We start from the raw sequence: 57671 nt of genomic DNA, 5'->3' as shown, positions 1-57671 counted from the left end.
CGTCGTTGAACCGCTTGTTGTCAGCGGCGGCGGTCGGAACCCCGGTCACCAAGCCGCCCACCAGCCCGAGGACCGGTAACGCGCACGCATAACCCAGCGCTCTCATGCCGGGAGACTCTACGCGACCTCGTCGGAGACGTCCTCGGGTTCGCGCCGGTCGGAGGCCGCTACCGGCTTATCGGATGCCGCGGGCTCGGGGTCGGGGGCGGGGGCGGGAAACCACCACGGCTCGGGCTGGCGCACCGTCCAGCCGTTGATCGCCTCCAACTCCGCGGCCAGCGAGATCAGCAACGGCTCGCTGTTGGCCGGGCCCATCAGCTGAACGCCGATCGGCAGGCCTTCGGAGGTGAACCCGGCCGGCACGTTGATCGACGGCCAGCCCAGCAGATTCCATGGCCAGGTCACCGGGCACGCCTTGATCATCGTGCGGTCGGTGGCCAGCCCGCCGAGCTCGTCGAACTCGTCCACCTTGGGCGGCGGCTGCGCGGTCGTGGGGGCCAGCACCACATCGGCGATGTTGAAGATGTATCCGATGCGGCGATGCGCGCGGGCCTCGCGGGCGCGGGCCTTGCGCAGCACGTGCTCCGACAGCAACCGGCCCGTGCGCAGGTTGGCCTTGGTCCGCTTGTCGAGCGTGACGCCGTGGCCGAGCCGGTCGGCCCACTCCAGCAGCCCCGACGTCGACCGGGACAGGAAGTTCCACGACATCTCGAGGCTGTAGTCCGGATCGGCGCCGAACACGCTGTGCCCGAGGTCTTCGAGCTGAGCGGCGACGACGGCCATCGCCGCCTGGATCTCCGGGTGCAGCTTGGCGCGGAACACCGTGAACGGGAACTTCGTCGACATCGCGACCCGCAGGGGACCGGGCGCCTGCGCCACGTAGTCCGAAACCTTGACCGCTGGGGGCTGATGGCGATCGCCAGCGACGTTGCCGGACGCGGCGTCGAGCACCAGCGCCGCATCGGCGACGGTGCGTGCCAGCACGCCGTTGACCGTGATCCCGTTGAACGCCTCGGGCAGCGGCCATGTCGAGATTCGGCCGCGCTGCGGTTTGATGCCGACCAGATGTGTCCATGCGGCGGGGATGCGCACGCTGCCCGCCCCGTCGGAGCCGATCGCGGCGGTCACCAGCCCGGCCGCCACCGCGGCGGCGCTGCCGCCGGACGAACCGCCGGGTGTGTGATCGCGTGACCACGGATTGCGGGTGTGGCCGAAGGCGGGTCCACTGGTGAACGGCCACTGACCGAGTTCGCAGGTGTTGGTCTTGCCGACGATGACCGCGCCCGCCGCCTTCAACCGCCGCACCACCTCGGCGTCCCGGGTGGCGGGGCGGACGTTGCCGTCGGCGCCGAACCGGGTCGGATGGCCCGCGACGTCGACGTCGTCCTTGACCGCGATCGGGATGCCCAGCAGGGGATACTTCGAAAGATCCTGGCCTGCGGCGCGTTTGCGGTCCGCGCGGGCGGCGTCGAAGAGGGCCTGCTCGGTGAACACCACGCGGAACGCGTTGAGCGTCGGTTGGCTGGCCGCGATGGCGTCGAGCGAGCGCTGAACCAGTTCCACCGACGTCATGGAGCCGCTCGCGAGCTGGAAGAGCTGTTGAGTGAGGGTGGGGAATCGCGCGTTTTTGACCATCGAGTAGAAGCTTATCGGCGGTGCGGATCGGAATCTGACGGACCGCAGTGGGAGACTGAACCGATGCGGCTGTATCGGGACCGGGCGGTGGTGCTGCGCCAGCACAAGCTCGGCGAGGCCGACCGCATCGTGACTCTTCTCACCCGCGATCACGGGTTGGTGCGGGCGGTGGCCAAGGGGGTTCGGCGCACCCGCAGCAAATTCGGTGCCAGGCTGGAGCCGTTCGCGCACATCGACGTTCAGCTGCACCCGGGCCGCAACCTCGACATCGTCACCCAGGTGCAGGCCATCGACGCGTTCGCTTCCGACATCGTCAGCGACTACGGCCGCTACACCTGCGCCTGCGCGGTGCTGGAGACCGCGGAGCGCCTGGCCGGTGAGGAACGCGCGCCGATGCCCGCGCTGCACCGGCTGACGGTGGCCGCGTTGCGGGCGGTGGCCGACGGCGGCCGGCCCCGTGAGCTCGTGTTGGACGCGTACCTGTTGCGCGCCATGGGGATCGCGGGCTGGGCGCCGGCGTTGACCGAATGCGCCCGCTGCGCTGCCCCGGGCCCCCACCGGGCGTTCCACGTGGCGGCCGGGGGCAGCGTGTGCGTGCACTGCCGACCCTCCGGATCGGCGACGCCGCCTCAGGCCGTGCTGGACCTGATGGCCGCGCTGCACGACGGGGACTGGGAGTACGCCGAGACGTCGACGGCGTCGCACCGCAGCCAGGCCAGCGGGCTGGTGGCCGCGCATTTGCAGTGGCATCTGGAGCGCCAATTGCGGACGTTGCCGCTGGTGGAACGGGTGTACCGGGTGGATAGGAGTGTCGGCGACCAGCACGCGACGGTGGTCGGGCAGGATGTGCCACATGGCGAGCGAACGGGATGGGCGGAGGAAAAAGGCTCCGCCGACCTACCCACAGCTGCCTCCGGCGCCTGACGACTATCCCACGTTCCCGGACAAGTCGACGTGGCCCGTCGTCTTTCCTGACATTCCTGCAGGAACCAACGGCCGGTTCGCGCGCCCGCCCCAGCACACGTCGAAGGAGGCCGCGCCGCGCATCCCTGCCGATCAGGTGCCCAAGCACGTCGCCGTCGTCATGGATGGCAACGGGCGCTGGGCCACCCAGCGTGGCCTGCACCGCACCGAGGGGCACAAGATGGGTGAGGCAGTCCTCATCGACATCACCTGCGGGGCAATCGAAATCGGCATCAAACACCTGACGGTGTATGCGTTCTCCACCGAGAATTGGAAACGCAGCACCGAAGAGGTGCGCTTCCTGATGGGCTTCAACCGGGAAGTGGTGCGTCGCCGCCGGGAGAACCTCAACGACATGGGCGTGCGGATGCGCTGGGTCGGCTCGCGGCCCCGCATGTGGCGCAGCGTGATCAAGGAGTTCGACATCGCCGAGCAGATGACCGTCGGCAACGACGTCATCACGATCAACTACTGCGTCAACTACGGCGGACGGACCGAGATCGTCGAGGCGACGCGCGAGCTCGCGCGGTTGGCCGCCGACGGCAGGATCAAGCCGGACCGCATCAGCGAGGCGACGTTCGCCAAGCACCTGCACCGCTCCGACATCCCCGACGTGGACCTGTTCATCCGGACCTCGGGGGAGCAGCGCGCCAGCAACTTCCTGCTCTGGCAGGCTGCCTACGCCGAGTTCGTGTTCCAGGACAAGTTGTGGCCGGACTACGACCGCCGCGACCTGTGGGCGGCCTGCGAGGAGTACGTCAACCGCAACCGTCGCTTCGGCAGAGCCTGATGATGTACCTGAGCGGGAGAGCGTGATGGCAATGCAGGAGCGGCTCGGCGAGATCCTCGAGGGCGTGGTGCCCGTGACGCGAGAGGACGACGGGGCGGTCACCGTCCACCACGACGAGACCTTCGCCTCGCTGCGCACGGTGGCGGTCGCCGAAGGTCTGGAATTGGTGTCGCTGACCCAGATCCTGGCCTGGGATCTGCCGCTGGATGCCAAGCTGCGCGCCGCGGTCGCCGAACACGCCCACAACACGCTGCTGGGCACGGTGTCGCTGGCCTCCAAGAGCGCGCCGAAAGAGATTGCCGCGGGCGCCAAGCGCAACTCCAGGAAGGCCGCGGATGTGCTGCTGCGCTACAACTTTCCGGCCGCCGGGTTGACCGATGACGCGCTGCGCACGCTGATTCTCATGGTGCTCGCGACCGGCGCCGAGGTGCGCCGGGCGCTAGTCGGCTGAACCGTTCGTCGTCGTGCACTGCCCGCACACGCCGAAGATTTCGATCGTGTGGCTGATGTCGGAGAAGCCGTGCTGTCGGGCGATGTCGGCGGTCCAGGTCTCGACGTCGCCGCCCTGGATCTCCACGGTCGAACCGCACGCGCGACAGACCAGGTGGTGATGGTGGTCCTCCGAACAGCGGCGGTACACCGACTCGCCGGTGTCGGTGCGCAGCGTGTCGACGACGCCTGCGGCCGCCATCTGTTGCAGGGTGCGGTACACGGTGGTCAGCCCGATGCCTTCGCCGCGGCGGCGCAGCTCGTCGTGCAGTTCCTGTGCCGAACGGAATTCGTCGACGTTCTCCAGCAGGTCCGCGATGGCTGCGCGTTGCCTCGTGGCGCGCACTCCCGTGCTCATCGGCATGTGATCACTCGTGCGCCTCGCCCGCGTGAGTGACCGCCGCGACGACGATGTCGGCGAGGTGATGATCGACGAGGCGGTACATCACCTCGCGCCCGGACCGTTCACCGGCGACGACGCCCGCGGCCTTCAGGATGCGGAGGTGCTGGCTGACCAACGGCTGGGGCACCGCCAGCGCATCGACGAGCTCGTGCACGCAGCGCGCCGACTCCCGCAATTGCAGCACGATCGCGATCCGCACCGGGGCGGCCAACGCGCGCAGCAGGTCGCCGGAGGTGTCGAGCACGTCACGCGGCGGCAGGTCGGGACACGGTGCGCCGCCGTGGTCGTGGGCGTCCCCGGTGGGGACGCTTCCGTCCGCCAAAGTGGAAACGATTTTCATTACGGCCAACAATACATGCGCTTCTATGCATGCCAACGCCGGGATACGGCTGCCCAATGGCCGCGAGCGACCGTGTCTGTCCGCGATATCGCGGCGTGTCGCCGTACAAATGCGGTCGCTCGGCGGTGGTGAGCGGGTCGCTAGGCTATGCAGTCGTGGCTCACTCTTCCTCGATCATCGACACCGTTGCGAACCTGGCCAAACGGCGCGGGCTGGTTTACCAGGCGGGGGAGATCTACGGCGGCACCAAGTCGGCGTGGGACTACGGCCCGCTCGGCGTGGAACTCAAGGAGAACATCAAGCGCCAGTGGTGGCGGTCGGTGGTCACCAGCCGCGACGACGTGGTGGGCCTGGACTCGTCGATCATCCTGCCCCGCGAGGTGTGGGTGGCGTCCGGGCACGTCGACGTGTTCAACGATCCGCTGGTCGAGTGCCTCAACTGTCACAAGCGGCATCGGCAGGACCACCTGCAGGAGGCATACGCCGAGAAGAAGGGGATCAGCGACCCCGAATCCGTGGCGATGACCGAGATCGCGTGCCCGGACTGCGGGACCAAAGGCCAATGGACCGAACCGCGCGATTTCAACATGATGCTCAAGACCTACCTCGGTCCGATCGAGAGCGAAGAGGGCCTGCACTATCTGCGGCCGGAGACCGCGCAGGGCATCTTTGTCAACTTCGCCAATGTGGTGACCACGCAGCGCAAGAAGCCCCCGTTCGGCATCGCCCAGACCGGCAAGAGTTTCCGCAACGAGATCACGCCGGGCAACTTCATCTTCCGGACCCGCGAGTTCGAGCAGATGGAGATGGAGTTCTTCGTCGAGCCGTCGACCGCACGCGAGTGGCACCAGTACTGGATCGACGAGCGGTTGCAGTGGTACGTCGAACTGGGCATCGACCGCGACAATCTCCGGCTCTACGAGCATCCGAAGGAGAAGCTGTCGCACTACTCCGACCGCACCGTCGACATCGAGTACAAGTTCGGATTCCAGGGCAACCCGTGGGGCGAGCTGGAGGGCGTCGCGAACCGTACGGACTTCGACTTGTCCACGCACACAAAGCATTCCGGTGCCGACCTGTCCTATTACGACCAGGCCAACGACACCCGCTACGTCCCCTATGTGATCGAGCCGGCGGCCGGCCTGACGCGGTCGTTCATGGCGTTTCTCGTCGACGCATACGCCGAGGACGAGGCGCCCAACGCCAAGGGCGGCGTCGACAAGCGCACGGTGTTGCGGCTGGATCCGCGGCTCGCGCCGGTCAAGGCCGCGGTGCTGCCGCTGTCGCGCAACGAGGCCCTTTCGCCGAAGGCGCGCGACCTCGCCGCCGAACTGCGTAAGTGCTGGAACGTCGAGTTCGACGACGCGGGCGCGATCGGGCGGCGCTACCGCCGCCAGGACGAGATCGGCACCCCGTTCTGCGTGACGGTCGACTTCGACACACTCGAGGACCAGGCCGTCACCGTCCGCGAGCGCGACGCGATGACACAGGACCGGGTGTCGCTCGACAACGTCAGCGACTACCTCGCCGCCCGTCTCAAAGGCTGCTGACTAGCGGCGCGCGCGTGCGTGGTCCCTCCCTTGCCGCGAGCGTGCGTGTTTGCCCACGCCACGCCGCGAAAATTGAGCACTGCGCGCACTCTCACTCGTCGCGAGCGTGCGTGTCTGTCGACAACACACCGTTGTAAGGCAACAGTTTTCGCACCGTCGCGCTGCGTCGAGCGTGCGCGAGCTGCGCAAAAACAGCGGCGTGTCCTGAGCAGACACGCGCGCTCGCGGTGCAAAGGAACGTTGCGAAGGAACGGGCTAGAAGCGGCCGCCGCCGCCGAACATTCCGCCACCGCCACCGGAGCCGCCGAACGAACCGGGGCTGAACCCGCCGCCGCCGAAGCCACCGAAGCCGCCGCGCATTCCTCCGCTGAGGATGTTTCCGATGAGGATGCCGCCGATGATCGCGCCCATGTTGCCCCCACCGCCGCGGCCGCCGCCGCCGAACGGACCCATGTACGAACTGTGCGCGTTCTGAACGTCGGCGTTGGCCAGGTTCTGCGCCTGTGACGCGAGCATCGCCGCACCGTTGGCGTGCTTGATGGCCTCGGCCGGATCGGTGGCCCGCCGCTCTTCGGCGGCGCCGATCTGACGGACGGCCTCGGCCAAGCGGGTCCGGGCCTCGGGACCGACGATGCCGCGACGGGTGTCGATGAAGTCCGACACCGACCGGACCCGCGACCGCGCCGTGAACAGCGCCTCGTCCAAGGCTCGGTTGAGGCGGTCAGCGGCCTCCCGCTCCTGCTCGACGGCGGCCAGCAGCCGATCGAGATCCGCGTCGGCCTTCGTCAGTTCGGTGAAAGTGCCCAGCGGGTCAGCGGCTTTGGAGCGCTGCGCGGCGGCGACGGCAGCCGCTGCCGCGTCACGCGCCTCGGCCAACTGCGCGGCCTGCGGCACGTTGCCCTGCTGCAGCAACGCGCCGGCCTGCTTGATGCCGTTCTGGATGTCCTCGATCGCCGCGGGCAACGTGGCAGCGGCGCGACGGATGTCACTGGCGGCGCTGTCCACCGCGTCGAGCAGACCGCGCGCCTGCACCAACGCCGACTCCGCCGCTCGCACACATTCGACGAGCTCACTCTGCTGGCCCGGCACCGGGCGGGCGGCAAGGTCGCGCCCACGGCTGATGCTCGTATCGGCGAAGTCGAGCAATTCTTTGGCCGCGTCGACGTTGCCGGCCACCGAACTCAGCGCGGTCGAATCGAACTCGCTGTGCAGTTCGGCCACTTTCCGGCGGGACGGCTCGAGCCGGGCGGTGATGTCGACCACCCGCTGCGTCATCGAGTCCAGTTTCGACGGGGCGTTGATCACCAGGTTCCGCAGCTCGGTGAACGCGTCGCGCTGCGCGTCGAGCTCACGGTCGGCCTTGGCCGCCGCGACCACCACCCGGGTCAAGAGGTCGCGCCGCTGCGCCGGGGTTTCGGGGATGGCGTCGTCGAGGATCTGCCGGACGTTAAATGCCTGGGCGAGTGTCGTTCTCGCGTTGTTGACCGCCCGCGTGAACGGCTCGGTCCGTGAGGTGCCGAACTCCTCGACCGCCAACTCCAGTTCGTGGTCGCTGGTCCGCACCGCATTGTCGACCTCGACCACCATCGCTCGCGACAAGTCGTCGAGCGCGTCCAGCGACACCGCCGCCAGCGCCTGCGGGTCGCTCGGGTCGACTCTGCGCGCAGCGGCGAATTCGGCGTCCCGGCGCTTGCGCTGCCGTCGTCGGCGCCAGATCATCAGCACCACCACCGCGAGCGCGATCACTCCGAGGGCGATGAGCAACCCGACCCAGCTCAGCGTCGAACCCGAGCTGCCTGACCGGGCGAGCCCTTCGGCCGCCGCGACCGCCGCTCCTGCCCAGTCGCTGTTGCGCAGTGCAGGCTCGATGCCGTTGCGCCGAACGCTTTCCACCCGGCTCGAGCTCAACTCCGTTGCGCTGTCGGACACCAGGAACGCGTACGAACGGTCAACCGTGGCCACCGCCAACAGCGCGTCGTAGGTGCCCAGGTCGCTCGTACGCATGGTGTTGCGCGCCCACGTCTCGGCCGGCTGACCGGAGAAGGTATCGACGTAGACGACCCACAACCGGGTCCTGCTGCTGTTGTAGAGCGAGTCGACCGCCGAGGTCACCTCCGCCCGAGCGGCGCCGTCGAGGACGCCCGCGTTGTCGGTGACGTAGCCCGGCAGCCGAAACGGCGGCTCGGCAGCCGCCGTCGGCGCGATGAGTGCACTGCCGGCGAGCATGGCGAGCACGAGGGTCAGCAGGCGGACGAGGCGCATGCCCGCCAATCTAGTGCGCGGCACGGTCAAGCCGGTTGGTGCTGGCAGACTATCCGTCGGTGACAGGCAACGGAGATCCGTACGACGAGTTCGACCGCCAGCGATGGGTGGACGAGCCGCCGAAGAGCGCTGCGCTGCCCGGCACCGACACCGAGCATCGCACCGATTTCGCGCGCGACCGGGCGCGGGTGCTGCACTGTGCAGCGCTTCGCCGACTGGCCGACAAGACACAGGTCGTCGGCCCCCGCCAGGGCGAAACGCCGCGCACCCGGCTGACCCATTCGTTGGAGGTCGCCCAGATCGGCCGCGGCATGGCGATCGGCCTGGGCTGCGACCCCGACCTCGTCGACCTCGCAGGCCTGGCCCACGACATAGGTCACCCGCCCTACGGCCACAACGGCGAGCGCGCCCTGAACGAGATCGCCGCCGACTGCGGCGGCTTCGAGGGCAACGCCCAGAACTTCCGGATCCTGACCCGCCTCGAGCCGAAAACCCTTGACGCAGAGGGTGGTAGCGCGGGGCTGAACCTCACTCGGGCCGCCCTGGACGCCGTCACCAAGTATCCGTGGCGGCGCGGGTCGCTGCAGGCCAAGTTCGGTTTCTATTCCGACGACGTGCCGGTGGCCGACTGGGTGCGCAGGAACGCGCCCGCCGAGAAGCCCTGCCTGGAGGCGCAGGTCATGGACTGGGCCGACGACGTCGCCTACTCGGTTCACGACGTCGAGGACGGGGTGGTTTCCGGCCGCATCGACATGCGGGTGCTGGCCGACAAGGACGCGGCGGCCGTACTGGGTCGGTTGGGCGAGTCGAGCGGGATGGGCGCCGGGCTGCGGTCCGGCGACCTGGTGGCCGCCGCGGCGCGGCTGTCGAGCCTGCCGGTCGTGGCCGCTGTGGGTAAGTACGACGGCACGCTGACCGCATCCGTCGCGCTCAAGAAGTTGACCAGCGAACTCGTCGGCCGGTTCGCCTCGGCGGCCATCGCCGCGACCCGCGAGGAATCCGGCCGGGGACCTCTGGTCCGCTACCAGGCCGACCTGCGGGTCCCCGATCTGGTGCGGGCGGAGGTTGCGGTGCTCAAGATCCTCGCGCTGCAGTTCATCATGTCGGATCCCCGGCATCTGGAACTGCAGGCCCGTCAGCGCGAACGCGTGCACCGGGTGGTGGCGTGGGTCGCTGCCGGCGCACCTGCGACGCTCGACCCGATCTTCGTGCCGGCGTACAACGCCGCCGGCGACGACGGCGCCCGCCTGCGGGTGGTCATCGACCAGGTCGCGTCCTTCACCGAGGGCCGCCTCGAGCGGTTGGAACCCACCTAGGCGTCCCCCAGGGGCGCTCTAGACTGGCCCGGTGGCCGGCCGCATTCCTGATCGCGACATCGCAGCCATCCGCGACCAGGTTCGCATCGAGGACGTCGTCGGCGACTACGTGCAGTTGCGGCGCGCGGGCGCGGACTCCCTGAAAGGGCTGTGCCCATTCCACGACGAGAAGTCGCCGTCGTTCCACGTGCGGCCCAACCACGGCCACTTCCACTGTTTCGGCTGCGGTGAGGGTGGCGACGTCTACGCCTTCGTCCAGAAGATCGAGCACGTCAACTTCGTCGAGTCGGTCGAACTGCTCGCCGACCGCGTCGGCTACACGATCACCTACACCGGCGCTTCGACCACCAACGTGCAGCGCGACCGCGGCAGCCGCAGCAGGCTGTTAGCGGCCAACGTGGCAGCCCAGGAGTTCTACGCGACGATGCTGGAGTCCGACGAGGCCGCACCGGCGCGACAGTATTTGATCGAGCGCAACTTCGACGGCCAGGCGGCCAAGCGGTTCGGCTGCGGCTTCGCGCCGTCGGGCTGGGATACGTTGACAAAGCATCTGCTTCGCAAGGGTTTCGAGTTCAAGGAGCTCGAGGCGGCCGGCCTGTCCCGGGAAGGCAAACGCGGTCCGATGGATCGCTTCCACCGCCGGTTGCTGTGGCCTATCCGGGCCAGTGGCGGCGAGGTGATCGGCTTCGGCGCCCGCCGCATCTTCGACGACGACCCGATGGAAGCCAAGTACGTCAACACCCCTGAAACCGTTCTGTACAAGAAATCGTCGGTGTTGTTCGGGCTGGACCTGGCCAAGCGCGATATCGCCAAGGGGCATCAGGCTGTCGTGGTCGAGGGCTACACCGACGTGATGGCGATGCACCTGGCTGGGGTGACGACCGCGGTCGCGTCGTGCGGAACCGCGTTCGGCGACGAGCACTTGTCGATGCTGCGCCGACTCATGATGGACGACAACTTCTTTCGCGGTGAGTTGATCTACGTCTTCGATGGCGACGCGGCGGGTCGGGCGGCGGCGATCAAGGCATTCGAGGGGGAGCAGAACCTGGCCGGGCAGTCGTTCGTGGCGGTGGCTTCGGAAGACAAGTTGGCTGGGATGGATCCGTGCGACATCCGCCTTCATTTCGGCGACGGTGCGCTACGCGACCTGGTAGCCCGTCGAACACCGTTGTTCGAGTTCGCAATTCGCACCGCGCTGGCCGAACACGACCTCGACAGCGCCGAGGGGCGGGTCTCCGCGCTGCGCAGGTGCGTGCCGATGGTGGCCCGCATCAAGGAGCCGATGCTGCGCGACGAGTACGCGCGGCGGCTGACCGGCTGGGTGGGCTGGGCCGACGAGGCGCAGGTACTGGCCCGGGTGCGCGAGGAAGCGCAGAAGCGGGGGATGCCCGAACGCGGCGGTCGCAGGCGCGCCGCGAGCGAGCAGGCGCAGCCACGCAGGTCGCGTACCCCTGACCCGGGTTCGCGGCCCGACCCGGCGGATCCGACGCTGTGGCCGCAGCGCGAGGCGCTCAAGGCCGCGCTGCAGTATCCGGCGCTGGCGGGGCCGGTGTTCGATTCGCTGACGGTCGAAAGCTTCACGCACCCGGGTTACGCCGCGGTGCGCTCGGCCCTCGACGCGGCCGGCGGCACGTCGACCGGCCAGTCCGGCGCGGAGTGGATCGAGACGATTCGAACGCACACCGAGACGCCGGCCGCGGCGAGCCTGGTCAACGAACTCGGGGTGGAAGCCATCAACGTCGACGACGAGGAGCGGTTGCCGCGCTACATCGGTGGAGTGTTGGCCCGGTTGCAGGAAGTCTGGGTGGGCCGCCAGATCGCCGAAGTCAAGTCCAAGCTGCAGCGCATGTCACCGGTCGAGCAGGGCGACGAGTACCACGCATTGTTCGGGGACCTGGTCGCGATGGAGGCGTATCGGCGCAGCCTGCTCGAGCAGGCCAGCGGAGACGACATCTCTGCGTAGCCCCCGGTAACGCGATATGGTGGGCGCGCTATACAACCGTGGGAACGGTCAGGAAGGCGTGCACGTGACATCGACCAACAACCGGACGCGACGGTTCGTCGCCGCAGGCGCGTTAGCGGTGGCCGCGGTCGCTGCGCCGCTCGCAGCCTCCGCGCTGTCTGAATCCAACGCGGACCCGCAGCCGCTCAGCCAGTGCCTGGCGTGGTTCGGGAACAAGGAGGATGGTCGCTGCCTGGGCGTCTCCAACGGCAACGGCATCAACGTCGGCACTCCCGACTTCGGGCTCAACCAGAGTCAGACCGGCGTCAACACGGGTCCCCTGGTCCCGGGCCAGACAATCACCGACCCGTACCGCTAACGGACCCGTCTCACCTGCGCTGTCTCGGGGCCGATGATCTCGGTTCCGTTGTCGATCTCGGTCAACTTGATCATCGGTGGATCCGGTGACACCCGGTCGGCGATCTTGCGTCGCCCGGCGTCGAGCACGGCTTTCGCCGCGGGGCTCTCGGTGACCGCCTTGTAGGTGCCGGCGATCTGCTCATATCGGCGGCGGCCGGCCTTCGAGCCGAGTACATAGCCGACACCCAATACGACGAAATACCCGATCACAGGGTCCCTTCCAGACGACGGTGCGTTGCGTTCCATCCTGCCTCACGTACCTGAGAGCGCGAGCGGTGGCGGCGTATTGGCGGCGCCGCCGACACGTAAGCTAGAGTCAACCCCCGTCCCGCACACAGCGCGATGGCGGGAGAGCAGTCCCCTGTAGCTCAATTGGCAGAGCATTCGGCTGTTAACCGAAGGGTTGCTGGTTCGAGTCCAGCCGGGGGAGCAACACCACCACTTTCGGCTTCGCAACCGTGTCGGGCCAACCCATCTCACCTCGCGCAGCGCATGATGGGCGGATGGCTGACGCAGGCATCTGGATCGCGTGGGGGATTCCCACCCGCGGACGCGAAGTGCAAGCACTCGAACTTTTCCGGGAGTCCCTCGAGGGTTACGGCGCCCAGCTTCTGCGCGACGGAGCGATCGAGCGCTACGACGTCGCCGTGTTGCGCCCACAGAGCATGCAGCTCGGCGGGTTCGTGTTGATCCAAGGCTCGCCAGAGCAGATAGACACGCTGCGTCGAGACGAGGACTTTCAGCGGTTCGTGACTCAGGTCCAGCTGGTGGCCGACAGCGTCGGAATGGTCGACGCGTGGGTCAACGACGGCCTCGGTGAGGCGTTCGACCTGTATGAGAAGGCGCTACGCAAGGGCGGTCTTCTGGCCCCATAGGCGATAGCTCCTCCATGAGCCCGTAACGCAAAACCCCTACACGGCGATGACTGCACTGACAGTTGTTGCGAATGGGACATCTGCCGATTTTGCTGTACACCCCGCGTAACTGCTATTACATTGCTTCGACGGGGCGGGGGATTTTCTTCGGAGGGCAAACATGGGCGCAGCAAGGTACGTCGGTCGCGTCGGGGGGCTGGCGGTCGCGATGGGAGTGGGCACCGCGATCGCCGTGGGACACGGCTACGCAGTGGCCGACACCACCGACTCGCCATCGGACAACTCCTCGAAATCGGAGTCTGCGAGCAGCACAACCGGCGCCGGCAGCACGGGAACCGCGACCGGGTCCGCGACGTCAGGCAACGGTGCGACCGCCTCCACGACGGGGTCGACGTCCACGACGGGTTCGACTTCGACGTCCACCTCGACCTCGGCGGGAACCGACAAGGACGACAAGGACGACGACGATGACGACGACGTGTCCGACTCGACGACGCGGACCCGCACGGTCACCGGCGGGGTGACGGTCAGCGCCCAGACCAATACGGGGTCGTCGCGCAAGACCGCCGACGACGCCGACGAAGAGCAAACCAAGGACGAAGAAGGCTCGACTGCGACCGCAGAAGCACCGAAGGCCACGTCGACGCCGACCGCCGAGCCCACGGCAACACCGAGCCCCGAGCCGACGGCCACCCCGACGGCCGAACCCACCCCGACCGCCGAGCCCACAGCGACGCCGACCGCCGAGCCGTCCGCGACACCCTCCGCCGAGCCGAAGCCGACCGCCGAGCCGGGTAAGGACTCCGACACCCGCGAGGCTGACCCGTCATCCCAACCGAAGCCCGACGGAACCTCGAACACTTCCACCCAACAAGCCCGCACCACGACCGACACGGATGCCACGCAGTCGCTTTCCGATCCCGCCGCGGCGGTGCAGGAAATGGGGAACTACGTCGTGTTCGCCGATGCCCGATCACTGGCGACGACGACGATGAACAACGCCTCGCCGTTGATGCTCGCCTACCAGCCGACGACCGTGACGCCGGCGGCTCCTGCGAACCTGTTCACCGCCGTGACGAATCTGGTCACCAACACGATCAACTGGATCCTCAACCCGCTGGCAGGCACGGTGCCGTCGTCACCTGCGCAGCCGCCGCTGATCTGGGGCCTGCTCGCGTTCGCGCGTCGTGAGTTCGAGAACTTCTTCGCGGCGCTGTCGGGACGGCCCTCCACCACGCCGACGGTGATGACCCCGACGTTGATGGTCGAAGACGCCCCGATGGCCAGGATGGCGCTGACGGCCGCCGAACCCTTCACTCCGCTGTACTCACCGTTCCCCAACCCGCAGGTGAGCCCGTCGACGCAGTTCGTCTCCTGGGTCACGGGCCCTTGGTCGTACCCCGGCAATCCGCTGATGGCCAACACCGTCGACCGCTTCTCAGTCGGTGGCACGGACCTCGGCATCATGTGGGACAACGGAATTGTGGACAATCCCGACACTCCCGAAATCGAGCGCAGTCAGATCCTGATCGCGTTCGGTGACACGTTCCTCGACGGCAACATGTCGGATGACTGGCGGTCCAATACCATCATGCGGAGTGAAGATTGGTACCTGGCCAACGGGATGGAGATCCCCGACGGCGAGTGGTACAACGGCAACATGTTCGGCGGCGCGCCGTTGGGCCCCGACGGTTTCCCCACCCGAGCCAGGCAGGTCATCTTCCCCGAAGGTCTGCCCGCCGGGATCACCCTGATCCCCACCGCGGGAATCTCGGTGCCCGTAGAAGATTCCAAGTACGGCGCGATTCAATACGTGAGTTTCATGTCGGTGACGCAGTGGGGCGCACCCGGAACCTGGACAACGAACTACTCGGCGATCGCCTGGTCCGATGACAACGGCGAAACCTTCCATGTCGCACCGGAAACCGTTCGCTACAACCAGCCGTGGACCGGCAACCAGAACTTCCAGCAGATGGCGTTCGTCCGGCCCGGCGACGGATATGTCTACGCGTACGGCACCCCCAACGGCCGTCAGGGCGCGGCTTACCTGGCACGGGTGCCCGAGCAAGACATTCTGGACCTGAGCAAGTACGAGTACTGGAACGGTAGCAGTGCCTGGGGCGGAGCCCCGGCCGGCTGGGTCAAGGGCAACCCCGCCGCGGCCACGGTCGTCTTCGGTGTCGAGCAAGGTGCCTGCGGTGCCGCCGCCGAAGGAAATCAGGTCAGCGAGATGTCTGTGCAGTACAACAAACAGCTGAACAAGTACGTCGCCATGCACGGTGACCAGTTCAACAACATCGTGATGCGGACGTCGGATACCCCGCAGGGCACCTGGTCGAAACCGAAGGTGCTGATGAAGCAGCAGCCCGGCGGCATCTACGCCCCGATGATGCATCCCTGGTCGCCGTCGACCCAGGGCACGGGCACCGACCTGTACTGGAACCTGTCGGAGTGGAACTCCTACAACGTGATGATGATGAAGACCGACCTGAGCAAGGTGTGACGTGTTGAGAGCGGGACTCGTTGGCTTGCTGGCCGCACTGATCAGTGCGCCGGTCGCATGCGCAGACCCCGGTCAACCGCCAGGGCCGCCGCCGCAGACCGGTCAGTGCACCGCCGATCTCGAGGGCGCCATGACGCAGTTGCCGGGCACAGACTCCCGGTCGGTGTGCCGGGGCGGCGCGTGGCAGGACGTGACCGGTCCGCAGCCGCCCGCCGACCGCTGGGTGGGCCAGGCGTCTCCGCTGAAACTACACGGACAGGGTATGCGCAATCCGGACATGTTCGCAGGCAGATGGGTTGGCACACCGCGGGATTCGAGCAAGACCTGCCGCGCAGAGCAGCAGGTCGTCGTCAGCCCCGGTGAGCTCAGCACGCCGACCGCCGTCGAAGGCAACCCGGGTCAACCGCTGCAGTTCGACGTGTCCCCGCGGATGTTCTTGATCGAACTGAGCGGCGACTGCCTGTGGACGCGGAGCTGAGTTCGGTCAGTGCCCGCAGTAGATGGGCGTCCCGGAGAACAGGTCCCTACCGCAGACCGCACCGGGCGCCGGCGGGGGCGCCGGATAGAGGCGGCCGCTCTCGTCGATGAGGTCGTTGCCCTGATATCGATACTGGTGGCAGACATTCCAATCCCAGTCAAGCGGGCGGTTCGACGCCGCCGACGGGGGAGTCTGACCGGGACACCAGCTGAACCAGTAGTAGTCGGCCCCGGCGGCACTTGCCAAACCCAGCCCGGCGAGCGCCATGCCGCTGGAAACCGCTGCCGCTGCGGCGTATCGCGAAAAGGCCTTCATGATCGCATCCTTTGCCTCACGGCACCGCCGCGTCGGCGGTGCCTACGCGATCGAGTACACGGCCGTCCCGCTGCTACCGATCCCAAGAACCCCGCTACTTCGGCTCGATCGTGCCCGAGCTGATCGCATTCTGCTCGGTGTGCTCGTCGGCGTCGGGAATGCGCTCGGGATGCAGCATCTCCGCATAACGCAACTGTTCGGGTATGCCGAAGCCGTCGACGAGGAGTTCGGCGTAGGGGCGTAGCGTCCGGCAGCGTTCGTTGATGCCACGGGTGACGGCCTTCGCGCGTTCGGTCGAGATGAACCTGTGCTCGATGAACCACGCCCGGTCCTTTTCGATCACCGACAGCGCGTACAGATCGCACACCATGTTCAGGATCTTGCGGGCCTCCTCGTCCTCGCAGGCATCGATGCCGGCGACGAACGCTTCGAGGATCACCCGGTCGATGTGGGCCTGGGCGCAGTGCAGCACATGGTCCTGCACTGCGTTGAACGCGTCGAACTCGCTCATCTCCTTCGACTTGCCCTGCAACCGGCGCGCCACCGTGGAGAGCATGTATTCCTCGCGGTCCTCGAACATCTGGACCTGGGTGCCGCGGTTGAACAGGCTGCCCTCCTCCTCGTTGTCCTGCCGAGTGTCGAGGATGGTCTGCATGATCGTCTCGGCCGCAGTGCGTTTGAGCACCCGTTCACCGGCGAAGTTCGCGGCGAAGCGCACCCATTCGACCGGGCTCATGCTCTTGACGTCGTCGGCGTAGGCGGTGAGCAGTTGCTTGGCCACCAATTGCGTCAGGACGTGGTTGTCGCCTTCGAAGGTGGTGAACACGTCGGTGTCGGCCTTCAGCGCGATCAACCGGTTCTCGGCCATGTAACCCGCGCCGCCGCAGGCCTCGCGCGCCTCCTGGATCGCGCGGGTGGCGTGCCAGGTGTTGGCGGCCTTGAGCCCGGCTGCGCGGCCCTCGAGCTCACGCTGTTCTTCCGGGTCGGGATCTTCGGCGCTCTGCATGTCATGGCACTTGGCGACGAGTTCGTTCTGCGCGAACTGCAGCGCATACGATTCGGCGATCAGCGGCAGCAGCCGCCGCTGGTGCACCAGGTAGTCCATGATGACTACTTCGTGGTCCTCGCCCGGTGCCTCGAACTGCCTGCGCAGCAACCCATATCGCGTCGCGATGTCGAGGGCGACGCGGGCTGCGGCCGCGGCGCTGCCGCCCACCGTGACCCGGCCCCGAACCAGGGTGCCGAGCATCGTGAAGAACCGGCGGCCGGGGCTCTCGATCGGTGAGGTGTAGGTACCGTCCGCTGCCACGTCGCCGTATTTGTTGAGCAGGTTCTCCCGCGGGACGCGGACCTTGTCGAACTGGATCCGGCCGTTGTCGACGCCGGGCAGTCCGCCCTTGTAGTGACAGTCCGACGTCGTCACCCCGGGCAGGTCGTTGCCATCCTCGTCGCGGATCGGCACCAGCACGCAGTGCACACCGTGCCCTTCGCCGTCGGGGGTGATCAGCTGGGCGAAAACAGCGGCGATGCGGGCGGTTTCGGCGGCCCCGCCGATGTAGTCCTTGCGCGCGGTCGGTGTCGGGGAGTCGATGACGAACTCCTCGGTGGCCGGATCGTAGGTGGCGGTGGTCTCCAGCGCCTGCACATTGCTGCCGTGACCGGTCTCGGTCATTGCATAGCAGCCGAGAAGCTCGCAGTCGATGATCGGCTTGACGTACTTCTCATGATGTCGCTCGGTGCCGAGGTTCTCGATGGCCCCGCCGAACAGCCCCCACTGCACACCGGCCTTCACCATCAGCGACAGATCGCTCATCGCCAGCATCTCGATCTGGGTGACGGCCGCGCCGACGTCGCCGTTACCGCCGTGCTCCTTTTTGAAGCCGTCCTCGGCGGCACCCATGGCCGCCATGATCTTGAGCTGTTCCGCCACTTTCGTACGGGCGATGACGGTGTTGGGGGTGTAGTGCGGTCGGAAGACCTCGCTGGAGAGCTCCTCGCGCATCCGGTTCTTCACGTCGCGCCAACGTCCGTCGAGCGCATTGCGCAGATGTTCGGCAGTGGTGGTCATGACTCGACCGTAGCCGTCCGCGGGTTCGCGCAAACTGTGATGTGGTAAACCCAGGCAATCCTCACTGGACCAGGCGAAATCCGTGGCGTTGAATCGTCGGTATGACCGCCCCGACCGGAGTGCCGCACACCTCGACGCACCGGCACGCCGACGTCACCGGCGGCTGGCTGCGCGCCGCGACCTTCGGCGCCATGGACGGCCTCGTCAGCAACACCGCCCTCATCGCCGGTGTCGCGGCAGCGGCCGACGCGGACACCGTTGTCATCAGCGGCGTTGCCGGGCTGTTGGCCGGTGCGTTTTCGATGGCGCTGGGGGAGTACACCTCGGTGACCACCGCCAACGAACAAATCGAATCCGAGGTCCTGGTCGAGCGGAGGGCTTTCCGCAAGCACCCACAGGCCGAGAAGGCGGAGCTGGTGGCGATGTTGATGGACATGGGCATGACCCGTGAAACCGCGGTCAAGGCCACCGATGAGGTGCATCGCGACGAGGACCGGGCCCTGAACTTCCACCTCGTCCAGGAGTTGGGCGTCGACCCCCGGGAGAAGCCGTCGCCGTCGGTCGCGGCCGGGTCGTCATTCCTGATGTTCACGCTTGGCGCGATCATCCCGCTGATCCCGTATCTGCTCGGCTTCCATTCGCTGTGGGCAGGGCTGGCGTGTGGTGGCGTGGGCCTGCTCGTCGCGGGCGGTGTGGCCGCGCGGTTCACCGGGCGACCCATCTGGTTCGCCTCTCTACGTCAGTTGGCATTCGGGAGTGTGGCCATCGCGGCGACCTACGTCGTCGGACTGCTGGTCGGCACGTCCGTCACGTGAGCGAAGCGGTTCGCACCGCTACTCGTCTCGCAGAATCGGCGCGAGCGTCGCAAGGCCCTTGATCCTCCCAGACGTTTCAACCGGTGTCCGCGACCGCTGTCCTCGTTGACTGACCGGGCGGTCCAGGATCTGCATCCGCTGTGAGTGAAGCAGCTGATGAACCCCTCGGGGATCACACCCGCCGGCCGAATGGCCCGCTGCCAGGCGACCCAAGTGCTGCTGAACATGTTCGGAGACTGCGATATTCGCAGATGCGGCAGTCGCGGGTCACCGCTTGAGTTCAAACCGCGAGATTGTATTCCGGCGGGCTCCCACTCGTCGAACTTCTGCTGCTCGAATGCGGCTTCGCGACGAAGCAGGCATCAGCTGTCGCCGACGGTGACCTCTCCTTTGGTGGTCACTTGGCGACGGTGTTGGACGTCGACGCCTCGTCCAGCAGCCGTCGCAATACGCGCACCGCGTCGGTGAGCGTCTTCCGGTCGGCGCCGCCGAGCCGTTCGAGGTACGGATCGATCACCGCGCCGCGGATCACGCGCACCTGCCGCAGCGTGTCCACCCCTTTGGGAGTGATGCGGATCAGCACCGCGCGTGCGTCCTCGGGGTCGACGGTTCGCGACACCATGCCGGCCTCCTCGAGACGGCGGACCTGGGTCGTCATCGTCGGCTGTGAGCAGTGGTCGAGTGCGGCCAGATCGGAGATGCGGGCCTGGCCCTGGTCCTCGATCGTGGACAGCAGTCGCGCCTGGGCATACCCGAGGGGCAGGCGGGCCCGCTGCGTGGCCAGTCGGTTGATTCGGGCGACCACGGACAACAGATCGGCTCCGAGCGTCTGGGTCATGCCGCCAGATTAGGTGTTCCAAACGCCGAATCCGCCCCGATCGATCCCAGCGCAGTGTGGCCGCTCCCATCGCGACTGGCAGAATCGTGCAATGACCGCGACCGGGGCCCGAACTCGACATACCGGTCGTTTGCGTCCCGTCGAACTCGCACAGGCCTCCGTCATGGCGGCGCTGTGCGCGGCCACCGCGATCATCTCCGTGGTCGTTCCGTTCGCGGCGGGGCTTTCTCTGCTGGGCACGGCTCCGATGGGGTTGCTGGCCTACCGCTACCGGTTGCGGGTGCTGCTCACCGCGACCATCGCCGGTGGCATCATCGCGTTCCTGATCGCGGGCATGGGCGGGTTCATGACCGTCGTCAACTGCGCCTATATCGGCGGACTGACCGGCATCGTCAAGCGCCGCAGACGCGGCACGCCGACCGTGCTGTTCGCGGCGCTGATCGCCGGAGCGGTGTTCGGGACGGCGGTGGTGGTGGCGCTGTCGATCCTGTCGCGGCTGCGTCACCTCATCTTCGAGTCCGTCACCGCCAACATCAACGGCCTCGCCGCGGTGATCGCCCGCATCCCCGATATGGAGGGTGCGGCCGAGCGCCTCAAGCGCGACTTCGCCACGGCGCTCGATTACTGGCCGCTGTTGTTCTTCAGCGCCGGCGTGATATCGATCACCTTCGTCAGCCTCGTCGGGTGGTGGGCCCTGTCGCGGGTGATGGAGCGGCTCTCGGGCATCCCCGACGTCCACAAACTGGAGTCCTCCAAAGACGTCGGCGTCATCGCCCCGGTGCCCGCGCGGCTGCGCGACGTCCGGTTCCGCTATCCGACCGCCGACCACGACGCGCTCGGGCCGGTCTCGCTGCGCGTGGAACCAGGTGAGCACCTCGCGGTGACGGGTGCCAACGGCTCGGGCAAGACGACGCTGATGTTGATGCTGGCCGGACGGGAGCCGACGGCGGGCGCCATCGAACGGCCGGGCGCCGTCGGGCTGGGCCGCATCGGCGGCACGGCGGTCGTCATGCAGCACCCGGAGAGCCAGGTGCTCGGCACCCGCGTCGCCGACGACGTGGTCTGGGGGCTGCCCCCCGGTAAGGCCACCGACGTCGGCCAGCTGCTCGCCGAGGTGGGCCTCGACGGGTTGGCCGAACGCAACACCGGCGGGTTGTCGGGTGGCGAACTGCAGCGGCTCGCCGTCGCGGCGGCGCTGGCGCGCGAACCGTCGCTGTTGATCGCCGACGAGGTCACCAGCATGGTCGACCAGGAGGGCCGTGAGGGACTGATGTCGGTGCTGTCCGGGCTGACGCGGCGCCACCAGATGTCGCTGGTGCACATCACCCACTACAACGACGAGGCCGACGCGGCCGATCGCACGGTCGACCTGTCCGGTAACGGCGGCGCAGCCGACAACGCCGACATGGTGGAATCCGCCGATGCTCCGGCCGGGACCGTCGCTGCCGGCGTCGATGCCCCTCCCGTGCTGGAACTCGTGGAGGTGAGCCACGAGTACGGCAGCGGCACACCGTGGGCCGCCACGGCGCTGCGCGACATCACCTTCACGGTCCATGAGGGCGACAACCTGTTGATCCACGGCCTCAACGGGTCGGGCAAGTCGACGCTGGCCTGGATCATGGCCGGTCTCACCGAGCCGACCGCGGGCGAATGCCTGCTCGACGGGAAGCCGGCATCAGAACAGGTTGGCGCCGTGGCGATCTCGTTCCAGGCGGCGCGGTTGCAGCTGATGCGCAGCCGGGTCGACCTCGAGATCGCGTCCGCCGCCGGGTTCTCTCCGCGTGACCGCGGTCGGGTCAACCAGGCGCTGTCGACCGTCGGCCTCGATTCCACGTTGGCCGACCGGCGCATCGACCAGCTCAGCGGGGGACAGATGCGTCGCGTCGTCCTCGCCGGGCTGCTCGCCCGCTCGCCGCGGGCCCTCATCCTCGACGAGCCGCTTGCCGGCCTGGACGGCGCGAGTCAGCGGGGTCTGCTTCGGCTGCTGGTCGACCTGCGCCGCCGCGTCGGGCTCACCGTCGTCGTGATCTCCCACGACTTCGCCGGGCTGGAGGAATTGTGCCCGCGCACTTTGCATCTGGAAGGTGGCATCCTGGTGCCCGCACCGACGACGGCGGGGGGACTGTCATGACGGCGCCGACGAAGCGTCGGCAGCGCAGGGGCGTCGTGTTGCTGCGGCCCGTGCCCGGCAACAGCGTGGTTCATCAACTCTGGGCCGGTACGAAGCTTCTGCTGGTCGCGGCCATCGGTGTGTTGATGACGTTCTATCCGGGCTGGGTGCCGATCGGTGCCGTCGCGGTGATCGTGCTGATCTCGGCGCGGCTGGCCAACATCCCGCGCGGCGTGCTCCCGTCGATCCCCGGGTGGCTGTGGTTCCTGCTCTTTCTCGGGGGCTTGACGGCGACCTTCGCCGGCGGCAGCCCGATCATCTCCATGGGTTCGGTCGACATCGGGCTGGGTGGCCTGCTGAACTTCCTGCGCATCACCGCGCTGTCGATCGTGCTGCTCGGTCTCGGGGCGATGGTGTCGTGGACGACGAACGTCGCCGAAATCGCGCCCGCGGTCGCGAAGCTGGGCAGACCGCTGCGGCTGTTCCGGATACCGGTCGACGAGTGGGCGGTCGCGCTGGCGCTGGCGCTGCGTGCGTTCCCGATGCTGATCGACGAGTTTCGCGTGCTCTACGCCGCACGCAATCTGCGCCCGAAGCAGGTGCACCCGAGCCGCCGCGGACGGTGGCGTCGTTGGTGGCTCGAGGCGATCGATCTGTTGGCCGCTGCCATCACCGTCGCGCTGCGCCGCGCCGACGAGATGGGCGATGCGATCACCGCACGCGGTGGTGCCGGACAGATCTCGGCCGCACCGTCGGGTCCCAAAGCCATTGACTGGTGGGCGTTCCTCATCGTCGCCGCAGTGTGCGGGACGGCGTTGGCGCTGGAGTTGACGGTGGCAGGCACCAGCGCCGTCACCCGATGATCTAGCGCTGCGCCGAGGCTGCTGTTTATGACGGAATTCCATCGAATCTCGTCAGAAACCGCAGTCTCGGTGAGTGCTATCGCTGCGCGGCGGCGTTCGCGGCTTCCTGAGCCTCGGCCAGCGTCGTCGCCACGTCGCGCCGGCCGAGGAACATCTCGTCGAAATAGGGCTTGAGCGCGTCGAATCCCGCGGCGAAACCGGCGCCCCCGGGTGCCTCGATGCGGGGGCCGTCGAGCACATCGAAGAACGGGCTGACGTCGACGCCGCGGGAACGCCAGTACTCGTGGTAGACGGGCTGCGCGTCGAGCACCGCGGGGATCGCCGCGCCGCCGGCGCCGAGATACGCGTTACCGCGGGCACTGCCCATCCAGGCCAACACTTCGCGCACCGCCTCGGGGTGCGCGGTGGCCGAATTGCCGGCGGCGGCAATCCCGTTCGTCACGCTGATGCGGCCGGCGGATCCTTCGGGCAGCATCGCGACGCCCCAGCGGAACGGGGCGGCGTCGGCGATGGCTGCCAGGTTGTACGTCCCGGACTGGAACAGCGCCATGTTGCCTTGGAGGAACTGGTTGCGGGAGAAGTCGCCGTTGTCGTTGGTGGCCGATGCGGGCGGGGCGACGTGATCGGTAGTGATCAGCGCCACCAGATACCTGAACGCCTGGGCAGCCTGCGGGTTGTCGAACGCGAACCGGTCGCCGACGGCGAACACCCCGCCCGCCGAACCGATGTAATTGAGGTAGATGCCCTGAAGGTCGTTGGCGGCGTTGTACCCCCACTGCCGGACCCGCTGCGCGTCGAAGTTCGCTGCGTCGGCCGTGCGGCCCTGGTGGTCGAGCGTGAGTCGGGCCAACAGTGGTCGCATCGTGTCGACGGCCGGATCGAGTGCCCAGCGCAGCGTGGCCAACTCGCTCGGCTCGATTCCCGCCGCCGAGAGCAGGTCGGCGTTGTAGTACAACCCGATCCCGGCGTCGGTGAGTTGCGGTACACCCCACAGCGTTCCGTCGCGGGTGAACTGGTTGACCACCGACGGCTCCCACGCCCGCGAGGCCGCCATCTCAATGTCCATCAGGCGGCCGCTGCCGGCGTATTCGGCGAAGTAGGCGTTGCTGATCCAGAAGATGTCGTCGGCGCCACCGCCCGCGACGTCGGTGCGCAGGCTGTCGAAATACGTCGAGTAGGCGACGACGTTCACGCGCACCTCGATGCCGGGATGCGCGCGTTCGAACTCGGAGAACGACGCGCGGTAGGCCGCGGCCACCTGCTCATCCCACAACCGCACGGTCACGACCGTCCGGCCGCCCGCGTCATTCGGTTGCCCGAGCAGCATGGCCACGACCAGCAGCAGCACACCCGTCATCGCCACACCTGTCGCGAAGAGCGTGGAAAACCTCGGCCGCGCGCTCATTTCACCCCCGTCACCACGATCGAGCGCACGATGTGGCGACCCAGCGCGACGAACAACACCAGCAGGGGCACGATCGCGACCGTCGTCGCCGCCATCACCAGCGGCCACTGCGCGTTGTAGCGTGACTGCAGACCCGCCGTCGCGACCGTCAGCACCTGCCACTGGCCGCCACTGGTGATCACCAGCGGCCACATGAAGCTGTTCCACTGCGAGACAACGGTGATCAGCGCCAGCGTCACCAGGATCGGTCTGCTCGCGGGCAACACCACATGCACGATCACGTCCAACGTGTTGGCACCGTCGATGCGGGCCGCATTGACCAGATCGCCGGGGATGGTGCGAAAGTACTCGCGCAACAGGAAGATCGCGTACGGCGAACCGAACATGAACGGCAGCACCAACGCCCAGAAGGTGTTACGCAGCCCCGCCTCGGCCATCATCAGGTACAGCGGGACGACGGTGACCGTCGCCGGCACCATCAGCGTCGCGACATACACCCAGAACAGCGCGTCGCGGCCGGGAAACTGCAGCCGTGCGAACGCATACGCCGCCAGCACGGAGAACGTCAGCTGGCCGAGCAGAATCACCGTGGTCATCAGCGCGGTCACGACGACGGCCCGGCCGAAGCCGGCGTCGGCCAGGTTCGCGTAGTTCTGCAGGGTCGGCGGCAGAGGCAGGGACAGCGGTGACTCGGTGTCGAAGGTGCGCGGATCCCGAAGTGAGGCCAGGACGCCGAGGATGAACGGCGCCAACGTGATCAGCGCGCCCGCCAGCAGGATGGGGTAGATGACGGCGGCGGACGTGACGCGGCTAGGTGAGGTCATAGCTGATCCGTCGACGGAAGTACAACTGCTGGACGGTGGTCACGCCGACCAACAGGACGAACAACACCACCGCCATCACCGCGGCCCGGCCCACCGCCGCGGCGCCGAACGCCTCGGCGTAGATGCGGTGCGCCACCAGGTCGGTCCGGTTCTGCGGACCGCCACCGGTCAACGCGTACACGGTATCGAAAACCTGGGCGGCGCTGATGATTCCGGTTACCAGTACGAAGAACAACGTCGGTCGCAACATCGGAAGGGTGATGTGCCGGAACCGTTGCCACGTCGTCGCGCCGTCGGTGCGGGCCGCGTTGTGGATGTCCTCGGGAATGTTGAGGATGCCGGCCAGGAAGAACAGCGTCACGTATCCCACGTTGGTCCATACGACTACCGCCGACACCACCGGCAGGGCCAGCCTCGGATCCGTGAGCCATTCGATCTGGCGGCCGAGGACGGTGCTGACCGCTCCGTCGGTGGGTGCCAGGATCCAGCGCCACAGCACCGCGATCGCCAGCGGCGCACAGATCCACGGCAGCACATACACCGTTCGGAAGAAACCGCTGCCGGGCAGCCCGCGTGCCAGCAGCGATGCCGCGACCAATCCGAGGAGGGTCTGCGCGGGCACGACCAGCACGACGAACAGCAGCGTGACGACCAGCGAGGTGCCGAACGTCGGATCGGTCAGCACCGACTGCCAATTGCGCAGGCCCACATACTCCATCGGGCTCAGCAGGTCCCACCGGTGCAACGACAGCCACACCACCACGAGCATCGGCAGCAGCATGAACGCGACGACTCCGAACAGGCTTGGCGCCAGGAGTGCGTACGCGGTCGTGGTCGTGTGGCGGCGTTGTGCCATCCGAGTCATTAAAGCGGCCCGGCGGCGCCACCACTACGGTGGTGTCGTGGCAGCTACTCGACGCGTCGACGCAGACTTCCTCGACCTGCCGAGGAGCGAGCTGGCTGAGGCGGCGACCTCGGCGGCCGTGGCCGCGGGCGCCAGCTACGCCGACCATCGCATCCAGGCGGTCACTTCGGAGTTCGTGCAGTTGCGCGACGGTGTCCTGCAGACCGCGGTCGTCGACCGGGAGATCGGCCTGGCGGTCCGCGTCATCGTCGACGGGACGTGGGGCTTCGCGTCGCATGCCGAACTCAGCACGGACGTCGCGGCCCAGACCGCGCGCCGCGCCGTGGGGGTGGCCAGGACGCTGGCTGCGCTCAACGCCGAGCGCATCGAGTTGGCCTCCGAGCCCGTGTACTCCGATGTCACTTGGATTTCGGACTACGACGTCGACCCGTTCACCGTCGCAACCACCGACAAGCTCGGTGTGCTCGGCGAATACTCGGGACGGCTGTTGGCCTCAGACGGCGTGGATCACGTCTCGGCGGGACTGCAGACCGCCAAGGAGCAGACGTTCTACGCCGACACGTTCGGGTCGATGATCACCCAGCAGCGGGTGCGGGTGCAGCCGTCGCTGGAGGCGGTCGCCGTCGATGCCGCGGCGGGGACGTTCGAGACGATGCGAACGCTGGCCCCGCCGACCGCGCGGGGCTGGGAGTACGTCGCCGGCGACGAGGTGTGGAACTGGACCGAGGAGTTGGCCATGCTGCCGACGTGGCTGGCCGAGAAGGTCAAGGCGCCCAGCGTCACGGCGGGGCCGACGGATCTCGTCATCGATCCGTCGAATCTGTGGCTCACGATCCACGAATCGGTCGGCCATGCCACCGAATACGACCGGGCGATCGGATACGAGGCCGCGTACGCGGGGACCTCGTTCGCCACGCCCGACAAGCTGGGCGCGATGCGCTACGGCTCACCGGTCGTGAACGTGACCGCCGACCGGACCGTCGAATACGGTTTGGCGACGGTGGGTTTCGACGACGAAGGAGTACAGGCGCAGAAGTGGGACCTGGTGCGTGACGGTATCTTCGTCGGCTACCAACTGGACCGGGTGTTCGCACCGCGGCTCGGGGAGGAGCGCTCCAACGGGTGCGCCTACGCCGATTCGCCGCACCACGTGCCGATCCAGCGGATGGCCAACGTGTCGCTGGAGCCCAGCGCCGACGAGGTGAGCACCGAGGATTTGATCGCCCGCGTCGACGACGGTATCTACATCGTCGGAGACAAGAGCTGGTCAATCGACATGCAGCGCTACAACTTCCAGTTCACGGGGCAACGCTTCTTCCGCATCCGCGACGGCCGGCTCGACGGCCAGCTGCGCGACGTGGCGTACCAGGCGACCACGACCGACTTCTGGGGTTCGCTGGAGGCCGTCGGTGGTCGGTCGACATGGCGGCTCGGCGGCGCGTTCAACTGCGGCAAGGCGCAGCCGGGCCAGGTGGCCGCGGTGAGCCATGGTTGTCCGTCGGCGTTGTTCCGCGGGGTGAACGTGCTCAACACCCGCGCCGAGGGCGGGCGGTAAGTGATGATCGGCGCACAGCAGGTGGTGGAGATCGCGCTGGCGGAGGCGGCCCGGTTGGGAGGGGCCGACGACACGGTCGTGTTGGTGACCGACCAGGCCGACGCGTCGTTGCGGTGGGCGGGCAACTCGATGACCACCAACGGCGAGTCGAGGCGGCGCTACACGACGGTGATCTCGGTGGTGCGCAAGGGAAGCGCATCACATGTCGGTTCGGTGCGATCCAGCGAGGTGGACCCGTCGACCATCGCGGGTCTGGTGGCGGCATCGCAGGAGGCGGCGCGCTCGGCGCCCGAGGCCCGCGACAGCGCACCGCTGCTGGCCGGTGGCGACGCACCGCCGGACTGGGATGCTCCCGTGCCGAACACAGGAGCGGAGGTGTTTCTGCCGGTTGCTGACGGCCTCGCCCGCGCGTTTCGTGGCAGCGACCGGTTGTACGGGTATGCCCGGCACATCCTGGAGACGACGTTCGTCGCGACGTCGGGCGGGCTGCGGCGGCGCTACACGCAGCCGACGGGCTCGGTGGAGATCAACGGCAAGCGTGACGGCGCAAGCGCGTGGGTCGGCGTCAACGCCGCCGACTTCGGCGGTGTGCCCATCGATTCCATGCTCGAGGAGTTGTCGACGCGCCTGGCGTGGGCCCGGCGCACGGTGGAGTTGCCCGCCGGCCGCGACGAGACGATCCTGCCCCCGTCGGCGGTGGCAGACCTGATGATCTTTTTGACATGGGCGATGGACGGCCGGGGCGCGCAGGAGGGTCGCACGGCGTTGTCGGCGCCGGGCGGCGGCACGCGGGTGGGGGAGCGGCTCACCGATCTGCCGTTGACGCTGTACTCCGATCCGTTGGCCGAGGGGCTGGCGTGCACGCCGTTCGTCGCGACGTCGACGTCGTCGGAACGGATTTCGGTGTTCGACAACGGCATGGACATCGAGCGGGTGGACTGGATCCGCGACGGCGCGATCAACGCGCTGGCGTATTCGCGGGCCGCCGCCGCGGAATTCGACACGGCGCCGGCGGTGCCGGCGGGCAACCTGCTGATGACCGGTGGGGAGTCTGAGCTGACGGACATGATCGCGGCGACCGAGTGCGGTCTGCTGCTGAGCACACTGTGGTACCTGCGGGCAGTCGACCCGTCGGTGCTGCTGCTGACCGGGCTGACCCGTGACGGCGTGTATCTGATCGAGGACGGCGAGGTGACGGCGGCGGTCAACAACTTCCGGTTCAACGAAAGCCCGTTGGACCTGCTGCGCCGCGCGACGGAAGCGGGGGTCAGCGAGTTCACGTTGCCGCGCGAGTGGGGCGATTGGGCCACGCGGGCAGCGATGCCGTCGTTGCGGATTCCGGACTTTCACATGTCCTCGGTCAGTCAGGCGCAATAATCGGGGCGTGGGCGCTGATGAGCTTGCCGATCGGATCGCCGGTTTGGTGGCGATGTCGTCGGGTGACAACCAACGGGACACGCTGATCCGGTTGACGTGCGGCAGGTCGCTGTCGTTACCGCCGCTGGCGGTGCAAGTCGACCTGCTCGACGAGTCCACCGAAGCGGACCGGGTGGTGGCGGCGTTCGCCGAGCAGTTCGCGACGGACGTGTCGGGTATCGGTGACAACCAGCGTAAGCGACTATCGGAGACTCTGGGCGACAACGTATTTAGGACGGTCGTCGCGACCTTCATCGCGGACTTCGTGCCGCGGGTGTGGGCGGGCTGTGAAGCGCTGGGGTTAGGGAGACCCGGTTACGTCAGCGTCGTGGAATGGGATCCGGAGTCCGATCCCGTCGATGCGTTGCTCAACGGGTTCGCACCGGCGGTGGCGCGGTTGCGGGCGCTCGATCCGCTGACCACGGAGATCGTCCGATTGCGTGGCGCGATGCAGCACAACTGCAGGCTGTGCAAGTCGTTGCGCGACGGCGACGCGTTGGACTCCGGCGGCTCGGAGGAGATGTATGGGCAGATCGAGGACTATGAATCCGCCGAGAGCCTGACCGAGGCGCAGAAGGCGGCGCTACGGTACGTCGACGCGCTGATCTGGTCGCCGGCGCGCATCGACGCCGAGGTGGCGGCGGAGGTGCGGCGGAATTTCTCGGAGAAGCAGTCGTTGGAGCTGACGCTGGATGTCATGCGCAACGCGTGCAACAAGATCGCGGTATCGCTGGGCGCCGATACGCCGCGGGTGTCTTCGGGCACCGAGAGGTACTCGATCGGTGACGACGGGCAGCCGGTGTACGCCGATATCGCCTGACGGCTCCCGGAGCGCTCTAGACGCCCACCTCTGACGGGCAAGCTGTGTGGGGTGCCCACCTCTGAGGGGCCATTGCTGTAGGTGCCCACCTCGCAGCGAAAAATTCGCTGGGAGCGAATTAGTCGCTGCAAGGTGGGCACATCGCGATATGGGACGATGGTGCCGCGCAACGCGCCGGGGCGGTAGCTCAGTCGGTTAGAGCCGCGGACTCATAATCCGTTGGTCGCGGGTTCAAGTCCCGCCCGCCCCACTTCAGAGGGTGTTTCTGCTCTCAGTGGGCGGCCTAGTCGGCGTTTATTCGGCGTTTATTACCGCACGGTCCAGCAGGTCAGCAACCTCGGCATGGATGCGCCCCCGACTCATATACTTGTCCTGCGTCATCGACACATTGCTGTGCCCGAGATGGTCCGCGCCGACGCGAGCCGACAGGCCCTCGTCGTCGATAAGGTCGGCCGCTGTCTTGCGGAAGCTGTGCGTGGTCACCTCGGGCACACCGAGGTCTTCACGGGCATTGCGCCACTGCTTGCCGAAGTTGTTCGGGTCGCGCCAGGTTCCCGCTGTGGAGGGGAAGATCATCGGCTGCTCACCGAGATAGGGAACACCGCGGCGGTCTGTCAACATCTCGATGGCGAACCGGGGAAGTGGGATGGTGCGCCGGCCGGCGGCCGACTTCGTGACGGGAATCCACCTCAGCCCTTCGCCGGCGATACGCACCAGCTTGCCGTTGACCGCGACTGTGCCAGCCTTCGCGTCAATGTCGGCCCATCGCAGTCCGAGTAGTTCTGAGCGCCGCAACCCTGTGGCGATCAGCATGGTGACCGGGTCCACCAGATCGTGCTCCCGGCAGAACATCGACGCACGCAGCTTGGCCAACAGTTCGGGCAGCCGGTCGGCGCCGATCGCCGCGGCGCCCTTGGGCTGGTTCTTGGATTGCAGCGGCGCCACGTCGCGCACGGGGTTGGCCGTGAGCACGTTGGCCAGCACCGCCAACTGCAGGCCGCCCCGCAGAACGGTCTTGGCCTGCTTGGCCATAGTGGCGCCGTGGGCCGCGCGCATGGACCTCAGGGCCGCGTCGAGCCGTGCAGTCGATGCTTCGCCGACGCGCACACCACCGATGAACTTGGCCAGCTTGCCCGCGGCGAATTGGTAGGTGTCGATGGTGGAGGGAGAGCGGCCATCCTCGGTCAACCGGGTCAGGTGCTGATCTACCAGGGAGACGAGGAGGGTGTCGTGGTCGATCTGGTCGGCCGATGGTGCGCGGCGTTCGGCCAATGCTTCGATGAGCGCGTCCTCGGCCAGCTTGCCGCGCTTGTCGAACTCGTCGGCCGGCCCGAGCCGCTGCACCTTGCGCACCACGCCGTCGCTGTCGCGAAAGCGGCACGACGCCTCCCACACGCCGGCGCCGAGGTAGCTCCGGTTGATCCTGCCGTGCTGCCCGATCCGCAGCCGCGGCCTACCGGCCATCGTCAGCCGCCTTCAAATCGTCGATGCGGCCTTGCAGATCTGCGAGCGCGTCGACCAGTTGGGCTTTCGTGTCGGGTTCGTCAGCAGCCGTCATCTGCGCCCTCAGTGCAATCCCTTTCTCTTCGAGGTCCCAGATCTGGCGAGCCAGCCGTAACCGCCTGAGGTTCATGCGGTGCATGCGGGGGTTATCGGCAAGAGAGCGGTGACCCTCCGGCAGACCGCAGAACCATTGTGCGGCACGCGCTTCCGACACCTCTTCGTGCACAGGCAGCACTTCGGTGGGGTGGTCGTATGGCCCGGGGTAGATCAAAGCGACCGGGGCGGTATTGAGCGCATACGCCAGCACGGTCAACTCGGCGACGGTCAGCTGCTTGCGGCGCCCGATCTCCAGGTCCGTGATCGCGGTTCTGGTGACGTGATGGCCCAGGTCTGCCGTGCGGTCTGCCAGCTCTCGTGCTGACAAGTCCTGAGCGTCGCGCAGCCGGCGAACCTCTTTCCCGATGCGCAACGTCTGACCCTCAGCCCAGCCTTGCGTGTTCATAACGCAAAAGCGTAGCAGCTTGCGCGTCTGTTCGTGATGTGTTGAGATCGGCCCATCAACACGCAGAACTTATAAGAACTGCGGGATTATCACGCAATTTAGGAGAATTGATGGACGAGACCTGGCTCACCCGCCCAGAACTCGCTGACCGCTGGAAGATGCCGCCCGCCACGCTCAACCAGTGGGCGTCGCAGGGCCGCGGCCCCAAGTACGCCCGGTTCGGTCGCCACGTCCGATACCGACTCAGTGACGTGATCACTTGGGAAAACAGCCAATTCGGCGGCGTGACCGCCGATTCGCCTGGAGGCCGCTGACTGTGGCCGAAACGAAACAACCCCGGCCGGACGCCGGGGCTGTTCGCCGAGAAGAAGAAGACCACGATACCGCGGCGGACCTGCTCTGCGTAGCTAACGCGATCCGCGGACTGGGCGCTACCGGACTCAGCATCAACGACATCGGCGCCTGCGCGGTCGAGTACGCGTGCCGCCGCTGGAGGGTCTTCCCGCTCGTCGGCAAGATCCCTGCGATCGCCGGCGGCCGCGGCGTCCTCGACGCCACCGACGACGTCGAGCAGGTCGCCCGATGGTGGGGTGGCCGATACGCCGGATGCAACATCGGCGCCCGTGTGCCGGCCAGCATGTTCGTGCTCGACGTCGACCCGCGCAACGGCGGCGCCGACACGATCGAAGCGCTCAAGGCCGAGCACGGGCCGCTGCCGCGGACGCTCAGAACGATCTCAGGCCGCGGCGACGGCGGCTCCCACCGCTTCTACCGCCGACCGGCCGGCAAGCTGTCCAGCACCCGCCTCGGCCCGGGCATCGACATCAAGCTCGACACCGGCTACGTCGTGGCGGCGCCATCGATCCACCCCGACACCGGCCGTCCGTACCGGCGCATCGATCATCCCGTGGTCGACCCGCCGGCGTGGCTGATCGACCTGCTGCGGCCCGAACCCGTCGAGGAGCAGCCGCGGCGCCGACAGGAGTTTTCGACGTTCACCGGGCCGTCGCCGGCCGACCAGTTCAGCGCCGCCACGTCGTGGTCTGACATCCTCGGCCCGCACGGCTGGCGGTGCCTCGATGCTGACCCCGACGGTGACGGTGCACGCTGGCGCCACCCGGCGGCCACCTCGGCGTGGTCGGCCACCGTCAAGCATGGTCTGCTGTTCGTCTACTCGCCGAACACCCCGTTCGACGTCACCGCGGCGTCAAACCCAAAGGGCTACACCAGGTTTCGTGCCTACGCGGTCCTCGATCACGTCGGCGACCTGAAAGCCGCATACCGGGCCATCACTGGCAAGGGGGTGGCAGCATGATCGACGCCGACAGCGTTCCCCCGATGTCCGACGATGAGCGACTGTTCGACGGCGACCCGATCCCCCTCAACCGCCGCCCCAGCATCCCGAAGTTCCCGACGTCGGCACTGCCGGACACGATCGCCGGCATGGTGCGCGAAGTCGCCGAGGCGACACAGACCGACGAAGCGATGGCGGGAACGTCTGCGCTGTCGGCACTTTCGGCCTGCACCGGTGGGCACGCTGAGGTTGAGGTCCGGCGGGGGTGGCGGGAGCCGTGCAACATTTTCACGGTGACCGTCGCCGCTCCCGGCGAACGCAAGTCCGCGGTCCAGGCAGCGATGGTCCGGCCGCTGCTCGACGTCGAACAGAACCTCGTTGCCAAGGCCAAGGCCAGCCGCCGGGAAGCCGAGACTCGCAAGCAGGTCGCCGACGAAGCCACCATCAGGGCGCGCCGCGCCGCGGCCTCATCAGACAAGCAGGATGAAGCCCTTGCCGACGCGATCGGGTTCGCAATGCTCGCCGACGAGATTGAGGTCCCGCCGATCCCCCGCATCGTCGCCGACGACGTCACGCCGGAAGCGGCGGGAACGCTGATGGCCGAGCAGGGCGGCCGGCTGGCGATCATCAGCGCCGAGGGTGGCATCTTCGACATCGTCGCAGGCCGCTACCAGGGCGGCATCGCCAACCTGGACCTGTGGCTTAAGGGTCACTCCGGTGACCCGGTGAAGGTGGACCGCAAGGGCCGGCCGCCGGAATACATCCGCCGACCCGCGATGACCATCGGGCTGATGGTGCAGCCCGACGTGCTCACCACGGTCGCGTCCAATCGCCAGTTCCGCGGCCGCGGACTGCTCGCCAGGATCTTGTACGCCTACCCGGCGTCGAAGGTCGGTCGACGCAAGATCGGCGCCGACCCGGCCGACGAGGACGCTGTGCGGGCCTACGGGCAGGCCGTGACGTCGCTCGCTGAGGGTATGGCCGGCTGGCAGGGCGACCCAGCGGTGCTCGTGCTCAGCGACGCGGCCCACAAGGCGATCACGGCGATCGAGAAGGCCGTCGAGCCGACCCTGGCAGGAGATGGGGAACTGGCCGCCCTGGCCGACTGGGGCGCCAAGTACGTCGGCGCGATTGCCCGACTGGCCGGGATCATCCACCTCGCGCAGCGCGGCGCCGACGCCGGCCCGAGAAAACCGATCGACGCCGAGACGGTCAGGGCCGCCCACCGGATCGGCAGGTACTTCAAGTGCTGCGCGATCGCCGCGTTCGCCGAGATGGGCGCCGACCGCGTGACCGCCGACGCCGTCTACCTGCTCGACGTCATCACCAGGCTGGGTGCCGACGAGGTGTCCGAACGCGACCTGCATGTGGCCGGCAGCCGATCCCGGTTCCGCAGCAAGGCCGACCTGCTGCCGTCGGTGGAACGGCTGGTCGAGCACGGCTACCTGGCGCCGATGCCGGCAGCGAAGCCCACAGGCGGGCGCCCACCGTCACCGCGGTACAAGGTCCACCCCGTCGTGATGGGAGGCATGTGAGAAATGCCTGACCACGCCACGAAAGCCACGAAAGCCACAAAACCCGTGAAGGGTCATCCCTTCTGTGGCTTCTGTGGCCTCCGTGGCACCTACGCCCTATCGGACCCGGCCATGACCACGGTGCGGTTCGTCCCGATCGCCGGCGGCGGATACGCCGTCAGCTTCCGCTACGACCTGCGGTTGGTCGACCTTGTGAAGACCGTGCCGGCCGGTGCCCGATCGTGGAACAAGTCGACCAGAACCTGGTGGGTCAGCGATCGGCACGCCGCATGGCTCGTCGACGACATGCGCCGCGCCGGCTACAGCGTCACCGGCATCGACGATCGGCACCGCGACGATCGCCGCGATCGTGCTGCCGATCAGGGCACCTGGGCGCAGATGCTATTTGCCGCGGTCGGACCAGATCGAGCCGCGCCCGTGTTCAAGGCGTTGAGCAAGGTGCTGCATCCCGATCTCGTCGGCGGCGATCGCCGGCTCATGCAGGAACTCAACGATGCCCGCCGCGGCGTGACATGAGCCGCCACCAGACCACCGCTGGGCAACCGCCTGCGGGAAAGAGGAGAAGATAAGAGGTAGGTGAAATGTCAGATTGCTCAAAGGGTTTCGATGAGGGCTTCGATGATTCGAACACCATCGAGTCCGAGCTTCCGTGGATGATGGGCGAGTACGTCGGGGCCGCGGCTCGATGGATCGCCGACAAGGCCGTCGAGTTCATCGTCAGCAACCCATACGCGCCGATCAGCCTGGCGGGACTGTACGCGTACCTGGACGATCGCGACCGGAGCCTGCTCGACCTCGACGGGCTGAGCACACCTGCACACGGCGTCGAGTTGCTTTACGGCGTGCTCTTGAGGGTTGCGGAAGACCCGCGCATCCGGGTGGCCGACACCGGCGCCGACGAGATCGCGTTCGCAGCCAAGATTCCCGCCGGCGAGTGACCGGTGGGACCGAGAATAGAAAGAGGAAGTAACGAAATGACAAGCAAGACAGGAAATTTCGAGGCGGCCGTCGGGGCGGCGATCGAGCTTGTGGAGACCGAGGGCGCCATCACGTTCATGCGCCTCGCCGACCGGGTCGATGACAGGTTCGGCATCGAGATTCACGGCGACAAAACCATGACGATCGGTAACCACACGGTCGGCGACGGCACGACCATGACGACGGTGGCCGACCCGACCAACGTCGTGCTCTGGAACGGCGCGGCGCCGCAGTTCCTGGAACTCGTCGAAGCCGTGCTGGCCGAGCGGCACGTCGTCTTGGAACGCACCACCGTCGAGCACTACAGGCTCAGCGGGATGGAGCTGCTGGAGGATTACTCCGACGACGGTCACGAGGAGGTGCCGCTGCCGGCCATCGACTTCGGCGACGATCTGGGCGTCGACGGCTACGAGGTGCCGACCTGGCTTCCGGTCATGTTCGCGTGGACGAACGAGCCGTCCCAGGAGGAGGGCGCCGGACGCCTGTAAGCCCGTCTGGGGCGGGTCAGGGGTTCCCGGCCATCAACTCCCGCGGAACCCCACTGCCCGCCCCAAGACGGCACGTGGGATAGCCGATATGTCCCTGAGAAATACGCGCGCTACGTCGAGTGGTGTGAGGCGTGGGGGCGTAAACGGACATGCCGCTCCGACGACGTCGAGCGGGCCCTCTTTTCCATTGGACCGACAGTCCGGCACTTGTGTTGTGGCGCCGCACTTGCCGAGATAAGTCGAGTCGAGGTCAGGGTCACGAGGTGCCCTAGCCTTCGAGATTCGATCGCTTGAAGAGAGCGGTACTAGGCGGCGGCAGTGGCGGGCAAGACGACCACGGATCCGTCTGAGGTCTGCGCGATCTCGATCGTCACATCATCTGTATGCCCCGCGTAGCCGACCCCCTCGCCCAGTTCGCGCAGTCGGTAAGACGTGCGTAGCAGGTTGTCCACTACGGCCCGTGCGATGAAAACGTCCCGCACACCATGTGGCCGGTCCAGTTGCAGCGTCGACAACCTCGACAGGACTTCGGCGATGCCGGACTCTAACTCCGCCACGCGTCTCTGATCGGCTCTCAGGGCGCGGACGAAGTTTTCAAAGGGATTCGATGGATCCATTTGAGCGTGCTCCACCGCCTGAAGGACGAGGACGCGCTTCTTCAGTGCGATGGCAAGCCGGGCGAGTTCGAGGTGCGCGTAGAACTCTCCAGCACCTTCATCTATGCCGCTGAAGGTTCTACGTAAAGTAGCGATCTCGACTGGGCGGTTACCGATCTGAGCCAGACCACGCTGCCACTTCTTGAGCCGTTCTTCGGCGTCGGCCATCGCGACACTTATCGCGTGTACGGCAGAATCCAATCCAAGGGAGACGCCTATGCGGCCCTGGTCAAGGAGAATAGCGGTTGCGTTGTCGATGGCTCCGCGGCAACCATTGAGATTGCTGCGCTCGCGCTGTAGCGCATCGTCGTGCAGCTTCTCGAGCAGTGCGGTGATGTTCTCGATCGCCTCTTGGCGACCGCGGTCGGCATGAGCGCTGATTCCCGCCGCAACCGCCATCAGCACAAGCGGCGCGGCAACGGTCAATGCACCGACTCCCGCCGCCCCCGCGACTGCGGACTTGCCGGCAACCGGTACGAAGGAGGCTTGCGCCTTGATTCCCGACGCACCGATCAATGCGCTGTGCACACCGCCCGTCTTGGCGGCCATCGGTTTGAGCATCCCGCCACCAAATTGGGCCGCCACCTTGGCCGGAACCACCATGCGGTACAGCACCTCACCACCGACCGCGGCTCCTGCGACTGGTGCTGCCCTCGACGTCTGGCCCATCAACTGCGACAGATGCATGGCCAGTGGACTTGCACTGTCCAGGTGCAGCCCTCGACTGCGGTCGACGTTCTTCGGCATTGGATGCGCTTCCAGCGTGGCGATAGGGGCGTCGGCGAGAGCCGCCAACACCGTTCGCAACTCACCAAGGCGCTCGGGTGTCATGGCCTCGTCGCCGAATAAGGGGGGCAGCGGAACGTCGCGCGTGGCGAGCGTCCATACCGGGACCACCGTCTTGCCAGAATCAACCATCGCTTGATCTCCCTCCCACCGGCCGGTTACCCCATCAGCGATTCGACGAAGCCTGCCGGCATCCGTGCCCACGTATCAGAAGCCGGGGTACTTATGCCATATTCGCTCCGTCTCGGGGTCGAATTCGTAGTCGTCGATATCCCAGTCTCGGAATGCGAAGAGGTCGTCGGCCAGTTCGCTGATCACATCGCCGAGCTCCACCTGGCGCAGCCATTCCGCGGGTATCGCCTCTACACCGTGCATGGCACCCAGAAGGTTGCCCGTGATCGCACCGGTGGAGTCCGAATCACCGCCGTGGTTGACCGCCATTAACACACCGTGGCGAAAGTCCCGCGCGACCAGAGCGCAATAAATCGCGATGGCAAGAGCTTCCTCGGCAGTCCAACCCTCGCCGATATCGGCAATGGCCTCGTGGTGCGGTCGGCCGGAAGTAGCCAGCCGCTCCGCCGAATCGAGTGCTGTAAGCACCTCGTCGTGCCGCGGCCGAGTGGTCAGCAGCGACTTCACCGCGGTCAGAGCATCGAGAAGCGGTGACTCGCCGACGAGCGCGAGAATGAGCGCCCCGAACGCGCCACCGGCCAGTGAGCCGGTGGGATGTCCGTGGGTGATCGCACACAGCTCAGTTCCCAGGCCAAATGCGGCTTCCAGATCATGTGTGCTCCCGGCCCTGGCTACGAACAGTCCAGCTGGAGCGACCCTCATGACACCTCCGCATCCCTTGCTGTCGTTACGAGCGCGGTCCCCCAGATCTCCCAGGCTCCGGAGGGCCGACACGCACGTGTTGCCGGGCGCTCGTCGATGGTGAAGTTCTGCGTGGCCGAAAAGCCAGCCTTTCTCCTCCTCGTTCAGCAAGTCGATCGTGAGGATCGGGCGCTCACCTTGGGTCAGCAGCCATCGCAGGTAGGCGTGCGCGGTCACGCCGACTTCGGTGGTGATGCCCTTGATCGAGCCGCGCACAAAGCTGCGGATCAGTCCTTCGGCGGTGAACATCGTCATTTGGGTGTCGTCGGTGATTGCTCCGATTCGTCCGTAGGCGGGGACGTAGTCGGTGACGCCGTCGGCGCCGAAGCGCTCGACGATGTTCCTCCAACTCATGAACTCGACCGGTGCGCCCAGCGCGTCACCGACCGCACCGCCGAGAAGGCACCCCTTGAATCGCTCCCGCAGACTCGGTTCGGTCAGAAGGCTCTCCTCCCGTGTGTGGGGCCAAGTGTCGGACGTCGCTGCGAGGCTATCCGGCCTCGACAACGCGCGCTGGCCGCCTGTTCTGCCGTTGTTCATAGCCGCACGCCAGTAGCGAGACGTTTGGAATGATTGCTTGAGAGGGTCGACTACCGCGCCTGGTGAACTAGTCGTCACAAGCGGGACAACAATGGGGAGGCAGATGGACATCTTCCGCGTCCACCAGGAGCTGATTGACGACTACAAGTCCTTCACCACCAGCGCCGTTGTCCCCCGAGACCCGCGCATTGAGCAGTACGTCGCGGACGAGCTTGCCGAGGGCAAACAGTGGCCGGAGCCGTGGCTGTCCCTGAACCCCACATTTGCTCCTGGCGGTTCGATCGACGAGCTGGTCGCCGAGGATCTGCTACACCCTGAATGCGCCAAGATTTTTCGCCCGAAGCAGGACATCGTCGACCCCGGCAGTCGGCCCATCACGCTGCACCGCCACCAGCGAGAGGCCATCGAAGCCGCAAAGTCCGGCAAGAGCTATGTGCTCACCACCGGCACCGGCTCCGGTAAGTCCCTGGCCTACATCATCCCGATCGTCGACCGGGTGCTGCGCCAGGAACCACGCCAGTACGGTGTCAAGGCCATCATCGTCTACCCGATGAACGCCCTGGCCAACAGCCAGGTGGGCGAGCTTGAGAAGTTCTTGATGTTTGGCTATGGCGAGGGCAACGAGCCGGTGACCTTCGCTCGCTATACCGGCCAGGAGAAGGGCGAGCGTCGCGAGGAGATCCTGCGCAACCCGCCCGACATTCTGCTCACCAACTACGTAATGCTCGAGCTGATGCTCACCCGGCCGGAGGAACGGCGGAAGCTGGTCGACGCGGCGAAGGGTTTGCAGTTTCTCGTCCTCGACGAGCTCCATACGTACCGCGGTCGTCAGGGTGCGGACGTGGCGATGCTGGTCCGCAGGGTGCGCGACGCCTGCCAGTCGCCCAACATGCAGTGCGTTGGCACGTCGGCGACCATGGCCAGCGCCGGCACTGAAGTCGACCAACGGCGTGTGGTCGCCGAGGTGGCGACTGGGCTGTTCGGCGCTGAAGTCACACCGGACCGGGTGATCGGGGAGACCCTCAATCACGCCACGGGCGGAGACCCGGACGACGTGGCCGAACTGACCCGAGCAGTTCAGGCCGGGGGAGCCACTGGCGAGTATGAGGAACTGGCGGCTTCCTCGCTGGCATCGTGGATTGAGTCGACCTTCGGGCTCGCGATGGAGCAGGATTCGCGGCGGGTGATACGGCAACGGCCCGCTCGAGTGCGCGAATCGGCGGCGCGTCTGGCCGATCTCACGGGTCGCACCGTCGATGAGTGCGCGCCGGCGATCCGCACCACCTTGCTGGCCGGCTCAGCCGCCCGGAATCCGGTCACCGGCCGGCCATTGTTCGCCTTCCGGCTGCACCAATTCCTCTCCAAGGGCGACACCGTCTATGTCTCGATCGAGGACGAAGCCAGACGCCACCTCACCTCCCAGTATCAAGTCGCCGTGCCGGATCGGCCGGACCACGTACTCATGCCCTTGGCGTTTTGCCGCGAGTGCGGCCAGGAGTACCTGGTCGTGGCGCGGACCACAGAGGGTTCAGAGGTGCTCTACCGCCCGCGCCGGGACCGCGACGCCAGCGGTGGCGACCAGGCGAACGGATACCTGTATATCTCCACGGGCCAGCCCTGGCCCTTGGATCCGCTGGCGGAAGGTCGCTTACCGGACTCCTGGCTTTCCGACGGCCAGGTGGTCGAACGGCGCCGCCCGTATCTGCCCCGGCGGGTAAGAGTCGACGTCGGCGGCAGCGAGGTCGCATCGGGCGGTGTGGCGGCCGCGTTCGTCCCAGCCCCGTTCCGGTTCTGTCTCCGCTGCAAGGTGTCCTACGAGCAGGCGCGCGGCAACGACTTCGCCAAGCTGGCTACGTTAGACGCTGAGGGCCGAAGCTCCGCGGTGTCAGTGCTGAGCACTTCGATCGTGCGCTCCCTCAACGAGATTCCACCCGAAGAGCTCAGCCCGGAGTCACGCAAGCTGCTCACGTTCGTCGACAATCGGCAAGACGCCAGCCTGCAGGCTGGACACTTCAACGACTTTGTTCAGATGGTTCAGCTTCGCGGTGCTCTCTATCGGGCACTCCAATCGGGCAGCCTTCACCACGAGGACGTTGCGCAGCGGGTGGTCGAAAGCCTGGGCCTGCGGTTCGAGGACTACGCTGCCAACCCCGAGGCGGTGTACGGGGCGCGGGCGTCGGCTGAGCGGGCATTCAAGGAGTTCATCGAATACCGCCTGTACTCCGACCTCCAGCGGGGGTGGCGGGTCACCATGCCCAACCTGGAACAGACCGGACTGCTTGTCGTCGGATACGAATCGCTGTCGGAAATCGCCGCCGACGCCGCGCTGTGGGAACGGACCTACAAACCGCTGCGCGACGCCAGGGCGGTGCAGCGAGAAGAGTTGTGCCGCATCGTTCTTGACGAGTTCCGCCGCGATCTCGCCGTCGCCATCGAATGCCTCACCGACGACGGCTTCGATCGGGTCAAGCGGCAGTCCGATCAACAGTTGAAGGGATTGTGGTCGATCCCTCCCCACGAGCCGCGGCCGCGGCCGGCGATAGTGTCCACCGAGATCGGCAAGCCCGGCGCCCCACGAGTCATCGCCCGCCTGACCGGCCGCACGGCACTCGGCCGGTACATCCGCGAAGCCAGCGGACTCACGCTGCGGGGCGACCGGATGGACACCGCCGACGCGCAGAAGGTTATCGAGGATCTACTCCGCGTTCTGGATCGGGCTGGGTTGCTGACCACCGTGGATGTCGAGGGCCTCTCCGGTCCCAACTACCGTTTGAAGGCATCGGCGGTGATCTGGAAGCCCGGTGACGGCCGCGTCGGGGCGCCCGATCCGCTTCGGAAGGGTTTCGACCCCGACCAGGGCACCCGCGTCAACCCCTTCTTCCTGGATCTCTACCGCAAGACCGCTCCGGAACTGGTCGGCATGTACGCCCGCGAACACACCGCCCAAGTTGCCGCCTCGGATCGTGAGGAACGCGAAAAGGCTTTCCGCAAAGGCGAATTGAAGGTCCTGTACTGCTCGCCCACCATGGAACTCGGCGTCGACATAGCCAGTCTCAACGCTGTGGCGCTGCGCAACGTCCCACCCACACCGGCCAACTACGCCCAACGCAGCGGACGCGCCGGCCGGTCCGGCCAACCTGCCCTGGTCACCACCTACTGCGCCACCGGCAACGCTCACGACCAGTACTACTTCCGGCGCTCGGTCGACATGGTCGCCGGATCAGTCGCCCCGCCGCGGCTGGACCTGACCAACGAGGCTCTGCTGGCGTCGCATCTGCAGGCGCTATGGCTCTCCGAAACTGGCGCCGACCTCCATTCGCGGATGCCGCAGCTTCTCGAACTCGATGCACCCGGCATGCCGCTGACCTCCGATCTGGAGAAAGCACTAATCAACCCCGACGCGATCCGGCGGGCCACCGAGCGGGCGACCGTCCTGATCGCACCCCTTATCGAAGACCTCCAACGCACTTCCTGGTGGCACGAAGACTGGCCCGCGGCCGTAATCTCCGCCGCGCCAGAGGAATTCGATCACGCCTGCAACCGCTGGCGCGAACTGTATCAAGCCGCCCTGGACGACCAGGCTGAGCAGAACCGGATTGTCCTCGACAGCGCGGTGAATAAACGCGCCCGAGATGCGGCAGAGGGCCGACGGCGTGAAGCGGAAGGGCAACTTCGGTTACTCCGCAACGAAGACACTGACCGCACCCATTCCGACTTCTACACCTACCGCTACTTCGCCAGTGAGGGCTTCCTACCCGGATACAGCTTTCCGAGGCTGCCGCTGGCGGCCTATATTCCTGGCGTCCGAGCGGCGATCGGAAACCGCGCTGGCGGCGACTATCTACAGCGTCCGCGATTCCTAGCCATCAGCGAGTTCGGTCCCGGCGCGATCATCTACCACGAAGGCGCGCGCTACGAAGTCAAGCGCATCCAGGTGCCAATGAGCGCAGGCGGCATCGGCACCGTCGACACACAGGACGCATACCGCTGCGAGTCGTGCGGCTATCACCACGTGCGCCGCCCCGGCCTCGACGTGTGCGAGAACTGCGAGGCGCCGCTGGGCACACCCCAATACGGGTTGATGCGCATGCAAACCGTTTTCGCACGCCGGCGTGAACGGATTTCCAGCGACGAAGAAGAGCGCCGCAGAGCCGGATTCGAGCTGCACACGTCGTACCGGTTCAGCCAGCATGGGCCGCGCCTCGGACGCTCCGATGCCACTGTGCAAGATCAAGACGGCGAACTGCTAACCCTGAGCTACGGCGATACCGCGACGGTACGAGTTACCAACGTCGGCCGCCGGCGTCGCAAACACCCCAACGACCTTGGCTACTGGCTCGACACCGTCAAAGGGAACTGGCTATCGGAACGAGACGCCGAAGACATCACACCCCAGGACGATGCCCTCGACGACGCCGCCGACGTGCCCACCAAGCAAAAGGTAATTCCCTACGTCGAGGACACCCGCAACATCTTAGTGCTGCGGCTCGGCCAACCGGTCGCGCCCGAAGTTTCCACCAGCTTGCGCTACGCCCTGGAGCGCGGTGTCGAAGCCGAGTTCCAGTTGGAGGACTCCGAACTCTCCAGCGAGGCCCTCCCCGACAATGAAGCGCGCGGCCGCATGCTCTTCACCGAATCTGCCGAGGGCGGTGCTGGTGTTCTGCGGCGGCTGCTCGGCGAACCCGACGCCATCGCGAAGGTCGCGAGGGCCGCGTTGGAGATTACGCACTTCACTGCGGACGGCACCGACCTTGGCAGCGCCGAAGGGGCTCGGGAACGCTGCGAAAAAGCCTGCTACGACTGCTTGCTCGCCTATTCCAACCAAACCGACCACGCGGCCATCGACCGGCATCTGATCGCCGACCTCCTGCTGCGGCTCGCCGCGTCGAACACCACGCCCGCCATCGAGACGGAACACCGAGAAGACAAAGCGCACGAGATGCGAGCGAGTTGTGAGTCCGAACTGCAACGGGCCTTCATCGATCTCCTAGTGCAGCACGAGTTTGCCCTGCCGGATGAAGTCGGACAGCCCGTCAGTGCGGCAGGGGTCAGGGCGGACTTCGCGTTTCATGCCGACGGGTCAGCGCTGGCGGTGTTCGTCGAAGAGGCATCCCCTCCGGATGCCGAGGAGGTTGAGGACATGTTCAACGACGCGGGTTGGACGGTGCTGCGGCTTCATCCTGGCGACGACTGGCTGTCCCGGGTGCGCGAACACTCCTACGCGTTCGGAGTAGGAAGGGTTTAGGCACCGTGGGATTCGCTCCTGGAAATCTCGTCACGGCACGCGGTCGCGAATGGGTGGTGTTGCCGGAAAGCACAGATGACTTTCTGGTGCTGCGGCCCATCGGCGGCATCGATGACGACATTGCCGGCGTGCTCGCCAGCGAGGGTGTTAGCCCGGCGTCGTTTCCTCCGCCCCAACCGGAGGATCTCGGTGACCACCTGAGCGCATCGATGTTGCGTAGCGCGCTCCGGATCGGATTCCGCTCCACCGCCGGACCGTTCCGAAGCCTGGCCTCCATCGCCGTCGAACCCCGCGCCTACCAGATGGTGCCGCTGATGATGGCGCTCAGGCAGCACGTCGTTCGCCTGCTGATCGCCGACGACGTGGGCATCGGCAAGACCATCGAGGCCGCATTGGTGGCCACCGAGCTGCTCGAGGTCGGTGACGCCGGCGGACTGACGGTGCTGTGCAGCCCCGCGCTGGCCGAGCAGTGGCGGGGCGAACTCAGAGAGAAGTTCGGTCTCGAGGCTGAACTAGTTGTACTGACCACGGACGTTAGATACGGCGTGGCGGGGTGACATAACGAAGACCTCCGAGTGGAGTGCGAGCTGTCTAGGAACGCTCACCGATCTCGGAGGTCTTCGTGGTTCACCGTAATGCCACTTTGTCTGAAACCGGTCGCTTGCGGCTGGCTCGTTGCATCGTTGATGAGGGGTGGACGCTGCGCCAGGCAGCGGAACGCTTCCAGGTGTCGGTGAGCACAGCTGCACGATGGGCTGGCCGTTACCGCGCCGAGGGTGAGGTCGGGATGGCCGACCGCAGCTCACGCCCGCATCACAGCCCCAATCGCACGCCCACGCGCACCGAGCGGCGCATTATCGGCGTGCGTGTCACCCGTCGTTGGGGGCCGGCCCGTATCGGCTACCTGCTCGGGATCCACCCCTCGACCGTGCATCGGGTACTGACTCGGTACGGGATCGCCAAGCTGCGCTGGCTCGACCGTGCCACCGGACGGGTGATCCGTCGAATGGAATCGGCGCAGTGCGGAGACCTGGTCCACGTCGACGTCAAGAAGTTGGGCAAGATCCCCGCCGGGGGCGGCTGGCGCATGCTGGGCCGTTCGGCCGGCAAGCGCAACGCTCAAGCGGATAAGACTGGGGTGACCAACAAGTACCGCCAGCCGGTGCGGGGTTATCACTTCATCCACACCGCACTGGACGCGCATTCACGGCTGGTCTACTCCGAGCTGCTGGCGGATGAGCGCAAGGGCACCGCGGCAGATTTTTGGTTGCGAGCTAGCGCCTGGTTCGACCAACGCGGTATCTCGGTACGAAAAGTGTTGACTGACAACGGCTCCTGTTACCGCTCACACGTCTTCCGTGATGCGCTGGGCGGTATCGAGCACCGTCGCACCCGACCCTACCGGCCGCAGACCAATGGCAAAGTGGAGCGCTTCCATCGGACCCTCGCAGACGAATGGGCCTACGCCCGGCTCTACACCAGTGACGCCGAACGCTGCCAGGAGTATCCGCGCTGGCTGCACAACTACAATCACCACCGCGGCCACACCGCACTCGGCGGTCAACCACCAGCCAGCCGCGTACCTAACCTCTCAGGTCAGTACAACTAGTCCTGCCCAGTACGGTTCGCCGCCTAGAACGCGGACGTATCGGCGCCGAGTCGATTTTCGAGCGATACCCGATCACCGTGGTGTCCACCGACTTCATCAAGAGTGCGCGGCGTCGCCACGAGTTCCTTCGTACCTGCCCGGATCTAGTGATCGTCGATGAGGTGCACACCTGCGTCGCGGACTCCACCACCAGCGGTTCAGGCCGCACTCAGCGCTACGAACTGGTCCGCGACCTTGCGGCTGATCCCTCTCGACACCTGATCATGGCCACCGCTACTCCCCACAGCGGGAAGGAGGAGGCGTTCCGGAACCTGCTGGGGCTGCTAAAGCCTGAGTTGGCCACTGTTGACTTGGAGAAGAAGGCCGATCGTGAGCATTTGGCTAAGCACTTCGTTCAGCGGCGCCGCGTGGACATCCGTCGTTACCTCGATGAGGACACCCCGTTTCCGAAGGACCGCCTCTCGGCGGAAGTGCCCTACTCGCTTAGCCCCGAGTACCACGCGTTGTTCGCCAAGGTCCTCGACTACGCCCGCCAAACGGTCCGCACCGATGAAGGCGGACTTGCTCGGCGGGTCAACTGGTGGTCGGCGCTGGCCCTGCTTCGGGCGCTGGCTTCATCACCGCGCGCAGCCGCTCAAACTCTGCAGACCCGTGCGGCGACGGTCGCCGCTGACTCACTGGAAGAAGCCGACGCGATCGGCCGAGCCATCGTGCTTGACCAGGCCGATGACGAGGCACTCGAGGCGGTCGACACCACGCCTGGCGCTGACACCGACACCAAATCCGCCAATACCAAATCCCGGCGGCTGCAGGCTTTTCGCGCCGAAGCTCTGAAACTCGAAGGTAAACCCGACCGCAAGATCGCCGCATTGGTCAAGAGCGTCAAGGAACTGCTAGGCGACGGGTTCAATCCCATAGTCTTCTGCCGGTTCATCGACACCGCCGACTACGTGGCCGAGCAACTCAGTGCATCGCTGGGGAAGAACGTCACAATCCGCGCCGTGACGGGAACCCTGCCCCCCGCGGAACGGCTCGCCCGCATCGAGGAGCTGACGGCCGAGCCGGGCCAGCACGTGCTGGTCGCCACCGATTGCCTTTCGGAGGGGGTCAATCTGCAGGAGAACTTCCAAGCCGTGGTCCACTACGACCTGGCGTGGAATCCCACCCGCCACGAGCAGCGCGAGGGCCGCGTGGATCGTTTCGGCCAACGCGCCGACACGGTGCGCGCGGTGACCCTCTACGGCCGCGACAACCAGATCGATGGGATCGTGCTCGACGTACTGCTGCGCAAACATGAGGCGATCCGCAAGGCCACCGGTGTTGCGGTGCCGGTTCCCGACAACAGCGAGGCCGTTGTCGAGGCACTGATGGAGGGCCTGCTGCTGCGCGGGCGCGACGCGGAGCAATTGGGTCTGGAACTCGACCTGGAGGAAAAACGCGACACGCTGCATAACCAATGGGAGTCGGCGGCCGCACGCGAACGTAACGCCCAAACCAAATACGCGCAGCACGGCATCAAGCCCGATGAGGTCGCCGCCGAGCTGAAAGAAACCCGCGCCACCTTGGGCACCTACACGGATGTCGCCGAATTCGTCGACCACGCGCTGCGAGCCCTGCGCTCCACCGTGACCCCCGCGGAGTCAGGCTTCACCGCCACGCTCGGGCCGCTGCCGCTGGCACTCCGTGACGCACTACCGCCCGGCCGGAAAGACCCTTTGCACTTCGCCGCTGAGTTGCCAGTGGCCCGCGGGGACGCCGTGCTCACCCGCACCGACGCCTCGGTGGAGGCGGTCGCAAACTACGTTCTCGAATCTGCTCTCGACACAAATCTTTCCGACGAGCAACGGCCGGCGCGGCGCTGCGCGGTCATCCGCAGCAAGGCGGTGTCGACCCGCACCACGCTGCTCGTCGTTCGCTACCGCTTCCATCTGCAACTCCCGTCCCGCTCCGGCACCCGTGAGCTGGTTGCTGAGGATGTCGCCACACTCGCCTTCGAAGGGGCACCGGCCAAGCCGCACTGGCTATCACCGCAGTCGGTGACAGCACTTCTGCACGCGCGGCCATCGGGCAATGTGCCCCCGCTGCAAGCGACTCAGTTCATCAGCCGCGCCATCGATGGTCTGCCCGACATTGCGAAGCATGTCGCCGACCACGGTGACGATCTCGCCGCCCGGCTGCTTGAGTCACACCGCCGGGTGCGACAGGCTGCCGCGGAAGTGGTGCGCGGGCTGAAGGTGACAGTCGAACCGGGCGCTGATGTCCTCGGCGTCTTCGTCTATGTGCCTCGCGTGGGAGGTGAGAAGTGAGCGCCGACACCGCCTCCGCCAACTTCGTGGGCGTCCGCGTTGTCGGCGGGCTGCTTCCCGCGGACCTACTGGCCCGACTCGTCGCCGGACAAGCCCCGGATGGACTGTCCTCCAATGACTTTCATCTAGCCGCGGGTGAAACCGTGCGCGACGCTGCCAACCGAGTGTGGGCGTATCTGCGCGGCGCTTGGACCACCTACCGTCATGCCCTGGCCGCGTTGCCCGATGACGACGCGGCGACCGGATTGACGCGAGAGCGGTTTGCCCTTGTGCTGCTGGACCAGCTTGGCTACGGCCGCGTCCACGCCACCGGAAGAGGTGGAATCCATGTTGGTGAGCGCGGTTTCCCCATCTCGCACCTGTGGGGAAGCGTGCCGATCCATCTGCTCGGCCGCGTCGCGTTGGACACCCGGACGAAGGGGGTGGCGGGGGCGGCGGGCGCTTCCCCGCAGTCGATGGTGCAGGAGCTGCTCAACCGCTCCCATGACCACGTGTGGGCTATTCTCGCGAACGCGAGCACACTGCGGTTGGTCCGCGACTCGACCTCGCTGGTGGGGTCCGCCTACGTGGAATTCGATCTGGAGGCGATCTTCGATGGGGATCTCTTCGCCGACTTCCTGCTGCTTTACTCGCTGTGTCACGTCTCTCGCCTTGAGTCCCGCGACCCCGAGGTCGGCCCCGCCTCCTGCTGGCTGGAGCACTGGCGTCAGGACGCGATCGAAACAGGCTCCCGTGCGCTGAACCTCCTGCGCGACGGCGTGATTCAAGCACTGCACACGCTGGGTTCAGGGTTCCTCACTCACCCCGACAACGCAAAGCTGCGTCAAGACCTTGCCGACGGTCTGATCACCGTCGAGGACATGAATCACGCCCTGCTGCGGATCATCTACCGGCTGCTGTTCACCTTCGTCGCCGAAGACCGCAACGCGCTGCTCGACCCCGACGCCGACCCCGAGGTCCGACGCCGATACCTGGACTACTTCTCCACCGAGCGGTTGCGCCGGACATCGCGGCGCCGGCGGGGCGGCCGCTACGGTGACCGCTGGGAGGCACTCAAGGTCGTGTTCCGTGGACTCGGCAATGTCGACGGTCTGCCCGAACTCGGGTTGCCCGGAATCGGCGGACTCTTCGAAAACGGTGCCCTGGACTTCCTGATGGGCTGCTCGCTCAGCAACCAGGCCCTGCAGTCCGCGGTCTACTCACTGTCACTGGTGCGCGAACCGCGTTCACAGGCCCTGCGGATCGTCGACTACCGCAACCTCGGCGCAGAAGAACTCGGCAGCATCTACGAGTCGCTGCTCGAGTTGATGCCCAGCTGGGACCCCGCCACCAAGACCTACTCGCTGGTCGTCGCATCGGGAAACCAGCGCAAAGACACCGGCTCCTACTACACCCCCACGTCGCTGGTGGAGTCTCTACTCGACACCGCACTAGACCCAGTCCTTGATGAGGCCGAGAAGTCCAACGAATCCGAGCAGGCGCTGCTACGCGTGACCGTGTGCGACCCCGCCTGCGGCAGCGGACATTTTCTGGTCGGAGCGGCCCGCCGGATCGCCAAACGGGTGGCCGCCCTGCGAACCGGTGACCCCGAGCCGGCCCCCGAGGCGGTGCGTTCGGCGATGCGGGACGTCGTCGGACGCTGCGTCTACGGCGTCGATGTCAACCCGCTGGCCGCCGAAATGGCCAAGGTGTCGCTGTGGCTGGAAGCCCTCGACCCTGGCCGGCCCCTGACATTCCTGGACGCCCAGATCAGAATCGGCAACGCCCTCGTCGGCGCCACCCCGAGGCTGCTCGCCGAAGGCTTGCCCGATGAGACGTTCAAGCCGATCGAGGGCGACGACAAGAAAATCACCGCAACCCTGGCCAAGCAGAACAAAGCCGAGCGCAGCGCCCAGGCCAGCCTATTCGACGTCGACATGGGCGCCGCGAACACCGCACTCGCCAAGCAGGTTGCGAAAGTGGTCGCCGCGCCGACGATGTCACTCGCCGACATACATGTGCAAGAGCAACGTCTTCGCGCCTACACCGATTCCGCCGCCTACCGTCAGCAGCGCTTGGCAGCCGACGCCTGGTGCGCGGCATTCGTGTGGCCGAAAAGCCGCGGTGCGCCTCCCGCCATTACCCAGCGCACCATCACTGCGCTGATCGACGGTGACGACAAGCTAACCGACAAGCAGCACGCCGAAATGAGTCGACTCGCCGCCGAATACCGTTTCTTCCACTGGCACTTGGAGTTTCCTCACATCTTTCCGACCGAATCCACTGGTGACGATACGGTCAACGAGGCCACCGGATGGTACGGCGGATTTTCAGTCGTAATCGGCAATCCGCCGTGGGAGCAGGTGGAACTAAAGGAGCAGGAGTTCTTCGAAGCGCGAGATCCTGATATTGCCCAAGCGGCGGGTGCAAAGCGAAAGAAACTCATAGCCAATCTCATCGCTGCTGAGGCTCCACTTGGACAGGAATACCTAGCCGCCAAACGCCGTCTCGACGGAATGCGACATTTTGCGGCCAGTTCAGGCCGATACCCTTTATGCGGACGGGGGAGGGTAAAAACCGATCCGCTGTTCGCGGAAGTAGGCCGCAGCCTGATTGCAGGTGTCGGGCGGTTCGGACTGATCCTGCCCACCGGGATCGCGACCGACGCCACCACCCAGTACTTCTTCAAAGACCTCGTCGAGCACGGCGCCGTCGCGAGCCTCTACGACTTCGAGAATGCCAAGCCGCTATTCGAGGGGGTGCACCGCAGCTTCAAGTTCTGTCTGCTCACGTTGACCGGCCGGGATCTGCGCGAGCCGGAGGCCGATTTCGCGTTCTTCGCCCACGACCCTACCGACCTGCAACGCCCCGGCACCCGGTTCACCCTGACGCCGGAGGAGATTACCCTGCTCAACCCAAATACCGGCACCTGTCCGGTGTTTCGCAGTCGCCGCGACGCTGAGATCACAATCGGCATCTACAAGCGAGTGCCCGTCCTTATCCGCGAGGGCGATCCGAAAGGCAACCCTTGGGGCGTGAAGTTCATGCAAGGCTTGTTCAATATGACCAGTGACTCGCACCTATTCCGTACACGCGACGAACTGGAAAGCGACGGATGGGCACTGCAGGGCAACGTGTTTCACAAAGGCAAAGAGAAGATGCTTCCGCTGTATGAGTCAAAGATGATCCATCTCTACGACGACACTTGGGCCACGTATGAGAACGGCACAATTCGCGACGTGACTCCCGAGGAGAAGCGGAACAAGAACTTCGTGGTAATGCCGCGCTATTGGGTTAAGGAGAAAGAGGCACTTCAGAGGGCCGGCGATTACGGGCTCGAATCCATGTTCGCGTGGAGAGGGATTGCGCGGTCAACGGATGTGCGGACGGCTATCGGATGTATCGTACCGCCGGTGCCTGGCGGGGGTAACTACGACATCGTTCAGGGACTCCAAGACAGCCTTCTGCGGTTTTTCGCCGCTGTATTTTCCTCTTTCGCTTTCGATTTTGTGGTTCGTCAAAAGCTGAGCAATATGCATCTTCAGTTCAGCGTCGTCAAACAACTGCCGGTGCCCTCTCCATCAATGAGCACCCAGCCTGCACCGTGGAGGATCGACTTGGCCTTGGGCGCGTGGGTAGGGGCGCGGGTTGCTGCGCTACGTACCAAGTCGGGTGACGATTACGTTCGGATTCGCTCTGAACTCGACGCGGCCTTCTTCCGCCTCTATGGAGTCGAACGCGATGACGCCGACTACATCATGGAGAGTTTCCCGATCGTCAAGCGCAAAGACGTTGCCGCACATGGTGAATACCGAACTAAGCAGTTGATCCTCGAAATTTACGACGCGATGGCTGAGGCAGGGCGAACGGGTAAGGCCTACAAGTCGCCGTTCGATGAGAAACCTGCACGCGCGCGATAAGGGGAGGAGAACTGTGGTGAGCGTTGATGATGTCGGCGTGTTTGGGCGGGCGGATGCATTCCTCGTGGAGAAGGTCGGCCGCCAACTGATTGAGTTCGGTTTCGGGCAAGACAGCTCACTCCTTACGCCGGATCAACCAGTTTGGACCGCCGCTCATCTCACCGAACTCCAGCAGGACTATGTCAATCGGCCGCAAATAGGATCCGGCGGGCTGATCGAGAAGCTCGATGAGCAGTTGGCTACAACCTCATCGGGTGCCGTGCAGCTCTTCGCTGAGCTTCTCATCGCCAACGTTCTACCGATCACGAATCTCGGCGGACAGTTAAAGCTACAACAAGTTGAGGCAGTGTTGAATCGCTGCAACCCACCGGTCGCAGTACCCGACGAGGTGAGGCAGGCCTTGCTGGAGGGACGCGCGTTCCACGGCGGGCCCGCATTCGGGGGAAACAGACCTAACCAGCTCGCGTACCTCATCGCCATCGCCCATCGCTTCAAAGAACTTCCCGACCAACGCAGAGTCGACGCGCTCACCGAGCCGCTGATCTTCCGCTCCGAGGTCGACACCATTCACACGGGTCAATGGGCACAGCGACAAGCACTCCTATATCTGGCGTTCCCGGACTTCTTTCTCCCAATCGTGAACCGCGGACAGCGCCGCCAAATCCGCGACGCTTTCGCGGCCGAGTATCTGGGTCGTCCCGTTGGCGACGTCGATGAAGATCTTCACCTCATCTACGAGGCGATGGTGGATCAGCACGGCGTAGTCGACCTCTACCAGTCTCTGTGGCGCGACAAGTGGCAAAAGCCGACGGTGGCGGTTGAGGCGTCACCGACGGACGAGGTGCGACACGCATGGCGCATTCACGGCTCGAACGTGAAAGGCCAAGACATGGTGCCCATCTGGCGCCACAAGGGCACCGTATCCCTGGCCGCGAGCCTGCTACGTCATGTCGAACCCGACATCACCCGAGACGAACTCAAAGGTTTCGTTGAGGAAGACTACCGCTCGTCAGGATATGCACAGCGCCAAGAGAAGCTCGACGAGTTCTATGCCTTCCTGGCGCGCATGCACCCCGAAGATCTTGTTGTCACCGTCAGCCAGGGCCACGTGTACTTCGGGACCATCACCGGGCCTGCCGAGTCGGTGAAGAGCAGTGACCAGCGGTCTAATCTCAGACGGACCGTCAGGTGGTATCCAGGCTCGATGCCGGTGTCGCAATTGCCTCCCGAGGTCTCGGCACGGTTTAGCGCGCAGGGCGAGGTTCTGGATCTCACCCAGCATCTGGAGACTCTCGTCGCCCTGGCCGAGCACCGGCGGCCCCCGGAGGGGCCTGCGTCACTGAACCTGCCGAATGCGACCGATGATCTGGCCGCGCGTCTTAACGTCCCTACCGAGTGGCTGCAGGAATGCGTCGACCTCCTACGCGACCGTCCACAACTCATCTTCTATGGGCCGCCGGGTACGGGTAAGACCTACATCGCGCAGGAACTCGCCCACCACCTCACCACCGAGGCGAACGTCAAGATCGTCCAGTTCCATCCGGCCTATACCTACGAGGACTTCTTCGAGGGATACCGGCCCAAGGAGCACGGCGGCGGGCAGGTCGGCTTCACCCTGACCCCGGGACCGCTCCGCTCCCTGGTCGACAAGGCCAAAGACAACCCGGACGCGGTCTACGTCCTGATCATCGACGAAATCAACCGCGGCAACCTGGCGAAGGTTTTCGGCGAGCTGTACTTCCTGCTGGAGTACCGCGACAGCGCGATCGATCTGCTGTACTCCGCGGACAACACCGAGCCGTTCTCTCTGCCTAAGAACATCCTCATCATCGGGACGATGAACACCGCCGACCGGTCGATCGCTCTCGTCGACGCCGCGATGCGCCGGCGCTTCGCCTTCCTTCCGCTGCATCCCTCGGAGAGTCCGACCAATGGCATTCTCCGCAAGTGGCTCAAAGCGACCAACCGTCCCAACGATGTGGCCGACTTGCTCGAAGAGCTCAACTCACGGATCGAGGATCCAGATTTCAAGATCGGACCGTCGTACTTCATGCGGTCCGCCGTGCACGAGGCGGGTGACAAAGGTCTGGAACGGGTCTGGCGCACCGCCATCCTGCCACTACTCGAGGAGCACCACTACGGCGACGGAACCGACGTCCGCTCCCGGTACGGCCTTGACGCCATCCGTAAGGCCGTGAAGGACAAGGCTGCTGTCGGCGAGGCCTCCCAAAACGCTGATGGTGCTCCCACCCCCACTCTCCAGGCAACCGATCATGGCAGCAACGCCGCTGTTACTGACTGAGGGGGAAAGCCCACGGACTGTCGCGTTAACCGACGCGGAATATGTTGCGCTCCAACAACTCTCCCTCGTGAACGTCACTCCCACGCTGACGCATGGGTTTTTCGACGTGGCGGCCGGCCGCAAGGTCGGGGCTGTGCTTGTCGGGCAGCGCCAAGTCGTGGTGCGCCCGAAGATTACCAACCTCAACAGGCTGCTGTTCCTGCTCGGTTACGCCCAAGATCCTGGAATTTGGCGGGATGAACTGGTGCAGCTATCCGGCGACGAGGACCTGCTGCCTGCCCTGGCGGAAGCGTTCGGCCGGATCGCCTTGCGTGCTGTGGAGCAGGGTCTGCTGCAGGGATACCGGACCATCAACGACCGGCTGCCCGTCCTGCGCGGCCGACTGCTTGCCAGCGAGCAGATGACCCGCCTGTATGGTTTGCCCGTCCCGGTGGCCGTCGAATACGACGACTTCACCGTCGACATTGCCGAGAACCAACTGTTGCTTCTCGCCGTAAATTGGCTCATTGCCGTTCCGCGACTAGGCGAGGCGCCGCGCCGCCGCCTGCAGCGGCTGCGACGAATGCTCGCCGACGTCACGGTCCTTCCGCGCGGCGCGGAATCGCCGACCTGGCACCGCAGCCGACTCAACGCTCGGTATCACCCCGCGCTGGCCTTAGCCCAAATCGTATTGGCGGCAGAGTCTTTCGAACACCGCATGGGCGACTTGACGGTCACCGGCTACATGTTCGACATGTGGCGTGTGTTCGAGGACTTCGTGACGACTGCGCTTCGGGAGTCCCTTCACTCCCTGGGCGGGCACAGCGTCTGCCAGAAGTCGCTGAGCCTTGACGAGCGGGACCGAGTAGTGATGCGGCCCGATCTGATGTGGTTTCTGGACGGGCAAGTGCGGGCCGTGGTCGACGCCAAGTACAAGGCCGAGCGGCCGGAGGGCTTCCCCAACGCGGATCTCTATCAAATGCTGGCGTACTGCACCGTGTTGGACCTACCCGAGGGGCACCTGGTCTACGCGAAAGGCAATGAGCCAGTGGACTTGCACACCGCTAGGGGCAGTGGTGTGGTGATCCACTGCCATGCGCTCGACTTGAGCGTTACAACGCCCGAGTTGCTGCGGCAGGTCGATCAGCTTGCAGCAACGGTGGCGCAGACGACGGCCGCACTGAGCGTGGGGACCTAATGGCTTCCAAGAAGGTGGATGTTGCCGTCCATGACGGAGATCGTCTTGTTGCCCGGCTCACCGCCCGTCCGGTGAGGCTCATGCCCGACGGGTACGCCGGCGTCGTCTACAACGGCGCGGTGTATCCCCTCTGCGAAGGCAACTACATCGATATCAGCGATGAGCCGACTGACAAGGACGACTGCGACCGCTTCCTAGCGGCTTACAGCGATGTCCCGTATTGGCCTGAAACTAGCCTGGACGACCTCTCTGAAAGCGGCCACCTCGGAATCGAAGACTGGTACCTGGAAAGCAACCAGTTCGGCCACTACTTGGTTTTCGATGCATCGGAGGATGCCGCACGCCGACTGGTCGACGCAGTCGAGTCACACGGTTTGGGAGTCAGACGCTGGGACGAGAGTTCCCGACCAGCCGACAACGGCCAGTTCTACGACTGGTTCATCCGGCTGGGTTTCACGGGTTCGCGCGAGGAGTGCCTCCACCTTGTTGAGGAGCTGCTCGAGGGTGAAGACAGCGAGCAGTATGCCGGCTCAGGTGAACCGCCGGGTGATGACGTCGAGTCGGATCCCGGTTTTGCGGGCATGGACGAGATGGTGGACTTGGTCCTCTCATCCAGTCCGGAGGATCTCGACGCCGACGAGGTGATCGAATTCGTAGAGCTGCTGGACTTGGACGGGAGTGCCGAGTACGTCGGATACCTCAGTTGGCGGTACCGAGAGGCAATCCCCCGCCCCGGCTTCTTGTTCGATGGTTCAGTACTGGGCCGCCTTCAGGTAATCGCAACCGTCGTCAGAGACGACAAAGAAGTGCTCGCTCGGCTCATCCGAAGCCACGGCAAATTCCTCGACCAGAATCGAGGCGTGACCCGGCGCGCGATTGACGCCGAATTCGACCGAGTCGACCTTGACGCCAGCTGGTGGTCGGCGGACGACGCGCTGCGGCGGGCGCGAGCGAGCATTACTTTCTTACGCCACGCCTCTCTGCTGATCTTTGGTGACGACGACTGCAGAGAGCACTTGCTCGACAAGGTGCGCCAGTTGGCTCCGCCCGAGCCGCACGCGCTGCGACACCACCCACAGCGCGTAATCGCCGCTATCTCGAATCTGGAACGCATGATCGGTTTCGTGGAGCAGCTCCTAACCGATGACCTGGATGAATTCGAAGAACGCTTCGTCAACGGCCAGGATGAACTGCTGACGCTCGAACGAGGTGACTTCGACTTCATAGCGGAGCTGGTGAGCGCGCCCTCGTCGTCGGCCCAGGCGGTAGACGGCGATCTGCCGTTTGAGATCCTTCCGCCCGGTGAATTGCTCCATTCGTTCATCAGAGAACTCCGCGCAACAGGCAGCTATCACGGGCGTGAGATCGACATGAAGCGCGTTGAGGTACTAAAGCGGCTCGAGGATTACTTCCCTCAAGCACGATGTCGGATACACCGCGGCGCCTTCCCGTCGAAGGGTCGGGATAACCTCTACGTGGTGCTTTCGATCGCCCACCCGGGAGACCGCGCTGAGAATGCAATTGCCGTCAGTCCCTGTAAGGGCGAACACGCGACCTTCGTTGTGCGCCATGATTGCGGCTCAGGTCTTCCCTGGCATGTCGTTCTCTCCCGCACAAAACGTGAGGCAAAACTTCTAGGCGCGCGCCGGCTCTTGTTCACATCGAAGTCAGGGCGACGCATCGATGAGTATGACGCGATGCTGGAGAAGCTCTTGTGGTTTTTAGAGTCTGAACCCGAAGACTTCGAAGGGGGAAGAGTTTTGCTGGATGACGATTACGACGAGCCACGGGCCAGGACAAGTACTGGTGACAAACACGGATCGTCACCGAGCGTGGTAGCGAAAGTTTTCAACTGGGTAACGCGTAGGAAAGCATGACGGCGTCGGGAGAGCGATGAAAGCTGACACATACGAGCTCAAAGGAATTCTAGGCAAGGAGCGCATCTTTGTCGTTCCCACATTCCAGCGAGATTACGAGTGGACTCAAGAAGGCCAGTGGGAGTTGCTCTTTGAAGACCTTAATGGCCTTGCCGACCGCTTGTTGACCCGTCCCGGTGAGTCCGGAGACTGCATTTGTTGAATCACCCCGCCTTTGGTGGGGTGCGCCTGTGATCGTAGT

The 57671-nt window shown here is 65.9% G+C and carries 47 protein-coding genes and 2 tRNA genes (1 of these 49 running past the window's edge); 33 read left to right on the top strand and 16 right to left on the bottom strand.

The window, feature by feature from the left end:
• Both A5759_RS20150 and A5759_RS20145 read right to left on the bottom strand, forming a co-directional pair.
• On the bottom strand, nucleotides 1–106 hold the start of the coding sequence (locus tag A5759_RS20150) for a CAP domain-containing protein (protein ID WP_064398955.1). The gene continues 443 nt to the left of window position 1, outside the view; 106 of the gene's 549 nt are visible here — the first part of the coding sequence; it begins with the start codon at nucleotides 104–106; the stop codon falls past the left edge of the window.
• 11 nt (nucleotides 107–117) lie between these two features.
• The gene (locus A5759_RS20145; protein ID WP_068200741.1) at nucleotides 118–1635 is read right to left on the bottom strand and encodes an amidase; all 1518 of its coding nucleotides are present in this window, start codon (nucleotides 1633–1635) and stop codon (nucleotides 118–120) included.
• Between the two features lie 63 nt (nucleotides 1636–1698).
• Between A5759_RS20145 and recO the strand changes: the two genes are divergently transcribed.
• The 3 genes from recO to A5759_RS20130 are packed head-to-tail and all read left to right on the top strand — an operon-like array spanning nucleotide 1699 to nucleotide 3839.
• Nucleotides 1699–2559: a DNA repair protein RecO gene (gene recO, locus A5759_RS20140; protein ID WP_068200739.1), complete on the top strand. Its 861-nt coding sequence runs from the start codon at nucleotides 1699–1701 to the stop codon at nucleotides 2557–2559.
• A complete protein-coding gene (locus A5759_RS20135) occupies nucleotides 2489–3388 on the top strand; it encodes a decaprenyl diphosphate synthase (protein WP_066841701.1) in 900 nt (299 codons plus the stop codon). The genes recO and A5759_RS20135 overlap by 71 nt, the downstream gene beginning before the upstream one ends.
• Nucleotides 3389–3413: 25 nt before the next feature.
• Entirely contained in the window at nucleotides 3414–3839 is a 426-nt protein-coding gene (locus tag A5759_RS20130; RefSeq protein WP_068200737.1) for a hypothetical protein, read from the top strand.
• Here A5759_RS20130 and A5759_RS20125 read toward each other — a convergent pair.
• Together A5759_RS20125 and A5759_RS20120 are read right to left on the bottom strand one after the other, a co-directional pair.
• On the bottom strand, nucleotides 3828–4235 hold the full coding sequence (locus tag A5759_RS20125) for a Fur family transcriptional regulator (protein WP_068201210.1): 408 nt from the start codon (nucleotides 4233–4235) through the stop codon (nucleotides 3828–3830). The two genes, A5759_RS20130 and A5759_RS20125, sit on opposite strands and share 12 nt — an antisense overlap.
• A gap of 10 nt (nucleotides 4236–4245) precedes the next feature.
• Complete coding sequence (locus A5759_RS20120; RefSeq protein WP_068200735.1) at nucleotides 4246–4620, bottom strand: metalloregulator ArsR/SmtB family transcription factor; 375 nt, start codon at nucleotides 4618–4620, stop codon at nucleotides 4246–4248.
• 155 nt (nucleotides 4621–4775) lie between these two features.
• Here A5759_RS20120 and A5759_RS20115 point away from each other — a divergent pair, with 155 nt between their 5' ends.
• Nucleotides 4776–6170 carry a glycine--tRNA ligase gene (locus A5759_RS20115; protein ID WP_066841704.1) on the top strand — a complete coding sequence of 465 codons (1395 nt, stop codon included), beginning with the start codon at nucleotides 4776–4778 and terminating at the stop codon, nucleotides 6168–6170.
• Nucleotides 6171–6425: 255 nt separating this feature from the next.
• Here the strand turns inward: A5759_RS20115 and A5759_RS20110 are convergent, their stop codons facing one another.
• Nucleotides 6426–8432 (bottom strand): YgcG family protein, encoded by a 2007-nt coding sequence (locus A5759_RS20110; RefSeq protein WP_068200733.1) that lies wholly within the window; start codon nucleotides 8430–8432, stop codon nucleotides 6426–6428.
• Between the two features lie 59 nt (nucleotides 8433–8491).
• Here A5759_RS20110 and A5759_RS20105 point away from each other — a divergent pair, with 59 nt between their 5' ends.
• The 3 genes from A5759_RS20105 to A5759_RS20095 all read left to right on the top strand — a co-directional run bounded on the left by A5759_RS20105 (nucleotide 8492) and on the right by A5759_RS20095 (nucleotide 12069).
• On the top strand, nucleotides 8492–9748 hold the full coding sequence (locus A5759_RS20105; protein ID WP_068201207.1) for a deoxyguanosinetriphosphate triphosphohydrolase: 1257 nt from the start codon (nucleotides 8492–8494) through the stop codon (nucleotides 9746–9748).
• A 31-nt stretch (nucleotides 9749–9779) separates the two neighbouring features.
• Nucleotides 9780–11711: a DNA primase gene (gene dnaG / locus A5759_RS20100; RefSeq protein WP_068200731.1), complete on the top strand. Its 1932-nt coding sequence runs from the start codon at nucleotides 9780–9782 to the stop codon at nucleotides 11709–11711.
• Between the two features lie 64 nt (nucleotides 11712–11775).
• The gene (locus tag A5759_RS20095) at nucleotides 11776–12069 is read left to right on the top strand and encodes a hypothetical protein (protein ID WP_369816243.1); all 294 of its coding nucleotides are present in this window, start codon (nucleotides 11776–11778) and stop codon (nucleotides 12067–12069) included.
• Here the strand turns inward: A5759_RS20095 and A5759_RS20090 are convergent.
• Complete coding sequence (locus tag A5759_RS20090) at nucleotides 12066–12320, bottom strand: hypothetical protein (RefSeq protein ID WP_068200730.1); 255 nt, start codon at nucleotides 12318–12320, stop codon at nucleotides 12066–12068. The two genes, A5759_RS20095 and A5759_RS20090, sit on opposite strands and share 4 nt — an antisense overlap.
• Nucleotides 12321–12467: 147 nt before the next feature.
• Between A5759_RS20090 and A5759_RS20085 the strand changes: the two genes are divergently transcribed.
• From A5759_RS20085 to A5759_RS20070, 4 genes are all read left to right on the top strand, one after another.
• Nucleotides 12468–12540, top strand: a tRNA-Asn gene (locus tag A5759_RS20085).
• A 73-nt stretch (nucleotides 12541–12613) separates the two neighbouring features.
• Entirely contained in the window at nucleotides 12614–12985 is a 372-nt protein-coding gene (locus A5759_RS20080) for a hypothetical protein (protein ID WP_064394209.1), read from the top strand.
• 160 nt (nucleotides 12986–13145) lie between these two features.
• Nucleotides 13146–15488, top strand: a complete 2343-nt coding sequence (locus A5759_RS20075) for a DUF4185 domain-containing protein (protein WP_068200728.1) — start codon at nucleotides 13146–13148, stop codon at nucleotides 15486–15488.
• A 1-nt stretch (nucleotide 15489) separates the two neighbouring features.
• Entirely contained in the window at nucleotides 15490–15966 is a 477-nt protein-coding gene (locus A5759_RS20070) for a hypothetical protein (RefSeq protein WP_068200726.1), read from the top strand.
• A gap of 6 nt (nucleotides 15967–15972) precedes the next feature.
• Here A5759_RS20070 and A5759_RS20065 read toward each other — a convergent pair whose 3' ends face one another.
• Both A5759_RS20065 and A5759_RS20060 read right to left on the bottom strand, forming a co-directional pair.
• The gene (locus A5759_RS20065) at nucleotides 15973–16281 is read right to left on the bottom strand and encodes a hypothetical protein (RefSeq protein WP_068200725.1); all 309 of its coding nucleotides are present in this window, start codon (nucleotides 16279–16281) and stop codon (nucleotides 15973–15975) included.
• A gap of 94 nt (nucleotides 16282–16375) precedes the next feature.
• Nucleotides 16376–18349 carry an acyl-CoA dehydrogenase gene (locus A5759_RS20060; protein ID WP_068200723.1) on the bottom strand — a complete coding sequence of 658 codons (1974 nt, stop codon included), beginning with the start codon at nucleotides 18347–18349 and terminating at the stop codon, nucleotides 16376–16378.
• 101 nt (nucleotides 18350–18450) lie between these two features.
• Between A5759_RS20060 and A5759_RS20055 the strand changes: the two genes are divergently transcribed.
• Nucleotides 18451–19164: a VIT1/CCC1 transporter family protein gene (locus tag A5759_RS20055; RefSeq protein WP_066841713.1), complete on the top strand. Its 714-nt coding sequence runs from the start codon at nucleotides 18451–18453 to the stop codon at nucleotides 19162–19164.
• A 397-nt stretch (nucleotides 19165–19561) separates the two neighbouring features.
• On the opposite strand, the gene A5759_RS20050 is transcribed toward A5759_RS20055, so the two are convergent.
• Nucleotides 19562–20002 (bottom strand): MarR family winged helix-turn-helix transcriptional regulator, encoded by a 441-nt coding sequence (locus tag A5759_RS20050; RefSeq protein WP_068200721.1) that lies wholly within the window; start codon nucleotides 20000–20002, stop codon nucleotides 19562–19564.
• A 91-nt stretch (nucleotides 20003–20093) separates the two neighbouring features.
• Between A5759_RS20050 and A5759_RS20045 the strand changes: the two genes are divergently transcribed.
• Both A5759_RS20045 and A5759_RS20040 read left to right on the top strand, forming a co-directional pair.
• Nucleotides 20094–22133, top strand: coding sequence for a DUF2232 domain-containing protein (locus A5759_RS20045; protein ID WP_068200719.1), 2040 nt, complete (start codon nucleotides 20094–20096; stop codon nucleotides 22131–22133).
• On the top strand, nucleotides 22130–22975 hold the full coding sequence (locus A5759_RS20040; protein WP_066841716.1) for an energy-coupling factor transporter transmembrane protein EcfT: 846 nt from the start codon (nucleotides 22130–22132) through the stop codon (nucleotides 22973–22975). Before A5759_RS20045 ends, A5759_RS20040 begins: the two co-directional genes overlap by 4 nt.
• 76 nt (nucleotides 22976–23051) lie before the next feature.
• Here the strand turns inward: A5759_RS20040 and A5759_RS20035 are convergent, their stop codons facing one another.
• From A5759_RS20035 to A5759_RS20025, 3 genes are read right to left on the bottom strand one after another with little or no spacing between them, the layout of a single operon-like run.
• Complete coding sequence (locus A5759_RS20035; RefSeq protein WP_068200717.1) at nucleotides 23052–24380, bottom strand: sugar ABC transporter substrate-binding protein; 1329 nt, start codon at nucleotides 24378–24380, stop codon at nucleotides 23052–23054.
• Nucleotides 24377–25204 carry a carbohydrate ABC transporter permease gene (locus tag A5759_RS20030; protein WP_068200715.1) on the bottom strand — a complete coding sequence of 276 codons (828 nt, stop codon included), beginning with the start codon at nucleotides 25202–25204 and terminating at the stop codon, nucleotides 24377–24379. The genes A5759_RS20035 and A5759_RS20030 overlap by 4 nt, the downstream gene beginning before the upstream one ends.
• Nucleotides 25191–26060 (bottom strand): carbohydrate ABC transporter permease, encoded by an 870-nt coding sequence (locus tag A5759_RS20025; RefSeq protein ID WP_082962215.1) that lies wholly within the window; start codon nucleotides 26058–26060, stop codon nucleotides 25191–25193. The genes A5759_RS20030 and A5759_RS20025 overlap by 14 nt, the downstream gene beginning before the upstream one ends.
• 46 nt (nucleotides 26061–26106) lie before the next feature.
• On the opposite strand from A5759_RS20025, the gene A5759_RS20020 reads away from it, so the two are divergent.
• From A5759_RS20020 to A5759_RS20005, 4 genes are all read left to right on the top strand, one after another.
• Nucleotides 26107–27624, top strand: coding sequence for a TldD/PmbA family protein (locus A5759_RS20020; protein ID WP_068200711.1), 1518 nt, complete (start codon nucleotides 26107–26109; stop codon nucleotides 27622–27624).
• Between the two features lie 3 nt (nucleotides 27625–27627).
• Nucleotides 27628–29001: a metallopeptidase TldD-related protein gene (locus tag A5759_RS20015; RefSeq protein WP_068201203.1), complete on the top strand. Its 1374-nt coding sequence runs from the start codon at nucleotides 27628–27630 to the stop codon at nucleotides 28999–29001.
• A gap of 52 nt (nucleotides 29002–29053) precedes the next feature.
• Entirely contained in the window at nucleotides 29054–29860 is an 807-nt protein-coding gene (locus tag A5759_RS20010; RefSeq protein WP_068201200.1) for a carboxymuconolactone decarboxylase family protein, read from the top strand.
• A 176-nt stretch (nucleotides 29861–30036) separates the two neighbouring features.
• Nucleotides 30037–30110 (top strand) — tRNA-Ile (locus A5759_RS20005).
• A gap of 44 nt (nucleotides 30111–30154) precedes the next feature.
• On the opposite strand, the gene xerC is transcribed toward A5759_RS20005, so the two are convergent.
• Entirely contained in the window at nucleotides 30155–31324 is a 1170-nt protein-coding gene (gene xerC, locus A5759_RS20000; protein ID WP_068200709.1) for a tyrosine recombinase XerC, read from the bottom strand.
• On the bottom strand, nucleotides 31314–31865 hold the full coding sequence (locus A5759_RS19995; RefSeq protein ID WP_068200707.1) for a helix-turn-helix domain-containing protein: 552 nt from the start codon (nucleotides 31863–31865) through the stop codon (nucleotides 31314–31316). Before A5759_RS19995 ends, xerC begins: the two co-directional genes overlap by 11 nt.
• 110 nt (nucleotides 31866–31975) lie before the next feature.
• On the opposite strand from A5759_RS19995, the gene A5759_RS19990 reads away from it, so the two are divergent.
• The 7 genes from A5759_RS19990 (at nucleotide 31976) to A5759_RS26595 (ending at nucleotide 36454) form a co-directional block, all read left to right on the top strand.
• Nucleotides 31976–32179, top strand: a complete 204-nt coding sequence (locus A5759_RS19990; protein ID WP_068200705.1) for an AlpA family transcriptional regulator — start codon at nucleotides 31976–31978, stop codon at nucleotides 32177–32179.
• 2 nt (nucleotides 32180–32181) lie between these two features.
• Nucleotides 32182–33180, top strand: coding sequence for a bifunctional DNA primase/polymerase (locus A5759_RS19985; protein WP_231984704.1), 999 nt, complete (start codon nucleotides 32182–32184; stop codon nucleotides 33178–33180).
• Nucleotides 33177–34694, top strand: a complete 1518-nt coding sequence (locus tag A5759_RS19980; protein ID WP_068200704.1) for a YfjI family protein — start codon at nucleotides 33177–33179, stop codon at nucleotides 34692–34694. The genes A5759_RS19985 and A5759_RS19980 overlap by 4 nt, the downstream gene beginning before the upstream one ends.
• Before the next feature lie 111 nt (nucleotides 34695–34805).
• Nucleotides 34806–35210 (top strand): hypothetical protein, encoded by a 405-nt coding sequence (locus A5759_RS19975; protein ID WP_068200702.1) that lies wholly within the window; start codon nucleotides 34806–34808, stop codon nucleotides 35208–35210.
• Between the two features lie 65 nt (nucleotides 35211–35275).
• Nucleotides 35276–35632, top strand: coding sequence for a hypothetical protein (locus A5759_RS19970; RefSeq protein ID WP_068200700.1), 357 nt, complete (start codon nucleotides 35276–35278; stop codon nucleotides 35630–35632).
• A 36-nt stretch (nucleotides 35633–35668) separates the two neighbouring features.
• Nucleotides 35669–36160 carry a hypothetical protein gene (locus A5759_RS19965; RefSeq protein ID WP_068200697.1) on the top strand — a complete coding sequence of 164 codons (492 nt, stop codon included), beginning with the start codon at nucleotides 35669–35671 and terminating at the stop codon, nucleotides 36158–36160.
• A 6-nt stretch (nucleotides 36161–36166) separates the two neighbouring features.
• Nucleotides 36167–36454, top strand: coding sequence for a hypothetical protein (locus A5759_RS26595; protein ID WP_369816251.1), 288 nt, complete (start codon nucleotides 36167–36169; stop codon nucleotides 36452–36454).
• A gap of 11 nt (nucleotides 36455–36465) precedes the next feature.
• Here A5759_RS26595 and A5759_RS19960 read toward each other — a convergent pair whose 3' ends face one another.
• Both A5759_RS19960 and A5759_RS19955 read right to left on the bottom strand, forming a co-directional pair.
• The gene (locus A5759_RS19960) at nucleotides 36466–37734 is read right to left on the bottom strand and encodes a hypothetical protein (RefSeq protein ID WP_068200695.1); all 1269 of its coding nucleotides are present in this window, start codon (nucleotides 37732–37734) and stop codon (nucleotides 36466–36468) included.
• A gap of 75 nt (nucleotides 37735–37809) precedes the next feature.
• Entirely contained in the window at nucleotides 37810–38901 is a 1092-nt protein-coding gene (locus A5759_RS19955; protein WP_068201196.1) for an ADP-ribosylglycohydrolase family protein, read from the bottom strand.
• A gap of 205 nt (nucleotides 38902–39106) precedes the next feature.
• On the opposite strand from A5759_RS19955, the gene A5759_RS19950 reads away from it, so the two are divergent.
• The 8 genes from A5759_RS19950 to A5759_RS19915 all read left to right on the top strand — a co-directional run bounded on the left by A5759_RS19950 (nucleotide 39107) and on the right by A5759_RS19915 (nucleotide 57430).
• Nucleotides 39107–44260: a DEAD/DEAH box helicase gene (locus A5759_RS19950; RefSeq protein ID WP_231984703.1), complete on the top strand. Its 5154-nt coding sequence runs from the start codon at nucleotides 39107–39109 to the stop codon at nucleotides 44258–44260.
• Between the two features lie 5 nt (nucleotides 44261–44265).
• A complete protein-coding gene (locus tag A5759_RS19945) occupies nucleotides 44266–44817 on the top strand; it encodes a hypothetical protein (protein WP_068200691.1) in 552 nt (183 codons plus the stop codon).
• 65 nt (nucleotides 44818–44882) lie between these two features.
• On the top strand, nucleotides 44883–45869 hold the full coding sequence (locus tag A5759_RS19940; protein ID WP_068200688.1) for an IS481 family transposase: 987 nt from the start codon (nucleotides 44883–44885) through the stop codon (nucleotides 45867–45869).
• Between the two features lie 146 nt (nucleotides 45870–46015).
• A complete protein-coding gene (locus tag A5759_RS19935) occupies nucleotides 46016–48175 on the top strand; it encodes a helicase-related protein (RefSeq protein ID WP_231984702.1) in 2160 nt (719 codons plus the stop codon).
• Entirely contained in the window at nucleotides 48172–52074 is a 3903-nt protein-coding gene (locus tag A5759_RS19930; RefSeq protein ID WP_068200686.1) for a DNA methyltransferase, read from the top strand. The genes A5759_RS19935 and A5759_RS19930 overlap by 4 nt, the downstream gene beginning before the upstream one ends.
• Before the next feature lie 16 nt (nucleotides 52075–52090).
• On the top strand, nucleotides 52091–54376 hold the full coding sequence (locus tag A5759_RS19925; RefSeq protein ID WP_082962232.1) for an McrB family protein: 2286 nt from the start codon (nucleotides 52091–52093) through the stop codon (nucleotides 54374–54376).
• Nucleotides 54348–55553 carry an McrC family protein gene (locus tag A5759_RS19920; RefSeq protein ID WP_068200683.1) on the top strand — a complete coding sequence of 402 codons (1206 nt, stop codon included), beginning with the start codon at nucleotides 54348–54350 and terminating at the stop codon, nucleotides 55551–55553. The genes A5759_RS19925 and A5759_RS19920 overlap by 29 nt, the downstream gene beginning before the upstream one ends.
• Nucleotides 55553–57430, top strand: coding sequence for a hypothetical protein (locus A5759_RS19915; RefSeq protein ID WP_156616981.1), 1878 nt, complete (start codon nucleotides 55553–55555; stop codon nucleotides 57428–57430). The genes A5759_RS19920 and A5759_RS19915 overlap by 1 nt, the downstream gene beginning before the upstream one ends.
• Nucleotides 57431–57671: the final 241 nt, after the last annotated feature.

Source organism: Mycobacterium sp. 852014-52144_SCH5372336, from assembly GCF_001665615.1.
Classification (GTDB): Bacteria; Actinomycetota; Actinomycetes; order Mycobacteriales; family Mycobacteriaceae; genus Mycobacterium; species Mycobacterium neumannii_A.
The sequence above is the reverse complement of the archived record's forward strand: the minus strand, read 5'-3'. Positions and strand labels throughout refer to the sequence as shown.

What these genes read in the sequence shown, in the direction of transcription:
- A5759_RS20145 (WP_068200741.1), bottom strand. Translation starts at nt 1,635, where the DNA reads ATGGTCAAAAACGCGCGATTCCCCACCCTCACTCAACAGCTCTTCCAG.
- recO (WP_068200739.1), top strand. Translation starts at nt 1,699, where the DNA reads ATGCGGCTGTATCGGGACCGGGCGGTGGTGCTGCGCCAGCACAAGCTC.
- A5759_RS20135 (WP_066841701.1), top strand. Translation starts at nt 2,489, where the DNA reads ATGGCGAGCGAACGGGATGGGCGGAGGAAAAAGGCTCCGCCGACCTAC.
- A5759_RS20130 (WP_068200737.1), top strand. Translation starts at nt 3,414, where the DNA reads ATGGCAATGCAGGAGCGGCTCGGCGAGATCCTCGAGGGCGTGGTGCCC.
- A5759_RS20125 (WP_068201210.1), bottom strand. Translation starts at nt 4,235, where the DNA reads ATGAGCACGGGAGTGCGCGCCACGAGGCAACGCGCAGCCATCGCGGAC.
- A5759_RS20120 (WP_068200735.1), bottom strand. Translation starts at nt 4,620, where the DNA reads ATGAAAATCGTTTCCACTTTGGCGGACGGAAGCGTCCCCACCGGGGAC.
- A5759_RS20110 (WP_068200733.1), bottom strand. Translation starts at nt 8,432, where the DNA reads ATGCGCCTCGTCCGCCTGCTGACCCTCGTGCTCGCCATGCTCGCCGGC.
- A5759_RS20080 (WP_064394209.1), top strand. Translation starts at nt 12,614, where the DNA reads ATGGCTGACGCAGGCATCTGGATCGCGTGGGGGATTCCCACCCGCGGA.
- A5759_RS20075 (WP_068200728.1), top strand. Translation starts at nt 13,146, where the DNA reads ATGGGCGCAGCAAGGTACGTCGGTCGCGTCGGGGGGCTGGCGGTCGCG.
- A5759_RS20065 (WP_068200725.1), bottom strand. Translation starts at nt 16,281, where the DNA reads ATGAAGGCCTTTTCGCGATACGCCGCAGCGGCAGCGGTTTCCAGCGGC.
- A5759_RS20060 (WP_068200723.1), bottom strand. Translation starts at nt 18,349, where the DNA reads ATGACCACCACTGCCGAACATCTGCGCAATGCGCTCGACGGACGTTGG.
- A5759_RS20055 (WP_066841713.1), top strand. Translation starts at nt 18,451, where the DNA reads ATGACCGCCCCGACCGGAGTGCCGCACACCTCGACGCACCGGCACGCC.
- A5759_RS20050 (WP_068200721.1), bottom strand. Translation starts at nt 20,002, where the DNA reads ATGACCCAGACGCTCGGAGCCGATCTGTTGTCCGTGGTCGCCCGAATC.
- A5759_RS20045 (WP_068200719.1), top strand. Translation starts at nt 20,094, where the DNA reads ATGACCGCGACCGGGGCCCGAACTCGACATACCGGTCGTTTGCGTCCC.
- A5759_RS20040 (WP_066841716.1), top strand. Translation starts at nt 22,130, where the DNA reads ATGACGGCGCCGACGAAGCGTCGGCAGCGCAGGGGCGTCGTGTTGCTG.
- A5759_RS20035 (WP_068200717.1), bottom strand. Translation starts at nt 24,380, where the DNA reads ATGAGCGCGCGGCCGAGGTTTTCCACGCTCTTCGCGACAGGTGTGGCG.
- A5759_RS20030 (WP_068200715.1), bottom strand. Translation starts at nt 25,204, where the DNA reads ATGACCTCACCTAGCCGCGTCACGTCCGCCGCCGTCATCTACCCCATC.
- A5759_RS20025 (WP_082962215.1), bottom strand. Translation starts at nt 26,060, where the DNA reads ATGGCACAACGCCGCCACACGACCACGACCGCGTACGCACTCCTGGCG.
- A5759_RS20015 (WP_068201203.1), top strand. Translation starts at nt 27,628, where the DNA reads ATGATCGGCGCACAGCAGGTGGTGGAGATCGCGCTGGCGGAGGCGGCC.
- A5759_RS20010 (WP_068201200.1), top strand. Translation starts at nt 29,054, where the DNA reads ATGTCGTCGGGTGACAACCAACGGGACACGCTGATCCGGTTGACGTGC.
- xerC (WP_068200709.1), bottom strand. Translation starts at nt 31,324, where the DNA reads ATGGCCGGTAGGCCGCGGCTGCGGATCGGGCAGCACGGCAGGATCAAC.
- A5759_RS19995 (WP_068200707.1), bottom strand. Translation starts at nt 31,865, where the DNA reads ATGAACACGCAAGGCTGGGCTGAGGGTCAGACGTTGCGCATCGGGAAA.
- A5759_RS19990 (WP_068200705.1), top strand. Translation starts at nt 31,976, where the DNA reads ATGGACGAGACCTGGCTCACCCGCCCAGAACTCGCTGACCGCTGGAAG.
- A5759_RS19980 (WP_068200704.1), top strand. Translation starts at nt 33,177, where the DNA reads ATGATCGACGCCGACAGCGTTCCCCCGATGTCCGACGATGAGCGACTG.
- A5759_RS19975 (WP_068200702.1), top strand. Translation starts at nt 34,806, where the DNA reads ATGACCACGGTGCGGTTCGTCCCGATCGCCGGCGGCGGATACGCCGTC.
- A5759_RS19970 (WP_068200700.1), top strand. Translation starts at nt 35,276, where the DNA reads ATGTCAGATTGCTCAAAGGGTTTCGATGAGGGCTTCGATGATTCGAAC.
- A5759_RS19965 (WP_068200697.1), top strand. Translation starts at nt 35,669, where the DNA reads ATGACAAGCAAGACAGGAAATTTCGAGGCGGCCGTCGGGGCGGCGATC.
- A5759_RS19960 (WP_068200695.1), bottom strand. Translation starts at nt 37,734, where the DNA reads ATGGTTGATTCTGGCAAGACGGTGGTCCCGGTATGGACGCTCGCCACG.
- A5759_RS19950 (WP_231984703.1), top strand. Translation starts at nt 39,107, where the DNA reads ATGGGGAGGCAGATGGACATCTTCCGCGTCCACCAGGAGCTGATTGAC.
- A5759_RS19920 (WP_068200683.1), top strand. Translation starts at nt 54,348, where the DNA reads ATGGCAGCAACGCCGCTGTTACTGACTGAGGGGGAAAGCCCACGGACT.
- A5759_RS19915 (WP_156616981.1), top strand. Translation starts at nt 55,553, where the DNA reads ATGGCTTCCAAGAAGGTGGATGTTGCCGTCCATGACGGAGATCGTCTT.